Source organism: Histidinibacterium lentulum, assembly GCF_003789055.1.
GTDB classification, from domain to species: domain Bacteria; phylum Pseudomonadota; class Alphaproteobacteria; order Rhodobacterales; family Rhodobacteraceae; genus Oceanicola; species Oceanicola lentulus.
This window is the reverse complement of sequence record NZ_ML119085.1, coordinates 221175-277005: the sequence shown is the minus strand read 5'-3', so window position 1 is coordinate 277005 and position 55831 is coordinate 221175. Positions and strand designations below refer to the sequence as shown.

Annotated in this window: 52 protein-coding genes (2 of these 52 only partly in view); 27 read left to right on the top strand and 25 right to left on the bottom strand. The window is 69.6% G+C overall.

Annotated features, from left to right (window positions below):
- The 4 genes in view from EAT49_RS12100 to dxs are tightly spaced (at most 38 nt apart) and all read left to right on the top strand, a layout consistent with a single transcriptional unit that may run on beyond the window.
- Window positions 1–769 carry the 3' portion of a histone deacetylase family protein gene (locus EAT49_RS12100; protein WP_123642584.1) on the top strand. The gene continues 164 nt to the left of window position 1, outside the view, so 769 of the gene's 933 nt are visible here — the last part of the coding sequence; its start codon lies beyond the left edge, outside the window; it ends in the stop codon at window positions 767–769.
- A complete protein-coding gene (locus tag EAT49_RS12095) occupies window positions 766–1005 on the top strand; it encodes an exodeoxyribonuclease VII small subunit (RefSeq protein ID WP_123642583.1) in 240 nt (79 codons plus the stop codon). Before EAT49_RS12100 ends, EAT49_RS12095 begins: the two co-directional genes overlap by 4 nt.
- Window positions 998–1879 (top strand): polyprenyl synthetase family protein, encoded by an 882-nt coding sequence (locus tag EAT49_RS12090; RefSeq protein ID WP_123642582.1) that lies wholly within the window; start codon window positions 998–1000, stop codon window positions 1877–1879. The genes EAT49_RS12095 and EAT49_RS12090 overlap by 8 nt, the downstream gene beginning before the upstream one ends.
- Before the next feature lie 38 nt (window positions 1880–1917).
- On the top strand, window positions 1918–3831 hold the full coding sequence (gene dxs, locus EAT49_RS12085) for a 1-deoxy-D-xylulose-5-phosphate synthase (protein WP_123642581.1): 1914 nt from the start codon (window positions 1918–1920) through the stop codon (window positions 3829–3831).
- 350 nt (window positions 3832–4181) lie between these two features.
- Here the strand turns inward: dxs and EAT49_RS12080 are convergent, their stop codons facing one another.
- Entirely contained in the window at window positions 4182–4952 is a 771-nt protein-coding gene (locus tag EAT49_RS12080; RefSeq protein ID WP_123642580.1) for an ion transporter, read from the bottom strand.
- Window positions 4953–4994: 42 nt separating this feature from the next.
- A complete protein-coding gene (locus tag EAT49_RS12075; protein WP_123642579.1) occupies window positions 4995–5846 on the bottom strand; it encodes an SDR family oxidoreductase in 852 nt (283 codons plus the stop codon).
- Window positions 5847–5973: 127 nt separating this feature from the next.
- On the opposite strand from EAT49_RS12075, the gene EAT49_RS12070 reads away from it, so the two are divergent.
- Both EAT49_RS12070 and EAT49_RS12065 read left to right on the top strand, forming a co-directional pair.
- Window positions 5974–7467 (top strand): AMP nucleosidase, encoded by a 1494-nt coding sequence (locus EAT49_RS12070; protein WP_123642578.1) that lies wholly within the window; start codon window positions 5974–5976, stop codon window positions 7465–7467.
- A gap of 198 nt (window positions 7468–7665) precedes the next feature.
- Window positions 7666–7953 carry an HU family DNA-binding protein gene (locus tag EAT49_RS12065; RefSeq protein ID WP_123642577.1) on the top strand — a complete coding sequence of 96 codons (288 nt, stop codon included), beginning with the start codon at window positions 7666–7668 and terminating at the stop codon, window positions 7951–7953.
- A 105-nt stretch (window positions 7954–8058) separates the two neighbouring features.
- Here the strand turns inward: EAT49_RS12065 and EAT49_RS12060 are convergent, their stop codons facing one another.
- The 3 genes from EAT49_RS12060 to EAT49_RS12050 all read right to left on the bottom strand — a co-directional run bounded on the left by EAT49_RS12060 (window position 8059) and on the right by EAT49_RS12050 (window position 9737).
- Window positions 8059–8451 carry a RidA family protein gene (locus EAT49_RS12060; RefSeq protein ID WP_123642576.1) on the bottom strand — a complete coding sequence of 131 codons (393 nt, stop codon included), beginning with the start codon at window positions 8449–8451 and terminating at the stop codon, window positions 8059–8061.
- A 76-nt stretch (window positions 8452–8527) separates the two neighbouring features.
- Window positions 8528–9223, bottom strand: a complete 696-nt coding sequence (locus EAT49_RS12055; protein ID WP_123642575.1) for a response regulator — start codon at window positions 9221–9223, stop codon at window positions 8528–8530.
- Between the two features lie 4 nt (window positions 9224–9227).
- Window positions 9228–9737: a MarR family winged helix-turn-helix transcriptional regulator gene (locus tag EAT49_RS12050; protein ID WP_123642574.1), complete on the bottom strand. Its 510-nt coding sequence runs from the start codon at window positions 9735–9737 to the stop codon at window positions 9228–9230.
- 110 nt (window positions 9738–9847) lie between these two features.
- Between EAT49_RS12050 and EAT49_RS12045 the strand changes: the two genes are divergently transcribed.
- The 5 genes from EAT49_RS12045 (at window position 9848) to pncB (ending at window position 15006) form a co-directional block, all read left to right on the top strand.
- On the top strand, window positions 9848–10942 hold the full coding sequence (locus EAT49_RS12045) for a glycosyltransferase family 2 protein (RefSeq protein ID WP_123642573.1): 1095 nt from the start codon (window positions 9848–9850) through the stop codon (window positions 10940–10942).
- Window positions 10943–11077: 135 nt separating this feature from the next.
- Window positions 11078–11947: a branched-chain amino acid aminotransferase gene (locus EAT49_RS12040; RefSeq protein ID WP_123642572.1), complete on the top strand. Its 870-nt coding sequence runs from the start codon at window positions 11078–11080 to the stop codon at window positions 11945–11947.
- A gap of 275 nt (window positions 11948–12222) precedes the next feature.
- Complete coding sequence (locus EAT49_RS12035) at window positions 12223–12990, top strand: SDR family oxidoreductase (RefSeq protein ID WP_123642571.1); 768 nt, start codon at window positions 12223–12225, stop codon at window positions 12988–12990.
- A 26-nt stretch (window positions 12991–13016) separates the two neighbouring features.
- Entirely contained in the window at window positions 13017–13658 is a 642-nt protein-coding gene (locus tag EAT49_RS12030; RefSeq protein WP_123642570.1) for a cupin domain-containing protein, read from the top strand.
- A gap of 55 nt (window positions 13659–13713) precedes the next feature.
- Window positions 13714–15006 carry a nicotinate phosphoribosyltransferase gene (gene pncB / locus EAT49_RS12025; RefSeq protein ID WP_123642569.1) on the top strand — a complete coding sequence of 431 codons (1293 nt, stop codon included), beginning with the start codon at window positions 13714–13716 and terminating at the stop codon, window positions 15004–15006.
- On the opposite strand, the gene EAT49_RS12020 is transcribed toward pncB, so the two are convergent.
- From EAT49_RS12020 to EAT49_RS11970, 11 genes are all read right to left on the bottom strand, one after another.
- On the bottom strand, window positions 15003–16499 hold the full coding sequence (locus EAT49_RS12020) for a P-loop ATPase, Sll1717 family (RefSeq protein WP_123642568.1): 1497 nt from the start codon (window positions 16497–16499) through the stop codon (window positions 15003–15005). The genes pncB and EAT49_RS12020 overlap by 4 nt on opposite strands.
- Before the next feature lie 126 nt (window positions 16500–16625).
- Complete coding sequence (locus EAT49_RS12015) at window positions 16626–16916, bottom strand: type II toxin-antitoxin system RelE/ParE family toxin (protein ID WP_123642567.1); 291 nt, start codon at window positions 16914–16916, stop codon at window positions 16626–16628.
- A complete protein-coding gene (locus tag EAT49_RS12010; protein ID WP_123642566.1) occupies window positions 16913–17158 on the bottom strand; it encodes a type II toxin-antitoxin system ParD family antitoxin in 246 nt (81 codons plus the stop codon). Before EAT49_RS12010 ends, EAT49_RS12015 begins: the two co-directional genes overlap by 4 nt.
- Window positions 17159–17369: 211 nt before the next feature.
- Entirely contained in the window at window positions 17370–17540 is a 171-nt protein-coding gene (locus tag EAT49_RS12005) for a nicotinate phosphoribosyltransferase (RefSeq protein ID WP_123642565.1), read from the bottom strand.
- A gap of 128 nt (window positions 17541–17668) precedes the next feature.
- Window positions 17669–18598, bottom strand: a complete 930-nt coding sequence (locus EAT49_RS12000) for an L-lactate dehydrogenase (RefSeq protein ID WP_123642564.1) — start codon at window positions 18596–18598, stop codon at window positions 17669–17671.
- Between the two features lie 30 nt (window positions 18599–18628).
- Entirely contained in the window at window positions 18629–19063 is a 435-nt protein-coding gene (arfB, locus tag EAT49_RS11995; protein WP_123642563.1) for an alternative ribosome rescue aminoacyl-tRNA hydrolase ArfB, read from the bottom strand.
- Window positions 19064–19363: 300 nt separating this feature from the next.
- A complete protein-coding gene (locus EAT49_RS11990) occupies window positions 19364–19990 on the bottom strand; it encodes a queuosine precursor transporter (RefSeq protein WP_123642562.1) in 627 nt (208 codons plus the stop codon).
- A 57-nt stretch (window positions 19991–20047) separates the two neighbouring features.
- A complete protein-coding gene (locus EAT49_RS11985; protein WP_246003836.1) occupies window positions 20048–20905 on the bottom strand; it encodes an esterase-like activity of phytase family protein in 858 nt (285 codons plus the stop codon).
- A gap of 5 nt (window positions 20906–20910) precedes the next feature.
- Entirely contained in the window at window positions 20911–21849 is a 939-nt protein-coding gene (mepA, locus tag EAT49_RS11980) for a penicillin-insensitive murein endopeptidase (RefSeq protein ID WP_123642561.1), read from the bottom strand.
- On the bottom strand, window positions 21813–23210 hold the full coding sequence (locus EAT49_RS11975; protein ID WP_123642560.1) for an MFS transporter: 1398 nt from the start codon (window positions 23208–23210) through the stop codon (window positions 21813–21815). Before EAT49_RS11975 ends, mepA begins: the two co-directional genes overlap by 37 nt.
- Before the next feature lie 75 nt (window positions 23211–23285).
- On the bottom strand, window positions 23286–23828 hold the full coding sequence (locus EAT49_RS11970) for an acyl-CoA thioesterase (protein WP_123642559.1): 543 nt from the start codon (window positions 23826–23828) through the stop codon (window positions 23286–23288).
- Window positions 23829–23959: 131 nt separating this feature from the next.
- On the opposite strand from EAT49_RS11970, the gene EAT49_RS11965 reads away from it, so the two are divergent.
- The 4 genes from EAT49_RS11965 to yaaA all read left to right on the top strand — a co-directional run bounded on the left by EAT49_RS11965 (window position 23960) and on the right by yaaA (window position 27903).
- Entirely contained in the window at window positions 23960–24247 is a 288-nt protein-coding gene (locus EAT49_RS11965; protein WP_123642558.1) for a YggT family protein, read from the top strand.
- 141 nt (window positions 24248–24388) lie between these two features.
- Entirely contained in the window at window positions 24389–26425 is a 2037-nt protein-coding gene (gene recQ, locus EAT49_RS11960) for a DNA helicase RecQ (RefSeq protein WP_123642557.1), read from the top strand.
- A 221-nt stretch (window positions 26426–26646) separates the two neighbouring features.
- Window positions 26647–27063: a hypothetical protein gene (locus EAT49_RS11955; RefSeq protein ID WP_123642556.1), complete on the top strand. Its 417-nt coding sequence runs from the start codon at window positions 26647–26649 to the stop codon at window positions 27061–27063.
- A gap of 66 nt (window positions 27064–27129) precedes the next feature.
- Window positions 27130–27903, top strand: coding sequence for a peroxide stress protein YaaA (yaaA, locus tag EAT49_RS11950; RefSeq protein WP_123642555.1), 774 nt, complete (start codon window positions 27130–27132; stop codon window positions 27901–27903).
- Here the strand turns inward: yaaA and EAT49_RS11945 are convergent.
- A complete protein-coding gene (locus tag EAT49_RS11945) occupies window positions 27888–28769 on the bottom strand; it encodes a DMT family transporter (RefSeq protein ID WP_123642554.1) in 882 nt (293 codons plus the stop codon). The genes yaaA and EAT49_RS11945 overlap by 16 nt on opposite strands.
- 105 nt (window positions 28770–28874) lie before the next feature.
- Between EAT49_RS11945 and EAT49_RS11940 the strand changes: the two genes are divergently transcribed.
- Together EAT49_RS11940 and pbpC are read left to right on the top strand one after the other, a co-directional pair.
- Window positions 28875–34298: an alpha-2-macroglobulin family protein gene (locus EAT49_RS11940; protein WP_123642553.1), complete on the top strand. Its 5424-nt coding sequence runs from the start codon at window positions 28875–28877 to the stop codon at window positions 34296–34298.
- Complete coding sequence (pbpC, locus tag EAT49_RS11935; RefSeq protein ID WP_123642552.1) at window positions 34295–36322, top strand: penicillin-binding protein 1C; 2028 nt, start codon at window positions 34295–34297, stop codon at window positions 36320–36322. Before EAT49_RS11940 ends, pbpC begins: the two co-directional genes overlap by 4 nt.
- Before the next feature lie 238 nt (window positions 36323–36560).
- Here the strand turns inward: pbpC and EAT49_RS11930 are convergent, their stop codons facing one another.
- A complete protein-coding gene (locus tag EAT49_RS11930) occupies window positions 36561–37736 on the bottom strand; it encodes an acetyl-CoA C-acyltransferase family protein (RefSeq protein WP_123642551.1) in 1176 nt (391 codons plus the stop codon).
- 221 nt (window positions 37737–37957) lie between these two features.
- On the opposite strand from EAT49_RS11930, the gene EAT49_RS11925 reads away from it, so the two are divergent.
- The 6 genes from EAT49_RS11925 to selD are packed head-to-tail and all read left to right on the top strand — an operon-like array spanning window position 37958 to window position 45015.
- Window positions 37958–38215 (top strand): hypothetical protein, encoded by a 258-nt coding sequence (locus EAT49_RS11925; protein ID WP_123642550.1) that lies wholly within the window; start codon window positions 37958–37960, stop codon window positions 38213–38215.
- 56 nt (window positions 38216–38271) lie between these two features.
- On the top strand, window positions 38272–38925 hold the full coding sequence (locus tag EAT49_RS11920; RefSeq protein WP_123642549.1) for an ABC transporter ATP-binding protein: 654 nt from the start codon (window positions 38272–38274) through the stop codon (window positions 38923–38925).
- Window positions 38922–41306, top strand: a complete 2385-nt coding sequence (locus EAT49_RS11915; protein ID WP_123642548.1) for an ABC transporter permease — start codon at window positions 38922–38924, stop codon at window positions 41304–41306. Before EAT49_RS11920 ends, EAT49_RS11915 begins: the two co-directional genes overlap by 4 nt.
- The gene (locus EAT49_RS11910; protein WP_123642547.1) at window positions 41296–42324 is read left to right on the top strand and encodes a lipocalin-like domain-containing protein; all 1029 of its coding nucleotides are present in this window, start codon (window positions 41296–41298) and stop codon (window positions 42322–42324) included. The genes EAT49_RS11915 and EAT49_RS11910 overlap by 11 nt, the downstream gene beginning before the upstream one ends.
- Window positions 42317–42874: a pyridoxamine 5'-phosphate oxidase family protein gene (locus tag EAT49_RS11905; protein WP_123642546.1), complete on the top strand. Its 558-nt coding sequence runs from the start codon at window positions 42317–42319 to the stop codon at window positions 42872–42874. Before EAT49_RS11910 ends, EAT49_RS11905 begins: the two co-directional genes overlap by 8 nt.
- Before the next feature lie 20 nt (window positions 42875–42894).
- A complete protein-coding gene (selD, locus tag EAT49_RS11900; protein ID WP_123642545.1) occupies window positions 42895–45015 on the top strand; it encodes a selenide, water dikinase SelD in 2121 nt (706 codons plus the stop codon).
- Here the strand turns inward: selD and mnmH are convergent.
- From mnmH to EAT49_RS11880, 4 genes are all read right to left on the bottom strand, one after another.
- Window positions 45012–46064: a tRNA 2-selenouridine(34) synthase MnmH gene (gene mnmH, locus EAT49_RS11895; protein ID WP_123642544.1), complete on the bottom strand. Its 1053-nt coding sequence runs from the start codon at window positions 46062–46064 to the stop codon at window positions 45012–45014. The two genes, selD and mnmH, sit on opposite strands and share 4 nt — an antisense overlap.
- Window positions 46065–46138: 74 nt before the next feature.
- Window positions 46139–46921 (bottom strand): metallophosphoesterase, encoded by a 783-nt coding sequence (locus EAT49_RS11890; RefSeq protein ID WP_123642543.1) that lies wholly within the window; start codon window positions 46919–46921, stop codon window positions 46139–46141.
- A gap of 107 nt (window positions 46922–47028) precedes the next feature.
- Window positions 47029–48621 (bottom strand): phosphoglycerate dehydrogenase, encoded by a 1593-nt coding sequence (serA, locus tag EAT49_RS11885; RefSeq protein ID WP_123642542.1) that lies wholly within the window; start codon window positions 48619–48621, stop codon window positions 47029–47031.
- Between the two features lie 113 nt (window positions 48622–48734).
- Window positions 48735–49889, bottom strand: coding sequence for a phosphoserine transaminase (locus tag EAT49_RS11880; protein WP_123642541.1), 1155 nt, complete (start codon window positions 49887–49889; stop codon window positions 48735–48737).
- A 269-nt stretch (window positions 49890–50158) separates the two neighbouring features.
- Between EAT49_RS11880 and serB the strand changes: the two genes are divergently transcribed.
- A complete protein-coding gene (gene serB / locus EAT49_RS11875) occupies window positions 50159–51055 on the top strand; it encodes a phosphoserine phosphatase SerB (RefSeq protein WP_123642540.1) in 897 nt (298 codons plus the stop codon).
- A 93-nt stretch (window positions 51056–51148) separates the two neighbouring features.
- Window positions 51149–51772 (top strand): TetR/AcrR family transcriptional regulator, encoded by a 624-nt coding sequence (locus EAT49_RS11870; protein ID WP_123642539.1) that lies wholly within the window; start codon window positions 51149–51151, stop codon window positions 51770–51772.
- Window positions 51773–51814: 42 nt separating this feature from the next.
- On the opposite strand, the gene EAT49_RS11865 is transcribed toward EAT49_RS11870, so the two are convergent.
- Window positions 51815–52765, bottom strand: a complete 951-nt coding sequence (locus EAT49_RS11865; protein ID WP_123642538.1) for a LysR family transcriptional regulator — start codon at window positions 52763–52765, stop codon at window positions 51815–51817.
- Between the two features lie 297 nt (window positions 52766–53062).
- Here EAT49_RS11865 and EAT49_RS11860 point away from each other — a divergent pair, with 297 nt between their 5' ends.
- Window positions 53063–53554, top strand: a complete 492-nt coding sequence (locus EAT49_RS11860) for a transglycosylase SLT domain-containing protein (RefSeq protein WP_123642635.1) — start codon at window positions 53063–53065, stop codon at window positions 53552–53554.
- A 239-nt stretch (window positions 53555–53793) separates the two neighbouring features.
- Here the strand turns inward: EAT49_RS11860 and EAT49_RS11855 are convergent, their stop codons facing one another.
- Window positions 53794–54423 carry a GcrA family cell cycle regulator gene (locus EAT49_RS11855; protein WP_123642537.1) on the bottom strand — a complete coding sequence of 210 codons (630 nt, stop codon included), beginning with the start codon at window positions 54421–54423 and terminating at the stop codon, window positions 53794–53796.
- Between the two features lie 136 nt (window positions 54424–54559).
- Here EAT49_RS11855 and EAT49_RS11850 point away from each other — a divergent pair, with 136 nt between their 5' ends.
- Window positions 54560–55372, top strand: a complete 813-nt coding sequence (locus tag EAT49_RS11850; RefSeq protein WP_246003835.1) for an ABC transporter permease — start codon at window positions 54560–54562, stop codon at window positions 55370–55372.
- Here EAT49_RS11850 and EAT49_RS11845 read toward each other — a convergent pair.
- On the bottom strand, window positions 55369–55831 hold the 3' portion of the coding sequence (locus EAT49_RS11845) for a DMT family transporter (RefSeq protein ID WP_123642536.1). Its footprint extends 455 nt past the window's final position; only the last 463 of its 918 coding nucleotides appear in the window; its start codon lies beyond the right edge, outside the window; the stop codon is at window positions 55369–55371. The two genes, EAT49_RS11850 and EAT49_RS11845, sit on opposite strands and share 4 nt — an antisense overlap.

The window sequence follows — 55831 nt, the reverse complement described above, 5'->3', positions numbered from 1 at the left end:
GCATCCGAAGGCCTATGTCGACAGCATCCGCGCCGCCGCCCCGGCCGAGGGCTGGGCCGCGCTCGATCCCGATACCTACCTCTCGCCCGGCTCCGTCGCCGCCGCCTTCCGCGGTGCGGGCGCCGCGGTCCGGGCGGTGGACATGGTGCTGGCCGGCGAGGCGGCGAACGCCTTCTGCGCGACTCGCCCGCCGGGGCACCATGCCGAGCGCGAGACGGCCATGGGCTTCTGTCTCTTCGGCAATGTCGCCGCCGCCGCCATGCACGCGCTCGACCATCACGGCCTGTCGCGCGTCGCCATCGTCGATTTCGACGTCCACCACGGCAACGGAACGCAGAACCTGGTGGAGGACGACCCGCGCGTCCTCTTCTGCTCGTCGCACCAGATGCCGCTCTATCCCGGAACCGGTGAGCCCGCCGACACCGGCCCCCACGACACCGTGGTGAACGTGGCGCTGCCCGATGGCGCCGATGGTCGCACCTTCCGCGCCGCGATGGAGCGCGAGGTGCTGCCGCGCCTCGACGCCTTCGCGCCCGAGCTCATCCTGATATCCGCCGGCTTCGACGCCCATGCCGACGATCCGCTCGCCGGGCTGCGCCTGACCGAGGCGGATTTCGCCTGGATCACCGGCAAACTCTGCGATCTGGCCGACACCCATGCCGGGGGAAAGGTGGTGTCCTGCCTCGAGGGGGGCTATGACCTCGACGCGCTCGGGCGGTCGGCCCGGGCCCATGTGGACGTGCTGATCGAACGGGGAACGGGCGGATGAGCGAGAAGCCGGTCGAGGAGATGAGCTTCGAGGAGGCGATGCGCGCCCTCGAGACGCTGGTGGGCGAGCTCGAGCGCGGCGACGTGCCGCTGGAGCAGTCCATCGCGCTCTACGAGCGCGGCGCGAAGCTCAAGGCGCGCTGCGAGACGAAGCTGCGCGAGGCCGAGGAGAAGGTCGCCAAGCTGACGCTCGACGCCGAGGGCCGCCCCACGGGAACCCAGCCCCTCGATGGATAAGGCCCTGCTGAAGACCCACAGCACCCGGGTCACCGATTACCTTTCCCGGCGCCTGCCCGCACCCGAAGGCCCCGACGACAGGCTCCCCGAGGCGATGGCCTATGCCTGGGAAGGCGGCAAGGCGGTGCGGGCCGCCCTCACCGTGGCGGGCTGCGACATCTGCGACGTGCCCGAACCGGCGGCGGTCGCCGCGGCGGCCGGGATCGAGGCGATGCATGCCTACAGCCTCGTCCATGACGACCTGCCCGCCATGGACGACGACACCCTGCGCCGGGGCCGGCCCACGGTCCATGTCGCCTATGGCGAGATGCTGGCGATCCTCGTGGGCGACGCCCTGCAGGCGCTGGCCTTCGAGATCGTCGCCGGGATCGAGGACGTCCCGCCCGACCGCGTGCGGGTGCTGGTGGCGGAGCTGGCCCGTGCCGCGGGTCCCGCGGGCATGGTCGGCGGGCAGTACCTCGACCTCCTCGCGGAACGGCAGGGCACCGGCACCGCGGCCGAGGGTCCGCGCCGGGTCGAGACGATCCAGCAGCGCAAGACCGGCGCGCTGATCCGCTGGTCCTGCGAGGCGGGTCCGATCCTCGGCGGTGCGGACCGCGCCCCCTTCCGGGCCTATGCCGACGCCATCGGGCTGGCGTTCCAGATCCAGGACGACCTCCTCGATGTCGAGGGCACGGCGGAGGAGACGGGCAAGGCCGTGGGCAAGGACGCGGGCCGCGGCAAGGCCACCTTCGTCGATCTTCTGGGCGTCGAGGGCGCCCGCGCCAAGGCCGCGGCGCTCCTGACCGCGGCGGAGGACGCGGTGGCGGGCCTCGGCCCCAAGGCGCATGTCCTGCGCGACCTGGCGCGCTTCATCGTGACGCGGCGCTCCTGACCTGTCGCGCCCGCGGGCGCCGCGTATAAGGCAATGCCATGACCGACCGTCCCCATACCCCGACCCTCGACAAGGTCCGCGTCCCCGCCGACCTGCGTGCGCTCTCCGACGCCGACCTCTCCCGCGTGGCGCACGAGCTGCGCGCCGAAACGATCTCCGCCGTCAGCCAGACCGGCGGGCATCTCGGCGCGGGCCTCGGCGTGGTCGAACTGACCGTGGCGATCCATGCCGTCTTCGACACGCCCCGGGACAAGCTGATCTGGGACGTGAGCCACCAGTGCTACCCGCACAAGATCCTGACCGGCCGCCGCGACCGCATCCGCACCCTGCGCCAGAAGGACGGGCTCTCGGGCTTCACCAAGCGGTCGGAAAGCCCCTATGACCCGTTCGGCGCGGCCCACAGCTCCACGTCCATCTCCGCCGGGCTGGGTTTCGCCGTCGCGCGCGATCTCGGCGGCGATCCGGGCGACGCGATCTGCGTGATCGGCGACGGGGCGATGTCGGCGGGCATGGCCTACGAGGCCATGAACAACGCGGGCCACCTGAAAAAGCGTCTCATCGTCATCCTCAACGACAACGAGATGTCCATCGCGCCCCCGGTGGGCGCCATGTCCTCCTACCTCTCGCGCCTCTACGCCGGGGCGCCCTTCCACGAGCTGAAAGCCGCCGCCAAGGGCGCGGTCAGCTTCCTGCCCCCGCCGTTCCGCGAGGGGGCGAAACGCGCCAAGGACATGCTCAAGCACATGACCGTGGGCGGCACGCTATTCGAGGAACTGGGCTTCTCCTACCTCGGGCCGATCGACGGGCACGACATGGACCAGCTCCTCGCCGTGCTCAGGACGGTCAAGGCCCGTGCGGACGGGCCGATCCTGATCCACGCCATCACGCAGAAGGGCAAGGGCTACGCCCCCGCCGAGGCCGCCGCCGACCGCGGCCATGCCACCGCCAAGTTCGACATGGTCACCGGCGCCCAGAAGAAAGCCGCTTCGAACGCGCCCTCCTACACGAAGGTCTTCGCGCAGACCCTTACCGATCTCGCGGCCCGGGACGACCGGATCGTGGCGGTGACCGCGGCCATGCCCGACGGCACCGGACTTGCCTCCTTCATGGAGCGCTACGCCGCGCGCTGCTTCGACGTCGGCATCGCGGAACAGCACGCGGTGACCTTCGCGGCGGGGCTCGCCGCGGGCGGGATGCGGCCCTTCTGCGCGCTCTATTCCACCTTCCTGCAGCGCGGCTACGACCAGGTGGTCCATGACGTGGCGATCCAGCGCCTGCCGGTGCGCTTCGCCATCGACCGGGCGGGGCTGGTGGGGGCCGACGGCGCCACCCATGCCGGCAGCTACGACATCGCCTTTCTGGCGAACCTTCCGGGCTTCGTCGTCATGGCCGCCGCCGACGAGGCGGAACTGGTGCGCATGGTCGCCACCGCCGCCGCGCATGATGCCGGGCCCATCGCCTTCCGCTTCCCCCGGGGCGAGGGCGTGGGGGTGGAGATGCCCGCCCGGCCCGAGCCGCTGGAGATCGGCCGCGGCCGCCTTGTGCGCGAGGGCGAGCGCGTGGCGCTCCTCTCCTACGGAACCCGGCTTTCGGAGGCCGAAGCCGCCTGCGAGGCGCTTTCCGCCCATGGCATCCATCCCACGCTGGCCGACGCCCGCTTCGCCAAGCCGCTCGACCGCGACCTGATCCTGCGCCTCGCACGCGGGCATGCCGCGCTGATCACCCTCGAGGAGGGGGCGACGGGCGGCTTCGGCAGCCATGTGGCGCAGCTTCTGGCAGAGGAGGGGGTGTTCGACCGCGGTCTCGCCTTCCGGTCCATGGTCCTGCCCGACATCTTCATCGACCAGGCCAGCCCCGCCGACATGTACGCCACGGCGGGCCTCGATGCCGCGCATATCGAGGCGAAGGTCCTCGCTGTGCTGGACTCGGGCAGCCTGTCGAAGCGAGCCTGATCCGGCGGCGAGCCGCTGCGCGGCTCGCAGGGTTCCGGTGCCCCGAAGAGGTGGCGCGACCATAGCGGGCGCCGCGCACGGGGCGACGGCGGGCTTGCCTCCGGCGGGGATGTTTGCAGCCCGAAGAGACGGGGGCCGGGTGCAGCCCCCCGCAGTGGGTCGCCAGGCGCCGTACGGGGGGCCGTCTTCGGGCACGGTCATCGGCGTCCCCGCCTGTACTGTGGCAGCACCCTCGCATGGAGGGGTTGACGGACTCCTAACTCTTTGGGCTGGAAATATCCCGGGAGGGTCCGGGAGGGCGGCGCCCTCCCGGCGGGTCGGCGCGGGCGCAGCCCGCGGCGAAACCGCCCTCAGCGCTCCCCCAGTCGCTTCTCGATCGCCTCGAGCCGCCGCAGAACCTCGTCGCGGTAGTCCGAGGTCGCGGCGTTGGCCTCCTCGGCATGGGCGTCCTGCATGGAATTCACGATGAGACCCACGAGCAGGTTCACCACCGCGAAGGTGGTGACCATGATGAACGGCACGAAGAAGGCCCAGGCGTAGGGATAGACCTCCATCACCGGGCGCACGATGCCCATGGACCAGCTTTCCAGCGTCATGATCTGGAACAGCGAATAGGCCGAGAGACCGAGGTCGCCGAACCAGTCCGGAAAGGCCGCGCCGAAGAGCTTCGTCGCCATCACCGCGCCGATGTAGAAGATGATCGCCATCAGCAGGAAGACCGAGCCCATGCCGGGCAGGGCGGTGACGAACCCCTCGACCACGCGGCGCAGGCGCGGCGCGGCGGTGATCAGGCGCAGCACCCGCAGGATGCGCAGCGCGCGGAGTACCGCGAAGCCCTGGGTCGCGGGCACCAGCGCGATGCCCACGATGATGAAGTCGAACCAGTTCCAGCCCGACCGGAAGAAGCGCGGGCCCCAGGCCACCAGCTTCAGCCCGATCTCCACCGTGAAGATCCCGAGGCAGAGACGGTCCAGGAACACGATCAGCGGACCGGCGGCCGCCATGGCCTCCTCGGAGGTCTCGAGCCCGAGGACGACCGCGTTGAACAGGATCACGCCGATGATGAAGTTGCGCACGGGCGCGCTCTCGATCCAGGCGCCCAGCCGTTCCCTTGCGTCCATCGCCCGTCCCTTCGGTCCCGTTCCGCGCCGATATGGGGCGGATCAGCCGCCCTCTTCAAGGAGCGCCGCGAGACCCGCGCGGTAGTCGGGGTATCGCAGCCGCACCCCCAGCTCGCGCTTGATGCGGTCGTTGGCGACCTTCTTCGATTCCGCGTAGAAACTGCGCGCCATGGGCGTCATCTCGGCGGTCCGGAAATCCTCGGCGGGCGGGACGGGCAGGCCCAGAAGCTCAGCGGCATGGGCGATGACATCCTCGGGCGGCGCGGGATCGTCGTCGCAGACGTTGTAGACCGCGCCCGGGTCCGGCCGGGCGATGGAGGCCGCGAGCACCTGCGCGATGTCCTCGACATGGATGCGGCTGAACACCTGCCCCGGTTTCACGATCCGCCGCGCCGTCCCCTCGCGCACCTTGGCGAAAGGCCCGCGCCCCGGCCCGTAGATGCCCGCGAGGCGGAAGATGTGGAGCGGCAGGCCGAGGCGCGCCCAGTCCGCCTCCGCCGCCACCCGCGCCTTGCCGCGTGCCGTGGCGGGGGTGAGCGGCGCGCGCTCGTCCACCCAGCCGCCGCGATGGTCGCCGTAGACGCCCGTCGTCGACAGGTACCCCGCCCAGGCGAATTGCCCCGCCCGCGCCGCGATCTCCTCCCGCAGCACGGCCAGCACCGGATCGCCCGCCGGCCCCGGCGCGGCGGAGGCCAGCAGATGCGTCGCCCGGTCGAGCGCGGGCGTCATGTCCGCCCCCGGCCAGACCACCGGCTCTATCCCCGTCTCCGCCAGAGCCGCGGCCTTGTCCGCGCTGCGCGTCGTGCCGATCACCGTCCAGCCCTCCGGGACGAGCAGCCGCGCCAGCGCCTGCGCCGAATAGCCGTGACCGAAGGAGAGAAGCGTTCCCGTCATGCCCGAGGCATCGCCCGCCGCAGGCCCGGGGGCAAGGGCCGTCGCGCGGCGGACCGGCTGTCTTGTCTTGCCCCTGTCGTCTTTCTGGTGTGGGTTGGGGCACCCTCAACCGAAGCCAGAGGACCCGATGACCCTGCCTCCCGTGGACCATCCCGGCCTGACCGTCCTGTCGCCCGACGTGCCCCCGCACGAGCCCTTCGGCGATGCGGCGGCGGCGGTGGCGCGGCTGCAGGAGCTTTACGACATCGCCACGCGGTTCCTCTGCGAGCGGTTCACCGCCGCCATGGCCGAGGGCCGGCCCAGCGCCCGCTACCGCGCCTTCTATCCCGAGATCCGCCTGACGACGCAAAGCTACGCCACCGTGGACAGCCGCCTCGCCTTCGGCCATGTGACCGAACCCGGCGTCTATGCCACGACCGTGACCCGGCCCGATCTCTTCCGCCGCTACTTCGAGCAGCAGATCGGCCTGCTGATCCAGAACCACGGCGCCGAGATCGTGATCGGCGCCTCCACTACCCCCATGCCGGTGCATTTCGCCGTGGCGAACGACGCATCCATCAGCGTGCCGCAGGAGGGCGCGGCGGACTTCATCCTGCGGGATTTCTTCGACGTGCCCGACCTTGCGAGCACCCATGACGACATCGTCAACGGGCTCGATTTCGTCTACGCGGACGGCGCCGCGCCGCTGGCTCCCTTCACCGCGCAACGCGTGGATTATTCACTGGCGCGGCTGTCGCATTACACGGCGACGGACGCGAGCCACTTCCAGAACCATGTCCTGTTCACCAACTACCAGTTCTACGTGGACGAGTTCGAGGCCTATGCCCGCGCCGCCATCGCGGACCCGGCGACGGGCTACACCTCCTTCGTCTCCACCGGGAACGCGGAGATCACCACGCATGACGGCGTGCTGCCCGTGCCCGTCAAGATGCCGCAGATGCCCGCCTATCACCTCAAGCGGAAGAACGGGCAGGGCATCACGCTCGTGAACATCGGCGTCGGCCCGTCCAACGCCAAGACCGCGACGGACCATATCGCCGTCCTGCGCCCCCATGCCTGGCTGATGGTGGGCCATTGCGCGGGTCTCAGGAATTCCCAGCGGCTGGGGGATTTCGTTCTCGCCCATGCCTACCTGCGCGAGGACCGGGTGCTCGACGACGATCTTCCCGGCTGGGTGCCGATCCCGCCGCTCGCGGAAATCCAGGTCGCGCTGGAAACCGCCGTGGCCCAGGTGACCGAGCTCGAGGGCTACGAGCTCAAGCGGATCATGCGCACGGGCACCGTGGCGAGCCTCGACAACCGCAACTGGGAGCTGCGCGACCAGCGCGGCCCGGTGCAGCGACTGAGCCAGAGCCGCGCCATCGGCCTCGATATGGAAAGCGCCACCATCGCGGCGAATGGCTTCCGGTTCCGGGTGCCCTACGGCACGCTTCTCTGCGTGTCGGACAAGCCGCTCCACGGCGAGTTGAAGCTGCCGGGCATGGCCTCGGATTTCTACAAGACTCAGGTCGCGCGGCATCTGATGATCGGCATAAGGGCGATGGAACTCCTCAGCCAGATGCCGCTGGAACGGATTCACAGCCGGAAACTCCGGTCCTTCTCGGAAACGGCGTTCCTCTGATGCCCCTAGGGCAACCGTGAGGCCGGCCCAGATTTTGGGCCCAAACCTGTGCTTCCGTTGCCTCGCATGGGCCGAAAATCGCGCGAAACAAGGCTCGCGCGCCGCTTTTGGGGCGGCAAATCGTTGTGTGAGGCCACAAGATGCCGTTAGATGTGGCGACAGGGGCCCACCATATCGGGCAGTGAAGGAGACTTAACCATGGCAAAACCCATGACCAAGACCCAGCTGGTCGCCGCTCTGGCCGACGAGATGGGCAGCGACAAGAAAACCGCCGCCGCAGCCCTCGACGCGGTGAGCAGCGTGATCACCAAGGAAGTGTCCTCGGGCGGTGCCGTGACCCTTCCGGGCGTGGGCAAGATCTACTGCCGCGAGCGGCCCGAGCGCATGGTCCGCAACCCCGCGACCGGCGAGCAGATCAAGAAGGACGCCGACAAGGTGGTGAAAATGACCATCGCCAAGGCCCTGAAGGACAGCGTCAACGGCTGATCCCTTGGGTCGTCCGGTTCCGGGAAAGGGCCGTCCTCGGGCGGCCCTTCTTCCTTTTTGGGGAATGATGCGGGCGGGACCCGCTCTCCTTTCGGGATGACCCGGTCACGACCGGTCAGACGCCGCCGTCACCGAGATTTCCGCTTTCCACGCCGGGTTGGCGAGGCCGCAGATCAGCAGCGTCGAGGCGGCAAGATGACCGCCCAGGACCCGATCCCTGACCTGCCGGGCGATCGGCACGCCCTCGGGCTCGGTCAGAAAGACCTTCATGTCGACGATGTCGGTATGGGTCATGTCGGCGGCCTTCAGGATTGCCAGCACGTTGCGCCAGGCCTGTTCGAGCTGCGCCTCCATCCCCTCGGCCAGCTCGCCCTCGGGCGAGATGCCGAGCTGCCCGGACACATGGACCACGCGCGCGCCCGCGCGAACCTCCATGGCCTGCGCATAGGCCGAGTTCGGCTTCGGGGCCTCGTCCGTCCTGATTTCGACGTTTGCCATGCCTGTCCTCCCTCTGGCCGTCGCGCCGACCGTGCCACAGGGCGCGCAGGCGTCGCAACCGCGGGCTCGGGGCGGGCTATTCCGGCGCCAGCATGTAGCCCGAGCCGCGCACCGTCTGCAGGTAGCGCGGCTGTTTGGGGTCGGTCTCGAGCTTGCGCCTCAGCCGGGTGATCTGCACGTCCACCGCGCGCTCCTGCGCCTGCCCGCCGGCGCGGCCCAGTTCCTCGACCAGGGTCATCCGGCTCAGCGGCTCGCGCGGACGGGCGGAGAAGATGCGCATGAGGTGGCTCTCGGTGGCCGTCAGCCGGACCATCTGCTCCCCGCGCCACATCTCCCCGCGCTCGATGTCGTAGCGGCAGGGGCCGAGGTTCAGCATCTTGGGGGCCACCGTCACCGGCTCGGCGGCCGGAACCCGCCGCAGGATAGCGTTGATCCTCAGCAGAAGTTCCTTCGGCTCGAAGGGCTTGGCGAGATAGTCGTCGGCCCCCGCCTCCAGCCCGCTGATCCGGTCGCCGGTCTCGCCCCGCGCGGTCAGCAGCAGGATCGGCGTGCCGAGCCGCGCCCGCAGGTCCCGGCAGAGCGACAGCCCGTCCTCGCCCGGCATCATCACGTCGAGCACGATGATGTCGAACTCCAGTCCTGCCAGCAGCCGGCGCGCATGGGCCGCATCGCGCGCCGCGCTCACGAGATAGCCGTTGCGCAGCAGGAACTTCTGCAACAGGCCGCGGATGCGCTCGTCGTCATCCACGATCAGGACATGGGCGTCTGTCACGCTGTCATCCTCCCCTGTCGGCCTTGTCCCGCAAGGCTTCGTATTGCGGCAGGGTCTCGTCGTCCATCATCGACTCCAGCACCTGCCGGAACCCCGTCACCGCCGCCGGTCCCGCGGCCCGGTAGGCCCGCCGCATCCTGTCGCGCTGCACCCGGCTGAGCTCGGATTCCAGCGCCGCCCCCGTTTCCGTCAGCCGCAGGTGGCGCTCCCGCCGGTCCCGCTCCCCGACCGTGCTTGTCACGAGACCCTCCGCGATCAGCGTCCGCAACACACGATTGAGCGACTGTTTCGTAACGCCGAGGATGGTCAGCAGGTTGTTCACCGTCGTCCCCGGCACCCGGTGGATGAAATGCAGCGCCCGGTGATGCGCCCGTCCGAGCCCCCTGTCCGCGAGGATCCGGTCGGGATCGGCGGTGAAGCCGCGATAGGCGAAGAACATCGCCTCGATCCCCTTGCGCAGCTGCTCGTCGGTCAGAAACAGGAGGCTTTCGCCCTCGTGCGCGGAGTCAGGCATCGCAAATCCTTGCAGGTCGCGTCGGCGGCCTGACGATAGGACAGGAACGTTGACGCGCCAAGGGTGCAGCGATAGGCCAGCCGGGGCGTTGTCGACCCTGGGGGCGTGAGATGATCTCTGCACTCGCACGCATGTTCCGGGGTCCGAAGCCGGCGATGCTGACCTATGTCGTCCCCAACTACGGCTACGAGCACCTGATCGGCGACTGCCTCGCCTCCCTTCTCGCCCAGACCCGTCCCGACTGGCGCGCCATCGTCGTGCACCAGGGCCCCGAGGAGGCCATCGCGCCGGTCCTCGCGCGCCATGCCGATCCCCGGATCACGCATCTGGCCTTTCCCGGCCCCGTGACCACCTTCAAGGCCCGCCGCGCCGGGTTCGAGGCGGTCACGACTCCCTTCACGGCCCATATCGACGCCGACGACATGGTCGGCCCGCGCCATGCCGAGCACCTTCTCGGCGCGGCCCTTCGCACCGGGGCCGACATCGTGATCGGCAATATCGAGACGGAGCACCCGGACGGCAGTGTGGTCGTGGGCGAGAAGCACACCAACTGGTCCGCCCCCATGGAGGGCAAGGGCGCGGACGCAGCGCTCTTCATGCGCGACCATTCGCGCAGCATCATCTGGGACGCCGTCTACAGGACCGACGCGCTCCGGGACACCTATGCCGAGATTCCGCAGGACCTGGCCGTGTCGTATGCGGAGGACACCGTCCTGCGCTTCATGCTCTGGAGCCGGGACGTGAGCTTCGTCCGGGTTCCCGAGATCGTCTACCGCTATCGGAGGCACGCCGACTCCGTCACGCAGCGCGGCGGTCTCGACGCCGCCCTCCGGCGCTGGAACGAGGCGCGCACGGCCTATGGCTTTCTCCACGACACGTTCCGGGCCGATGACCGCCGGATGTCCGAGATGCCCTGGCTACTCGACAAGGTGGCCAGGTCCTACCGCAACTCGGTGGCGGCGCATGTCTGGACGTTGAGCGGGCTGGCCGGGCTCCCGGAGGAGGAATTCCAGGCCCTTTCCCGGGATGTCGAGTTCGACTTCGTGCGCGAGGCGCGCTCTCACCGCACCGAACAGGGGGTCCGGGAAACCCTCAGGAAGACGCGCGACCGGAACGCGGCCCTCCGTGCGAAGATCTCGAGGCTCGAGGCGGAGGTGGCCCGGCTGAGGGGCGACGCCGCCGCGCCGGAGGCGGGCCGGGACTAGGAGACGGGTCCGGAAAGAAGGTCAGCTTTGTTGACATGCCTCGGGCGCTCTGTTAGCGGATTGCAGGTTTCGACGCACGAATATGTCCGCTTCGGACTTAGTGTTGAAACAAGTGCAAAGAGCCGGGAGGGCAGGATGGCTGGCGCCTATGATGACCGCGATGGAAAGATCTGGATGGACGGCACGCTGGTGGACTGGCGCGACGCCAACGTCCACCTGCTGACCCACGCCATGCACTACGCCTCCTCCGTCTTCGAGGGGGAGCGCGCCTACGGCGGCACCATCTTCAAGAGCCGCGAGCATTCCGAGCGGCTGGTCGCCTCGGGGGCCGCCATCGACATGCCGATCCCGTGGACGGTGGACGAGATCGAGGCCGCCAAGGCGGAGGTTCTCGCCGCCAACGGGCTGAGCGATGCCTATGTCCGCGCCATCGCCTGGCGTGGCGCCGGTCCGGACATGGGCGTCAGTTCCGTGCGCAACCCGGTCCGGCTGGCCGTGGCCGCCTGGGAATGGGGCGCCTATTACGGAGACGCCAAGATGAAGGGTGCGAGGCTCGACATCGCGAAATGGAAGCGTCCCAGCCCCGAGACCATCCCCAGCCACGCCAAGGCGGCCGGTCTCTACATGATCTGCACCATGTCGAAACACGCCGCCGAGGCGAAGGGCTGTTCCGACGCCATGATGTTCGACTACCGCGGCTACGTGGCCGAGGCGACGGGCGCCAACATCTTCTTCGTCAAGGACGGAGAGGTCCACACCCCGCTCGCGGACTGCTTTCTTAACGGCATCACCCGCCAGACCGTGATCGGGATGCTGGCCGAACGGCAGATCAAGGTCCACCAGCGCCACATCGAACCGTCAGAGCTCGAAAGCTTCCAGCAGTGCTGGCTGACGGGCACCGCCGCCGAGGTCACGCCCGTGGGCACGATCGGCGACTATTCCTTCGAGGTCGGAGCGCTGGCCCGGGAGATGGTGGAAAGCTACGAGAAGCTCGTGCGGGCCTGAGGGCCGCAGGACGGCCCCGGTTTGTCCGGGGCCGCCTCCGTTGACCCGTCGGGGGTCGCCGCCCCCGCCGACCAAGACCGCCCGTCGTAGGGTGGGTTTCCAACCCACCGCGCCCGCCCATGACCGCCTGTCGTAGGGTGGGTTTCCAACCCACCATCCCCGCCAAGGCTCGCTCCCCCGGGATCGAGCCTGACGCGATGCCCCCATCCCACGGACATTGCCGCCACCGCGCCGCCCGGTGCACACTGAACCCGCCCCGGAGCAAAGGCCCGCCCATGACCCACCCGCTCTTCTCCCTCGCCGGACGCCGCGCGCTGATCACCGGGTCGTCCCAAGGGATCGGCCTTGCCCTCGCCGCAGGGCTGGCGGAGGCCGGGGCCACGGTCATCCTGAACGGCCGAGATCCGGAACGGCTGGCGCGTGCGGTGGAGACCCTGCGCGCAGCGGGGCACGAAGCGGGGATGGTGGCTTTCGACGTCACCGACGGCGGGGCCGCCACCGAGGCCATCGACCGGATCGAGGCAGAGGAAGGACCCATCGACATCCTCGTCAACAACGCCGGGATGCAGCATCGCGCGCCGCTGGAGGAGTTTCCCGAAGCGGCCTTCGACGCCCTCATGGCGCTCAACCTCAAGGCGGTGTTCACCGTGTCGAAAGCCGTCGCCCGCCACATGCTCCCCCGGGGCGGGGGCCGGATCGTCACCATCGCCTCGGTGCAAAGCGCGCTCGCCCGGCCGGGCATCGCGCCTTACACGGCGGCAAAGGGCGCGGTGGCGAACCTGACCAAGGGCATGGCCGCCGACTGGGGCCCGCGCGGCCTGCAATGCAACGCCCTGGCGCCAGGCTATTTCGACACGCCCCTGAACGCCGCTCTCGTCGCCGATCCCGACTTCTCCGCCTGGATCGCGCGCCGTACGCCCGCCGGGCGCTGGGGCCGGCTCGAGGAACTGCGCGGCGCCTGCATCTTCCTCGCGTCGGATGCCGCCTCCTATGTCAACGGCCAGACGCTCTTTGTGGACGGCGGCATGACCGCCACGCTCTGACGCCCAACGGCCCGAAAGGACCCGCCATGGAGATCAATGCCGATTTCACCGCCCGCACTCTCGTGCGCTTCGCCGACGCGCCCTGGACGCCCTCCCCCAGCCCCGGGGTGGAACGCAAGATGCTCGACCGGATCGGCGGCGAGGTGGCGCGCGCCACCTCCCTCGTCCGTTTCGCCCCCGGATCCGCCTTCGCCCCCCATACCCACGGTGGGGGCGAGGAATACCTGGTGCTCGAGGGCACCTTCCAAGACGAGAGCGGCGACTATCCAGCAGGTTCCTACGTCCGCAACCCGCCCACCTCGCGCCACACCCCCGCCGCCGCCGAAGGCGCCACGATCTTCGTCAAGCTCCACCAGTTCGACCCCTCGGACCGCACCCCCGTCCATGAGCGCACGGACGAGGCCCGCCTCCTCTTCGCCAATGCCGAGGAGGAGGTCCGCATCCGCATCCTGACCCCCCACGAGGAGCTCCGCCTCGACGCCTCGGGCGGCGCCGAGATTTTCCTCCTCGACGGCGCCGTCACCGAAGCCGGCGACACCCTCGCCCCCTGGGACTGGCTCCGCCTGCCGCCCGGTTCCACGCCCCTGATCGCCGCCGGCCCCCACGGCGCGAAGCTCTGGACCAAGACCGGCCACCTCTCCGCCCGTCCGCCCGCCGCCCCCGCCTAGCTGGACGCGGCCCACCGGCCCCGACATAACAGGCCGCGCAACGCCGGAGGACCAGATGGTCGACATCGCCACCCGTGTCTGGAACCACAAGTGGAAGATCGACCCGATCGTCCGCTCCCTCATCGACACCGACTTCTACAAGCTCCTGATGTGCCAGTCGGTCTTCCGCAACCGCCCTGACACCACCGTCACCTTCTCCCTCATCAACCGCACCAGCACGGTCCGCCTCGCCGAGCTGATCGACGAGGGCGAGCTGCGCGAGCAGCTCGACCACATCCGCTCCCTGTCGCTCACCCGCGGAGAGAGCACCTGGATGCGCGGCAACACCTTCTACGGCAAGCGCCAGATGTTCACCCCCGCCTTCATGGACTGGTTCGAGGGCGTCCGCCTGCCGCCCTACGAGCTCGAGAAGAAGGACGGCCAGTACGAGCTGACCTTCGAGGGCAAATGGCCCGAGGTCATGCTCTGGGAGATCCCCGCCCTCGCCGTGCTGATGGAGCTGCGCGGCCGCGCCGTGCTCAGCGCCATGGGCCGGTTCGAGCTTCAGGTCCTCTACGCCCGCGCCATGACCAAGCTCTGGGAGAAGGTGGAGCGCCTGCGCCATGTGGAGGGCCTGCGCATCGCCGATTTCGGCACCCGCCGCCGCCATTCCTTCCTCTGGCAGGACTGGGCGGTGCAGGCCATGCTCGAGGGGCTGGGGCCGAGCTTCATCGGCACCTCCAACTGCCTCATCGCCAAGAACCGCGACCTCGAGGCCATCGGCACCAACGCCCACGAGCTGCCCATGGTCTACGCCGCCCTGGCCGAGGGCGACGCGGCCCTCGCCCGCGCGCCCTATGACGTGCTCTCGGACTGGCACGAGGAGCATGACGGCAACCTGCGCATCATCCTGCCCGACACCTACGGTACCGAGGGCTTTCTCGCCCGCGCGCCGGACTGGCTCGCGGGCTGGACCGGCATCCGCATCGATTCCGGCGACCCCGCCGAGGGCGCCGAGACCGCCATCCGCTGGTGGCAGGCCCGCGGCGAGGACCCGAGGCAGAAGCTGGTGATCTTCTCCGACGGTCTCGACGTGGAGCGGATCGAGGAGCTCTCCGCCCGCTTCTCGGGCCGGGTGAAGGTGTCCTTCGGCTGGGGGACCCTTCTGACGAACGATTTCCGGGGCCTGGCGCCGGGGGATGCGCTGGCGCCGTTTTCGCTGGTGTGCAAGGCTGTCGCCGCCGAGGGGCGGCCGACGGTGAAGCTGTCAGACAACCCGAGGAAGGCCATGGGGCCGGAGGGGGAGATCGCCCGCTACAAGCGGGTGTTCGGGGTGGGGGAGCAGGTGGTTCGGGAGGTGGTGGTTTAGTTTGCCCATTCTCTGCGAGAGAACCCAAGTTTTGGATCAGACTGTAGTCCGCGATGGACGATAATTCTCTTGTTTGGATGCAGAGTGGTGTCGCCTCGGTAGGAAGCAAATATCTCAGTGACCACGCCATCCTTCTGGTGATTAAAAATGAAGCCTGCCTGGAATAGGTCATCAATGAAGACTTGCAGATCAAGGCGTCTTTCTAAGATCGAGAGTTCTCCCATTAAGTCTTCAATATTTGCGTATACTGGCCTTTGAAGGCGCCTTAGAGCCTCATCCAATATGCCGCGGCTATACTTCACCTCCATTTCCGCTAAACAGTCAGATGAACTCGACCGACCGTAGTCCTTCAGGAATTCAATTTGGTTCCCATCGTTTGAGAACAGCTGGCTCATAGAGCCATTCGTCGCTTGATAAGACTTAAGGAGTCTTACAATGTCTCGGGGTCGGTACCAAGTCAAGTTCAGAAAGTATGGAGGAAACTCAATATCTTTCTTCTCATCAAAGTTGAAGACCTTTTTTGGTATTATGCTACTTGGGTCTGGCCGAGCTTCGCCAACTTCGACCGGTCTAGCATGTCTTATTTTTTCTTTAAGTAGCCTAATCAGGCTATTGTCCCAATTTGCGGAGGTAGGCCAGCTCAAGCTTACAAAGCTTGAATCAACCACCTTCCCGATTTCGTTGTCTCGGCGCTTAAGTTCTTCTCTTATCTCTGGCCGAAGGCAGCAAATTACGTGAATATTCATGCCATTATCGACAAACAGATCATTCAGGTCGGAGGATGACCTCACGATGTCGCGAACCATCGCAAGTTTCAGATCGAACTCGTCAGATTTTGACGTCTCATGGCTCAAATTGAGCTCATCAAAAAAGAAGTATTGCTTGTGATCCGGGTGGCATTCCCTTAGTAATTGAAATCCCATTTTTACGTATTCATCCAAAGTAAAGATAGGATCGGAGATTTTGAACTTTGCGAGAATCTCTGATGGCAGAGTCAATGGCCCAAGTTTGAGGTCTTTTCCCACTCCTCCAGAGACGGCATGATCCTCAAGTTTTGCGGAAAACATGAATTTAACGAAATTTGAATTTCGTACGCTCAGCCTCTCTGCGATTGAAAAAAGGACACGACGCTTCCAAAAGCCTCTAAAATCATAAAGTTCCTGAATTCTCGCTGCCAAAGCAGCCTCGATCAAACTCTTTGTGTCTAGAGTATGCGTTCTCACCGCGTCACGGACGTCATTAAGGGACAAGTCTGACGAAAAATTAAAGAAGTCGGAGGTGTAGCCGCTAGTTTGAAGTTCGTTGGCGAGTGCGAGACAACATGAAGATTTTCTGGTCCCTTTTCGCCCGACAATTATATAGTTCATGTCATTTTTGAGCGACTTGAGGGAAAATGCTTCCGGAGAAACAAAGGAGGAAATAAATCCCTCTGGGTCTCTTTTGTATTCCCTGACGCCGGACAAGTCACCAAAAATGAAATCACGAAACTTCATCGCACTAAGGCCCATGATATGAATTGCTGACTGCAAGTATTGCAAAACATTCTGGTTGGAGCAAGTGGACGTTCTAGCAGGCTAGTAGCAACCCGTAGGGTGCGCGTTCATGCGCACCAGCGCCCCTCAAACCCACCGCCCCGCGTCCATCCGCTGGTGCAGCACCCGCACCACCTCCACCGCGTCGCCGGTCTCCACAAAGAACACGAAGTGGCTCCCGACCCGCGCGCGCCGGTAGCCTTGGCGGAGATCGTCGGCAGGGTGCCAGCGGGCCGACCCGGTGCAGAGCGCGATGAAGACCGAATGAATGTCCCGGATATACCGTTCGGCCTGCACCGCGCCGAAGGTTTCGAACGAGTAGGTCCAGATCTCTGCCATGTCCGACTGAGCGCGGTCGGACAGCCTGAGATCCTTCACGACCGATGCTTCGCGCGCATCCGTTCCAGAAAGTCCTCCAGATCCCAGGGTGTGGCGAACCCGCTTTCCTCCCCCTCGATCAGCGCCGCCCGCAGTTCCGCCAGCTTCGCCTCCTCTTCCTCCAGCAGCCGCAGCCCCGCGCGGATCACGTCGCTGGCGGAGGCGTAGCGGCCGCTTTTCACGCTGTCCTCGATGAAGCCGGTGAAATGCGCGCCGAGAGAGACGGAGGTGTTGCGGGCCATCGGGTGCTCCGGGTCAGGATGTACCAAGGATGGGTATCGAGGCGGCGTCGGTCAAGCCTGGACGATCCGTAGGGTGCGCCTTCAATGCGCTACATTCACCGGGAAGGCGGGCCGGAAACCCACCCTGCGTCGCCCCCCACAATGCCGGGCCAAGGCCCGGCCTACGGTGGGTGCCCGGCGGTGCAGCCGTAGGCCGGGCTTCTGCCCGGCATCACCCGTCCTCCTCGGGCACCACCGGCACGGTCTCCACCCCGTCCTCCGAGGCTTCCTGCACCCCTTCGCCGAAGAGCAGCATCGCCCCAACGAGGAGCGCGAAGCCGAGGGGGATGAGGATGAAGAGACGGGGGTGCTTCACCCCGGAACGGCGTTTGCGGTCGGTCATGGGGCCTCCTTGCAAGCCCCAACGCCCCGGCCCCCCGGAGGGTTCACCCGCGGCGGCGCGCAGATCCCGCCGTTAACACTTTAAGCCTTCAAAATCATATACTTGAAGCCTGTTACATCGTGTAACGCTCAGAGCGGCACCGCCTCCACCGTCTCCTTCAGCAGCGCCGCCGAGGCCCGCAGGCCCTCCGTCTCCTCCGTCGACAGCTCCGGCACCAGCTCCGCCGAGACCCCGCCCGCGCCCACCACGCGCGGCACGGAACAGGCGACCTCGCGGACCCCGAGCACGTCCGACACGGTCGAGACCGTGAGCACCGCCTGCTCGTCCGACCGGACCGCCGAGACCACCCGGGCGAGCCCGGCGCCGATCCCGTACCAGGTCGCGCCCTTGCCCTCGATGATCGTGTAGGCCGCCCGCCGCACACCCGCGTCGATCCTCTCGCGGACCTCCGCCGTCAGCGGCCGCCCCATCTGCGCGGCGAAGCTCTCCACCGACACCGACCCCGCCCGCGCGTTCGACCAGGCCAGCACCTCGCTGTCGCCATGCTCGCCCAGAACGTAGGCATGGACCGACCGCGGCGCGATCCCCAGGTGCCGCCCCACGAGCCAGCGGAACCGCGCCGTGTCGAGGATCGTCCCCGACCCGATCACCCGCCCCGCCGGCAACCCGGACAGCCGCTGCGTGATCTGCCCCATGATATCCACCGGGTTCGACGCGACGAGCAGGATCGCCCCCGGACAGACCCGCATCACCTCTCCCACCACGGAGCGGAACACCTCGGCGTTCCGCCCGAGAAGCTGCAGCCGCGTCTCGCCCGGCTTCTGCCCGACCCCGCAGGCGAGGATGACCACCGCGGAGTCCTCGAGATCCTCGTAGGTCCCGGCCTCCACCACCGTCTGCCCCGCGAAAGGCACGGCATGGGCGATATCCTCCGCCTCCGCCCGCGCGCGCTTGTCGTCGATATCGACAAGCACCACGCGCGAGGCGGTGCCCCGCATCACCAGGGCGAAGGCAGCCGAAGAGCCCACCATTCCCGCACCGACGATTCCGACCTTCATGGCATGTCCTCCTTGGGTCCGTTTCGAAACTCAGGCCGGCCCGCCGCCCGGATCGACCTTGCCCCGCATCGACTTGACCTCGCCGCGCTTCTTCTTCGCCTCGAGCCGCTTGCGTTTCTGGTTGAGGCTGACCCGCGTCGGCACCCGCCGCTTCGGGCGTTCCAGCGCCTTGCGGACGAGGTCCGCGAGCCTTTCGCGGGCGATCTCGCGGTTGCGGGCCTGGCTGCGTTCCTCGGCGACCTGGATCACCACCGCGCCCTCCTTGGTCCAGCGCCGCCCGGCCAGGCGTTCGAGCCGCCGCTTGACGGCCTCGTTGAGGGAGGGCGAGCGGGCGGCCTCGAACCGGAGCTCGACAGCCGAGGACACCTTGTTGACGTTCTGCCCGCCCGGACCTCCGGAGCGGATGAACTGTTCGACCAGCTCCCAGTCCTGCAGCTCCACCTGGTCATTGATCCGAAGGCCCATCGTCGCAGTCTCTGTATCCGTCCGTCTTCAACGCAGCGTGCCGGCGGGGTGATCCAATTGAAAAGGGCCGTGTCCGGCGATGGACACGGCCCTCCGAAAGTTCAGGAGGTGGGGCCGGTTCAGGGTGACCCCAACGACGTGATCGCGTCCCCCGAGGGCTGCCTCAGGAGCGGACCTCCGTTGCTGTCCCGACACCTCTCTCCACCATCTTTCTAGACACTGGATCACCTCCTTTCGCTTGTTTCGCCTGGGCGCAGGCTCGCACAGATTTTGTGTATGTCAAATGAATTTCCGCTAGCATTAGGCAGGCGTTGCGAGGATGCGCCCGGTAATGAGGCGGAAGGGCACCAGCGCGACGAGGGCCACGGCAAGCTTCACGCCCCAGTCGGCCACGGCGAGCGTAAGCCAGAGCGGCGCCTCGGGTCCGACGAGCATGAACGGCGCGGGACCCTGTGCCCAGGCGATCTGTTCGTCGGCCATCGCTCCGAAGCTGAGGAACCCGGCGAAAGCGATGGTGAAGAAGAGCGCCGTGTCGACGGTGGAACCGACGAGCGAGGACACCAGCGGCGCGCGCCACCAGCGGCCCCCGCGCAGGCGCTGGAACAGGGCAACATCGACCAGTTGGGCGGTCAGGAAAGCGACGCCCGAGCCGATGGCCACCCGCAGGGCCACGGCGGGTCCGAATTCCAGCATGATCTGCGAGCCGATCAGGGAGCAGACGATCCCGACGACGAAACCCGCGAAGACCACGCGGCGGGCGGGGCCCGCGCCGTAGACGCGGTTCATCACGTCGGTGACGAGGAAGGCTATGGGATAGGTGAAGGCGCCCCAGGTCAGCAGACCGTCGAGGATCAGGAACTGGACGAGGATGTTCGAGGCCACCACGACGGCGGCCATGGCAAGGATGCCGGGCAGGATGCGGGTCATGACTGGGGTCCGTTTTGACAAGGTTGCGGCACTTGGCCCCTTTGGGGCGTGAGCCGCTTACGGGCGGGCCGTGCCGCCGTCAAGGCGGTACTCCACGATCTCGGTCTGCTGGAGCAGGTTGAAATTGTCGTCGGCTACCATCGTGAGGCGAAGAGCGCCGGTCTCGTCGCGCCAGACCGAGAGACCCTCGAGATTGTCGTGCTGCCCGACCCGGCTGACGATCACGGTTTCGGTCGTCCCGGTCTCGAGCCCGATCCGGCGGACCCGCGTCTGGAACCCGACATAGGTGAACCGCCGTTCCAGAAGGTAGAGTTCGCCGTCCGGTCCGATGTCGGCACCGACAGGGACGAAGCGCGTGGGGGCGATCCGGGCGACGACCTGCCAGCTGCCTCCCGCGAGTGTCCAGACGGGATGATGCCCGGTCGCGTCCGTCCCCTCGGAGATCGTGATGAGCGTGCCGTCCGCGGTGATCGCAAGGGCCTCGAGGCCGCGGTTCCGCGCGCCGGGGCCGAGGTCGGGAAAGGGCGCAGTGGGCCGCGCCGCAGTGCCCGGGGCGTCGTAGCTCCAGACCCGGGCGCGGCCTTCGAAGCTGACGAAAATCCGTCCGTCCGGTCCGATGGCGAGGCCTTCGCTGTCGCCGCGCATGGTCTCGCCATCGAGATCCAGAAGCGGATAGGCGTCTGCGGAGACGCCGACAATGCGCCCCTCCACCCGGTCGAGCCGGCCGCGGTAGATGACGGACCGGTCGTTGATTGCAAGAAAGTCCATGCCGTTCGCGGACAGTTCGATCCCGGAAACGCCGCCCACATGGCTGCCCTGCCAGACATGGGTGCCCAGATACTCCGCCTGCGGGGACATCACGGCCGGGGCAGGCGAAAGCGACGCGGCAAAGGCCACGATCCCGAGGAGCAGCATGAAGATCAGTTTGCAGCCACGTCGTGGCACTGGGCCGGAAGGTCGGCCATGGTCAATTCGCGGCTCGGAGCAGGCGACGGGGCGTTCGGGTCCGGTGGGGGCGGGTTCAGAATGCGGTCGACCCACTCCCGGGCTTCATTGCAGCCGTCTCCGGGCGGAGGCGGATCCTGATCGACGCATCCCGCCATGCCCGGCGGGCAGGAGAGGCGGACGTGGAAATGATAGTGGTGACCCCACCAGGGGCGGATCTTGCGCAGCCAGGAGCGGTCGCCGGTGGCATTCTCGCACATCCAGGTCTTGGCGCCCGGAAAGACGAAGATCCGGGCGACCCGAGGATCCGAGGCGGCGGCGCGCATCAGATCCATGTGCTGCGGCGTCCACTGATCGTTGACATACGCGCCCTCGGCCCGGCGGAGGGAGGTGGAGGAAATGCTCTCCCGGGCCTCGGGCGGCAGATCGAGCCTGTGCGGCGCGCGCAACCAGATATCGACGTCGAGGCCGGTCTGGTGGCTCTGGTGTCCCGACAGCATCGGCCCGCCGCGCGGCTGGCTCATGTCGCCCACGTAGAGGCCTTCCCACCCCGGCAAGGTCGCGGCGAAGCGGCTGAGGTCCTGCACGAACTCCACGGTAATGGGCTGGGCCCAGTTGCGGTTGCGGCTGAGGCGCATCGCCTGCCATGTCGGACCGGTCTCGGGCAATCGCACCGCGCCGGCCTGGCAGCCGCGCGCGAAGCCGCCGATCGCCTCGGATCGCTGGACCGAGGCGGTGGAGAGATAGCCGAACACCTCTTTGGCGATTCGCGTGTCGCCGGCGTTCACGGCCTGCGCCGTCGCGGCGGGCGCGCCGGGATTCGCGTTCTGGCTCGCGACCGTGACCGGCGATCCGCCGGTCTGGCAGGCCCCGAGTGTCAGCGCGAGGGTGAGGCCGGCGAGGATACGGACCATTCTGCTCGATCTCCGTCCTTGTCGGTCCAGCGTAACAGGAAGAGCCCCCCGAGGAAAAGCAGGATAACCGGGACGAAGCCCGCCTGCACCGATCCCGTGGCCTGTGTGAAGATCGTGATGAGAAGCGGCGCGAGGAAGGCCGTGGCCTTGCCCGAGAGCGCGAAGAGACCGAAGGCCTCGGCCGGACGGTCGAGGTCGCAGTGACGAGTCATCATCGAGCGCGACGAGGCGAACAGGGTCCCGCCGGCCCCGCCGATGGCCGCGCCGCAGAGGTAGAAGACGATGTCGGGCAGGCGCGAGCCCTCGGCCAGGGGGATGCCGAAGAAGCTCTCGCGCGACATGCCGACGATGATGCAGCCCACGGCGATCAGCACCCAGACCGACAGGAGGATGACGGGTTTCGGCCCGTGCCGCCCATCCGCGAGCCCGCCGATCCAGGCGATGATCGCGGCGGCGATTGCGGCGACGATGCCGAAGACGCCGACCTGCACCGTTTCCCAGCCCAGCACGAGAGTCGCGTAGATTCCGCCGAAGCTGTAGACCGCCGTCAGCGCGTCGCGGTAGAGCATGGAACCCGCGAGGAAGCTCGCCAGGGACGGCCGTTTCGTCAGGCCGCGGAGCGTCCGGCCCAGCTCGCGGAAAGTCGCGCCCAGCCTGACCTTCGCGCCGGGAACCGGTGCCGGGTCGCGGACCCAGAGGAAGTAGGGCACGAGGAACACGGCGAACCAGATCGCGATGACGGGGCCCACGGCCCGGGTGCCTTCGCGCGTGTCGGGATCGAGGCCGAAAGCGGGCTCGAGGCCGATCAGCGTCGTGCCAGCCTCGGTCTCGGCCAGCAAGGTCAGCATGACGGCGAGCCCGAGGACGCCGCCCCAGTAGCCGAAGGCGGTGGATGACCCGGAGATGCGACCGACCTCGCGCGGGCCGCCGAGCGAGGGCAGGAGCGCGTTGTTGAGGTTGAAGGCGCATTCGGCGGCGGTGTAGCCGATCCAGAACAGCACCAGCGCGCCGATCAGGAAGGCGCCGTCGGGCGTCAGCCCCCAGGTCGCCCAGGCGCAGACCACCCCGATCAGGCAGAAGGCGGCAATCCAGGGCACCTTGCGGCCCGAACTGTCGGCCATGGCGCCGAAGATCGGCGCCGTGAAGGCGATGAAGAGGCCCGAGACGGTCTGCGCGGAGGACCAGAGGCTCTGCGCCTCGGCATTCGCGGCCTGCCGCTCGAGCCCCTGGCCGACGAACCAGTCGGCGGCGACCGCTGCGAAATAGGGGGAGAAGATGAAGGTCAGGCCCAGGGTCGCGTAGGGCTGTTGCGCCCAGTCGAAGAACATCCAGCCCCAGATGCGCCGCTTCGAAACCTGCATTGTCCTGCCCCGCTCGCCCGGCGCGATCAAAGGCGATCCGATCCCGCCGCACAAGCGCCATGGGCGCGCCACTCGTTATTCCGAGTTCGTCATCGGCGGCCAAGGGCGCTGTTCCTCGGCCGCGATCCAGGCCGCTACCCACGGGGGCGGAGGGAGATCGGGGCCGGTGTAGCCCATGGCCTCGAGGGCCCGCGCGGGCGGCACGATCCCGTCCTTGCCGACGATGGCGGAGCGGATCAGGACATGGCCGGCGCAGTCGCCGCCCGACGTCCACATGGATTGCTCGACATACAGGAAACGTGCGTCCCAGCCCACCCCGCGGGATCGCATCTCGATCCGGTCGAAGACCCGGACCCGGCGGCGATAGCGCGTCGTCGAGCCCGCGACGGTCAGCCCCCAGCCCTCGCGTTTCAGCGCATCGGTCAGGCCGATGCGCCGCGCCATGGGAAGGCGCCCGAGATCGTACAGAGTGAGGGCCCTGCCGTTGTTCAGTTCCCACCAGATATCGAGATCCCAGGGCCAGCAGATGTGACGGGATACATGGGTGTCGGTCAGGCCGAGCGGGGGATCATTGCGATGCCTGGCGAGCTGCGTGAAGAGACGAAAGACCGGGTACATGGACAGCCGTGGTTACCTCGCCAGTCCCCTGATGCACGACCGGGTCGGCGTCAACCTGCCGTCCCGGCGGGGATTGCCCCGGACGTCGGCAGCGCTTAGGTCGCGTGCGGACAGGTGACGAGGGACCGCCGATGCAATCGCTTTATGAAATCCTGATGCTCATCCTCGGGGTGGCGCGGTTCTTCATCATCGTGCATTTCGTCATGTCCTGGCTCATCAGCTTCAACGTGTTGAACGTCCGCCAGCAGCTCGTCGGGCAGATCTGGTACGGCCTGAACCGGCTGCTCGACCCGATCTACGATCCGATCCGGCGTATCCTGCCCAACATGGGCGGCATCGACCTTGCCCCGCTGGTGGCGCTGATCGGGATCTACGCGATCGAGATCATACTGCGAAACAACATCGCGCTCTTCGTCTGACATCGCGCCCTGGGGGGCGGTGTCGGAACCTCCGGCGGGGACACTTCGGCCCGGAAGGATCCCGGGTCTTGCGCGCCGGAGGCTGGCGTGGGACGTCTGGCTTAACGAGCAGATAACCACGGTCGGGGCAGGGTTTCGGGGATGGACCCTCAGGCGATACTTCGCGACGTTTTCGGATTCGATGTCTTCCGCCCGGGGCAGGAGGAGATCGTGCGCGCCGTGGCGGCGGGCGAGAACACGCTCGCCATCATGCCCACGGGCGGCGGCAAGTCGCTCTGTTTCCAGCTGCCCGCGCTGCTGCGGGACGGCGTGACTGTGGTCATCTCGCCACTCATCGCGCTGATGCGCGACCAGGTGCGCGGGCTGCGGGAGGCGGGCGTCGCAGCGGGCGCGCTGACTTCGGGCGACACCGAGGAGGAACGGGAGGCGGTCTGGCATGCGCTGGAGCAGCGGCGGCTGAAGCTCCTCTACATGGCGCCCGAGCGTCTTGCCTCGGCGGGAGCGCAGGGGATGCTGCGGCGGATCGGCGTCGGGCTGATCGCCGTGGACGAGGCCCATTGCGTCAGCCAGTGGGGCCACGATTTTCGCCCCGATTACCTGCGGATCGGCGCGCTGCGCGAGGCGCTGGGCGTGCCGCTGGCGGCCTTTACCGCGACGGCGGATGCCGAGACGCGTGAGGAGATCGTCCAGAAACTCTTTGCGGGAGTGCGGCCCAGGGAGTTCCTGCGGGGATTCGACCGGCCGAACATCCACCTCGCCTTCGCTGTGAAAGACCAGCCCAGAAGGCAGATCCTCGCCTTTGCGGCGGGAAGAAAGGGCCAGTCGGGCATCGTCTATTGCGGCACCCGTGCCAAGACCGAAAGCCTTGCCGCCGCGCTGGCGCAGGAGGGTCATCCGGCCTGCTGCTATCACGGCGGGATGGAGTCGGAGGCGCGGCGCGAGGTGGAAAGGCGGTTCCAGCAGGAGGACGGGCTGATCGTCTGCGCGACGGTGGCCTTCGGCATGGGGGTGGACAAGCCCGACATCCGCTGGGTGGCCCACGCCGACCTGCCGAAGTCGATCGAGGCCTATTACCAGGAGATCGGCCGCGCGGGCCGGGATGGCGCGGCTGCCGAGACGCTTACGCTGTTCGGGCCGGAGGACATCCGGTTCCGCCGCACCCAGGTCGACGAGGGGCTGGCGCCGCCGGAGCGGAAGGCGGCGGATCACGGACGTCTCAATGCGCTGCTGGGGCTGGCGGAGGCGCTGGACTGCCGGCGGGCGACCTTGCTAGGGTATTTCGGCGAGGCGGTGGAGACCTGCGGGAACTGCGACCTCTGCGACCGGCCTCCGGAGGTGTTCGACGCGACGACGCCCGTCAGGATGGCATTGTCGGCGGCGCTGCGGACGGGGGAGAGTTTCGGCGCGGGGCACCTCATCGACATCGTCATGGGCAATGCGACCGACAAGGTGACCCAGAGGGGCCATGACAGCCTGCCGACCTTCGGGGTGGGCAAGGAGTGGTCGAAGGCGGAGTGGCAGGCGGTGTTCCGGCAGATGATGGGGCGCGACCTGATGCGGCCCGACCCCGAAAGGCACGGCGCGCTGAGGATGACCGAGGCGGCGCGGCCGATCCTTCGGGGGGAGGAGAGCGTCCGCCTGCGGCGCGACACGATCCGCGCCGCGAAGTCGGAGCGGCAGGTGAAGACGCTGGTGGCGGAGGAGGATGCGCCGCTCCTGTCGGCGCTGAAGGCGAAGCGACGGGCACTCGCGGAGGCGCAGGGGGTGCCGGCCTATATCATCTTCAACGACCGGACGTTGATCGAGATGGCGGAGGTGCGGCCGCGCGATATCGACGCGATGGCGCGGATCGGCGGAGTGGGGGCGAAGAAGCTGGAGAGCTACGGGCGCGCGTTTCTCGAGGTGATCGCGGGCGAGGCGGAGCGGCTGCATCCGGCGCGGGCAAGGCTCGCCGGGCGGAGCGAGGGGGCGCTTTTCGACCGGCTTCTGGCGGTGCAGGCGGAGCTGGCGCGGGGCGAGGACGGGACCGGCAAGCCGATGAGCTGCTCGGCCTCGGCGCTGGCGAAGGTGGCGCAGGTGCGGCCGAGGGACGTGGACGGGCTCGCCCGGCTCCTGGGAGAGCGTCAGGCGGCGCGGTTCGGGCCGGCCTTTCTGGAGGTGCTTTCGGAGGCCGGGTGAGGCGTTACACGATGAAACGGCCTCTAACTGTCTGATTCTAGAAATAAAAAATGGGTAATTGCGATTTCGGGCCGCGGCCTCGGGGCGGATGTGCGTGGGGCTCTGCCCCACACCCCGGGATACTTCCGGTCAGAAAAGAGCGGGCCAGGGGTGGAATGGCGGCGGGGGATGGACCCTCGGGCCGGGCCGGACGTTGCCCGGGAAACCATCCGGAGGACATCATGGCCGATCACGAGACATGGCTGAAGAAGACGTTGGCGGACATCCTCGGCGAGGATCGCGGGCTCCCCGACTATGCCATCGACGCGTTCCGCAAGTTCGGGCCCGAGGATCTCGACGAGCTGAGGCGGAACGAGCGGCAGGCGGTGATGCAGGCGATCAAGGCAAAGGCCCATGAAAGCCGCGACAGCCGCGGCGGAGGGCTGGGCGAGGGCGCCGGGCGGCCCGCCTGGACGGAAGGCGACATGGACTGGGCGCTGAGGGCGGCGAAATCGGCGCTGGAGGCGGAACCTGCCGGGAAGAGGAGCGAGAAGGCGGAGGCGCTGCTGGCGGATTGCGAGTGCCCTTCCGCGACCGGGCCGAACCCCGGGCAGGACACCCGGACGGCGGGCGAGATCGGCGAGGGCCGCAAGCCCTGAGCCGCGCGTCTTGACCTCTCCGGGCGGGGCCGTAGGTCTCTGCCGGGGACGCACGGAGAGGACAGGATGCTGACGGTCATATCGCCCGCGAAATCGCTGAACGAGGAGCCCGTCGCGGTGACGCCGACGGAGCCTGTCTTTGCCGGCGAGGCGCTGAAGCTGGCGAAGACCGGCCGCAACCTGACCCTGAAGGACCTCAAGGGCCTGATGGACCTGAGCGACGATCTGGCCCGGCTGAACCGCGATCGGTTCAGGGTGTTCAAGGCAGCCCCGGCGAGGGCCGATGTGAAGCCCGCGGCCTGGCTCTTTGCCGGGGATACCTACCAAGGGCTCGAGGTGGCGACGATGGACGCGGACGCCCTGCGCTGGGCGGACGATCACCTGCGCATCCTGTCGGGGTTGTATGGTCTTCTTGCGCCGCGGGACGGCATCCAGCCCTACCGGCTGGAGATGGGCACACGGCTCGCGACGCGGCGCGGCAGATCGCTTTACGAGTTCTGGGGCGACCGGATCGCGAAGGCGCTGAATGCGCAGGGGGAGAAGGTGGGCACCGGCTGGCTCCTGAACTGCGCGAGTCAGGAGTATTTCGCCGCGGCCGACCATCCGAAGCTGAAGCTGAAGGTGATCACGCCGGCCTTCTACGAGGAGAGGGGCGGGAAGCGGCAGATGATCAGCTTCTTCGCCAAGAGGGCGCGGGGCGCCATGGCGCGGTTCGCGCAGGAGGTGCGGGCGGAGGGCCCCGAGGCGCTGCAGGCGTTCGAGACGGGCGGGTATCGGTTCGATCCCGAGGCGAGCTGCGAGCTCAAGCCGGTGTTCGCCCGGCCCTATCCCGAGGTCTGAGATGGACGGCCGCCACGGCCTTGGGGCTTTCTCAGGGAGAGGGCGAGGCCGCCCAGAACGAGGAGGGCGGCCAGGGCGAAGCGGGCGGTGACCGGTTCCGACAGCAGCAGGGCGCCGCCCGCCGTGGCGATGACGGGGACGGTCAGTTGCGCCACGCCGGCCGTCGTGGCGGCGAGGCGGGGCAGGAGGGTGTACCACAGCGCATAGCCCAGACCCGAGGCCAGCGCGCCCGAGAGCGCGGCAAGAACAGCGCCCGCGGGGTCGATGCCAGGGGAGAGAAGCAGCCAGAGAAGAAGGGCCGGTGGCGCGGCGAGGGCGAAGTTCGCGGCGGTTTCCGGAAGGGGATTTGCGGCGCGGCGGCCGGCCAGCGAGTAAAGGCCCCAGCCGAGGCCCGCGGCGGCCATGGACAGGGCGTGCGGCAGGGAGGGCGCCGCGGCGCCCGAGGGCCAGAGCAGGACGGCGAGGCCCAGAAGCGCGATGGCGGCGCCGAGCCAGTGCAGGCGGGGGACCGGCTGGCGGGCGAGGAGCGCGCCCGCGAACATGGTGATCTGCACGCAGCCGAAGAGGATCAGCGCGCCGAGGCCGGCGTCGAGCGCGGCATAGGCGAGCGAGAAGCCGAAGACATAGAGCGACAGGGTCAGCACGCCCCGGGTCCGACCGGGGGCGATCAGGGGTGCGCGGGCGCGGACCAGCACCATCAGCAGCAGGGCGCCGGAGATCAGCCGGACGGCGCCGAAGGCCACGGGGTCCGTGCCGCCAGCCACGGCGATCCGGTTCAGCACGGAATTGGCCGCGAAGGCGATCATGGCGAGGGCCAGGAGCGCGGCGAGGCGACCGGGGTGGGGGCGGGAGAGGGCGGCGGACATCGTGTCTCCGGGCTCGGGCGCAGGCGCCGCGTCTACAGGGGAATCGTTGCCAGCGCGCCCGGGCGGAGTCAGACTGCGCGCATTGTGACCAAGGGAGATTGCCCGATGATCCGGTCGATCCTGATTGTCCTCCTGTCAATTCTGCCCGTCCATGTCACGGCCCAGACCGATCCGGTGCCCGACCGGCGCGTGGCGATCTCGCGCAATGTGGATTTCTTCGGCGCGGACCTGGCCAGTATCTTCGACACGACGCTGGATGCGTGCCAGGCGGCCTGTTTCGCCAATCCGGAGTGTACGGCCTTCACCTACAACCAGCGCAACGGGTCGTGCTTCCCGAAGGCGGGGGTGAGCGAGGTCACGTTCTACGACGGGGCGGTGTCGGGGCGCCTTTACGAGACGGAGCCCGCCGTGCTGTCCGGCGCGGGGGAGAAGGCCGCGCGGCTGGAGTTCCTGAGGGAGGGCGATCTGGCGGCGGCGCGGGAGCTGGGGCGGACGTTGGGGCGGCTGCATTCGACGGACGAGACGGACCCCGGGCAGTACGTCGCGCTGGCGGAGATGCGACGGCAGGAGGGCGCGCTTTACGATGCGCTGCGCTTCACCGGAGCGGCGCTGGCGCCGACGGATGCGGCCGATCTGTGGATCGATTACGCGGACCTCGCGCTGGCCGCGCCCATCGGAGACGCGGACGAGCGGCGCAGGGTGAGGGCGCGGGCGCTGCCCGCGGCGGTCAATGGCTACCTGAGGGCGGAGAGCGCCGCGCAGGAGCACACCGTGCTCGCCGTCATGGCGGAGGCGCTGGAGCAGGACGGGCGCGGGCGGCAGATGATCGACGCGCTCAGGCTGGCACAGGAGGCCCAGTTCCGGCGCGATACCGAGCTGCGGCTGGAGGAGGCCATCGGGCGTCACGGGTTCCGGGTGACGGGGACCGATGCGGAGAGCGATTCGGCGATGCCGCGGATCTGCGCGGAGTTCTCCGAGGTTCTGGTGCAGGCGGGGGTGGATTACGGGACCTATGTGCAGTTGCCCGACCAGTCGCTGACGGTGGAGGCGGAGGGCGCGCAGCTCTGCATCGACGGCGTGGCTCACGGGGAGCGGTATCGGGTCGTGCTCCGCGAGGGCCTGCCGGCCGGGAGCGGCGAGGTGCTGATCCGGCCGGTGGAACTGACGATGTACGTGCGGGACCGGAGCCCGGGGGTGCGGTTCGAGGGGCGCGGCTACGTGTTGCCGCGGACGCCGGACGCGGGGCTGCCGCTGACCTCGGTCAACGTGGGGGAGGTGGGGCTGGCGCTGTACCGGGTGCCTGACCGGAACCTCGTGCGGACGATGCAGGAGGGGTTCTTTCCGGGGCCGGTCTATGACTGGCAGGAAGGGTACGTGGCCGATCAGCTGGGCTTGCCGCTCTGGGAGGGGACCGCGGAGGTGAGGCAGGAGCTGAACCGCGACGTGACCACGCGGCTGCCCATGGCCGATGCGCTGGAAGGGGAGGCGCCGGGGCTGTTCCTGTTGCAGGCAAGGGTGCCGGGGCGGGACGACGAGCAGGCGGCGGTGGCGACGCAGTGGTTCGTGCTGACCGATCTGGGACTTGCGACCATGGCGGGCACGGACGGGCTGACCGTGTCCGTGCGCGCGCTGGGCGATGCGGGCGCCGCGGAGGGCGCGGCCGTCTCGCTGGTCAGCGAGGGCAACGCGGTTCTGGGCGAGGCGGTGACCGGGGAGGACGGGATCGCGCGGTTCGACGCGGGGCTGACCCGGGGCACGGGCGCGGCGGCGCCTGCGCTGGTTCTGGCGGAGCGGGACGGGGACATGGCGTTCCTGTCGCTGAGGGGGCCTGCGTTCGACCTGTCGGACCGGGGCGTCGAGGGCCGTGCGCCGAGTCCGCCCATCGACGTGTTCGTGGCGACGGACCGGGGCGCCTATCGTGCAGGGGAGACGATCCATGTCACCGCGCTGATGCGCGATCCGGGGACCGTGGCGGTGGAGGGCGTGCCCTTGACGGCGATCCTGACGCGGCCCGACGGAGTCGAGTATTCGCGGCATGTCTCGGTGGATGACGTGGCGGGGGGGCATGTCTTCGCGCTTCCGGTGGCGCCGAGTGCACCGCGGGGCGTCTGGTCGGTGGCGCTGCATGCGGACGTGGACGACGCGCCTCTGGCGCAGCAGAGCGTTCTGGTGGAGGACTTCCTGCCGGAGCGGATCGACGTGGAGCTGACGCTGGCCGAGACGCTGCGGCTGGGGGATGTGCCGCCGCTGGAGGTCCGGGCGGATTACCTTTTCGGCGCGCCGGCCGCCGGGCTCGATGTGGAGGGCGAGGTGGTCCTCCGCTCGGCCGCCGCGCTGGAGGGCTTCCCGGGCTACCGATTCGGACGGCACGACCAGCCGTTCTCGGCGCGGGCGCAGGGGCTCGGCGACGGCTGGGTGACGGATGCCTCGGGAGCGGTGACGGTCGACCTGCCGATCCCCGAGGCCGATGCGGGCGGGCGGCCCCTGTCCTTGCAGGTCATCGCGCGGGTGCAGGAGCTTTCGGGCCGCCCCGTGGAGAGGCGGGCGGAGGCGCAGGTGCTGCCGGACGGGCCGATGCTGGGCATCCGGCCGGCCTTTGGCGAGGATGTGCTGGGCGAAGGCGCGACGGCGGAGTTCTCGGTGCTTGCGCTGGGACCTGACCTCGAGCCCGTGGAGATGCGGGCGGAATGGACGGTCAACCGGGTGACGACCGAGTACCAGTGGTATTCCGTCAACGGCGCCTGGAACTGGGAGCCCGTCACGCGGCGCGAGCGGATCGCGGCGGGAGAGATCGCGCCGGGGGCCGCGCCGGCGCAGATCGCGGTGCCGGTGGACTGGGGTCAGTACGAGCTGATCGTCGAGCGGCTGGGCGGGGAGTACCTTGCCGCCTCCACGGAGTTCCATGCGGGCTGGTACGCGCCGGCGGACAGTTCCGACACGCCGGACACGCTGGAAGTGTCGCTCGACGCGGAAAGCTATGCGGTGGGCGACACGGCGGAGTTGCGGGTGGTCCCGCGGTATGACGGCACGGCGCTGGTCAGCGTGATGTCGGACCGGGTCATCTCCATGCAGGCGGTGGAGGTCAGCGAGGGGGAATCGATCATCCCGCTGGAGGTCACCGGGGAGTGGGCGCCGGGCGCCTATGTCACGGTCTCGGTGATCCGGCCCATGGACGCGGAGCAGGAGCGCAACCCGGCGCGCGCGCTGGGGCTGGTCCACGCTGCCGTCGATCCGGGCGACAAGCGGCTCTCTGTCGCGGTGGAGGCACCGGACACGGCGATGCCGCGCGAGCCGCTGGAGGTCGCCGTAGCGGTGAAGGGCGCCGCGCCGGGCGAGACGGCCCATGTGACACTGGCGGCGGTGGATGCGGGCATTCTGAACCTGACGGGGTACGAAAGCCCCGATCCCTCCGGGCATTACTTCGGGCAACGGCGGCTCGGCGTGGAGATGCGGGATGTCTACGGGCGTCTTCTCGACGGGATGACGGGGGAGATCGGGCAGCTCCGCTTCGGCGGGGACGGCGGCATGGCGCGACGGATGCAGTCGCCGCCACCCACGGAGGAACTGGTGGCCTATTTCGAGGGCCCGGTGACGGTGGGCGCGGACGGTCGCGCGCGGGCTGTGTTCGACATGCCGTCCTTCAACGGGACGGTGAAGGTGATGGCCGTGGCCTGGACCCGGAGCGGGGTCGGACAGGCCGAGGCCGAGGTGCTGGTACGCGATCCGGTGGTCGTGAACGTCACCGTGCCGCGGTTCATGGCGCCGGGCGACGAAAGCCGCATGCTGATCGAAGTGACCCATGCCTACGGACCCACGGGCGCGGTGGAGCTGCGGGCCGAGGCCCAAGGGATCGAGCTGCCGGTGCAGGAGGCCTCGGGCGAGGTGGGCGAGCGGACGGGATTCGTCACGCGCCTGCCGCTGCGCGCGGGCGCGGCGGGGCTGGCGGAGATCACGCTGACCGCGGTGACGCCCGACGGGCGGGAGCTCAGGAAGGACCTCTCCGTTCCGGTGGAGATGAACGACCCGGAGGTGGCGCGGACCTCGCGCTTCACCCTGGCCTCGGGGGGGACCTTTACCTTCGACGACGACGCATTCGCCGGGTTCCGGGACGGCACGGGCACGGCCACACTGTCGGTCGGGCCGCTGGCGCGGTTCGACGCGCCCGGTCTTCTTGCGATGCTGGACCGCTATCCCTACGGCTGCACCGAGCAGGTCACCAGCCAGGCCCTCCCGCTTCTTTATTTCGACCAGGTGGCGAGCGCGATGGGGCTGGCGGAGGCCGAGGAGACCCGCGAGCGGATCGCGGGCGCGATCGGCGCGATCCTCGCCAACCAGGCGCGGAACGGGGCATTCGGCCTGTGGGGAGCCTATTCGGGGGACCTGTGGCTCGATGCCTATGTGACGGATTTCCTGTCCAAGGCGAAGGCGCGGGGGCATGACGTGCCCGAGGTGGCCTTCGGCATGGCGCTCGATAACCTGCGGAACCGGGTGAACTACTATCCTGACTTCGATCAGGGGGGCGCGGACCTGGCCTATGCGCTGCTGGTGCTGGCGCGGGAGGGCGCGGCGGCCATAGGGGACCTGCGGTACTACGCCGACGAGAAGGCGGAGGCGTTCGGAACGCCGCTCGCCAAGGCGCAGCTGGGCGCCGCGCTGGCCCAGTACGGCGAACAGCGCCGGGCGGATGCGATGTTCGCGCGGGCAAGCGCGGAGCTGACAGAGCGGCTTGCCTCCGAGGAGACGATGGGCTGGCGGGAAGATTACGGCACCGACCGGCGCGACGCCGCCGCGGTGCTGACGCTTGCGGTGGAGGCGGGATCGGCTGCGGTGGATACCGGACGACTGACCGATGCGGTGGCGCAGGGGGGCCGCGCCTCGACCCAGGAGGCGGCCTGGACGCTGATGGCGGCGCATGCGCTGATCGACGATCTGCGGGACACGGGTGTGTCGGTGGACGGCGCCGCGCCCGAGGGGCCGCTGGTATTCCTGAGAGAAGACAGCGTCGCGGCGGCTCCGGTGCGGTTCGGGAACACGGGCGCGGAGACCGAGCTGACGGTGACGGCCTTCGGCGTGCCGGAGGTGCCGCCCGAGGCGGGGGGCAACGGCTATGCCATCGACCGGAGCTGGTTCACGATGGAGGGCGAGCCGGCGAACCCGGACGGCGTGGCTGTGGGCACACGGCTCGTCACGGTGCTGACGGTAACGCCCTTCGGGCGACAGGAGGCGCGGCTGATGGTGGACGACCCGCTGCCGGCCGGCTTCGAGATCGACAATCCGAACCTCCTGCGGTCGGGGGACATGTCGGGGCTCGACTGGCTCGAGACGGTGGAGCCGCAGACCGCGGAATTCCGGCAGGAGCGGTTCCTTGCGGCGGTGGATCACCTGTCGGACGCGCCGTTCCGGCTGGCCTATGTCGTGCGGGCGGTCTCGCCCGGCGCGTTCCATCTCCCGGCGGCGAGCGTGGAGGACATGTACCGGCCCGAGATGCGCGCAAACACCGCGGCCGGGCGGGTGACGATCGTGGAATGAGGCGGGCGGGCCTCACCTTTCTTGCGGTCGCGGTCCTGCTTTACGGGCTGGGCGCGGGCAGAGACGCCTTTGACCGCTGGGTGCTGGCGACGCCGCTGCCGCCCTTGACGGCGGAGACCTCGGTCGAGGTGCTGGACCGCGAGGGGGAGCTCCTGCGGCCGTTCCTCGTGGCGGACGGGCGCTGGCGGCTGGCGGTCAGGCTCGACGAGGTGGACCCGGCCTATGTCGACATGCTGGTGCGCTACGAGGACAAGCGGTTCTGGACCCATCCCGGCGTCGACGTGATCGCCATGGGGCGCGCGGCGGTGCAGGCGCTGCGCTACGGGCGGGTGGTGTCGGGCGGCTCGACGCTGACGATGCAGGTGGCGCGGCTGCTGGAGGACGGGACCACCGGGCAGATGGACGGCAAGCTGCGGCAGATGCGGCTGGCGCTGGCGCTGGAGCGGCACCTGACGAAGGAGGAGATCCTCACGCTCTACATGAACCGCGCGCCGTTCGGCGGGAATATCGAGGGAGTGCGCGCGGCGAGCTATGCCTGGCTCGGCAAGCCGCCGCGGCGGCTGACCCCGGCGCAGGCGGCGCTGCTGGTGGCCCTCCCGCAGAGCCCCGAACGGCGGCGGCCGGACCGGGATCCGGAGGCCGCGCAGGCGGCCCGGGACCGCGTGCTGATGCGGATGGCGCGCGACGGCGTGTTGCCGCCGGCCGAGGCCGAGGCCGCGCTCACGGAAGGCTCGCCCCGGGGGCGCAACGAGTTCCCGGCGCTGGCGGCGCACCTCGCGGGGCGGCTGGTGGAGGAGGCGCCGGACGCGGGCGTCCATCGCACGACCCTCGATGCGGGGCTGCAGGCGGGGCTGGAGGCGCTGGCGGCGGAGGCGGCGCGGGAGGCCGGCGCGCGGATGCAGGTGGCGCTGATCGTGGCGGATCACCGGACGGGCGAAGTGCTGGCGCAGGTCGGATCGGCTGGCTACGGCGACGCGCGGCAGGGGTTCGTGGACATGACGCGGGCCCTGCGCTCTCCGGGCTCCACGCTGAAGCCGCTGATCTACGGCCTTGCCTTCGACCGGGGGCTGGCGCATCCCGAGACGCTGATCGCGGACCGGCCGGTGAGCTACGACGGCTATGCGCCGCGGAATTTCGACGGGATGTTCCGGGGGGAGCTGCGCGTCCGGCAGGCACTGCAGCTGTCGCTCAACGTGCCGGCGGTGGCGCTCCTCGAGGCACTGGGGCCGCAGCATCTGCTGACGGCGCTTCGCCGGGCGGGGGCGGAGCCCGCGCTGCCCCAGGGTGGCGCTCCGGGCCTTGCCGTGGCGCTGGGCGGCGTGGGGCTGACGCTGGAGGACCTGGTGCGGTCCTATGCGGCGCTGGCCCATGGCGGGCAGGCCGTGGACCTCCGGACCGGGCCGCCCGCCGAAGAGTTCGTCGCCCGGCCGCTGATGGACCGGGCGGCGGCCTGGCAGGTCGCCGACATCCTGCGGGACGCGCCGAGGCCGGAGGGTGTCCTCGGGACAGGGATCGCGTTCAAGACCGGGACCTCCTACGGATACCGGGACGCCTGGGCGATCGGGTTCGACGGGTCCCATGTGGTGGGTGTCTGGATGGGCCGGCCGGACGGAACGCCGGTACCCGGCATCTCGGGCAGGGCGCTGGCGGCGCCGGTGATGTTCCGCGCCTTCGCCCATGTGGCGCCCGAAGCCGAGCCGCTGCCGCCTCCGCCGCCCGAGACGCTGATCGTGGGCGCGGGGCGGCTTCCCCAGGCGCTGCGACGGTTCGGCGGGTCGGCGGCGGAAGCGGCGCCGGCGGTGGCCATCGCCTTCCCGCCCGAGGGCGCGGTGGTGGAGGGGCGCGGCCTGACCGTGAAGCTGCGGGACGGGCGCGCGCCCTTCGCGGTGCTGGCCAACGGCGTGCCGGTGGCGCGCGGCCATGGCCGGGAGGTGGAGATCGCGGAGCTGGGCCGGGGTTTCTCGACCGTCACGGTGATCGATGCGGACGGGCGGGCGGCGCGGGTGTCCGTCGAGATGCGCTGAGGGGTTTCGCCGCGCTTCGCGCGTCGATCCGCGCGCCTTCGGCGCGGGAGGGGGCGTTTCCGGCCTTCGGCCGGCTCCGGGCGATCGGGAACGGCCGGCCGGGACCGGCGGTTTCGCGCCTGCGGCGCGACAGGGGGCGCTGCCCCCACCGGCGAAGGCCTGCGGCCTTCACCGCCCCCGGGATATTTCCGGCCAGAGAACCGGGGAGAGGCGAACCGGTTCGGGCGTTCCGCGCGGGTCAGGGGCGCTCGAGGGCGAGGGCGATGCCCTGCCCGCCACCGATGCACATGGTGACGAGGGCGCGGCGGCCGCCGGTGCGGGCGAGCTCGTGAAGCGCCTTGACGGTCAGGATCGCGCCGGTCGCGCCCACGGGGTGTCCGAGCGCGATGGCGCCGCCATTGGGGTTTACCCGAGCGGGGTCGAGACCGAGGGCCCGGCTGACGGCGAGCGCCTGGGCGGCGAAGGCCTCGTTCGATTCGATGACGTCGAACGCATCGGCCGTCAGACCGGTGCGGTCCAGAAGGCGCTCCACGGCGGGGATCGGGCCGAGCCCCATGACCTCGGGGCGGACCCCGGCGATGGCATAGCCGGTGATCCGGGCCAGGGGCGTGAGGCCGCGGGCCTCCGCGGCTTCGGCGCGGGCCAGGACGAGGGCGGCGGCGCCGTCGTTGATGCCGCTGGCGTTGCCGGCGGTCACGCTGCCGTCCTTGCGGAACACCGGGCGCAGGGCGGCGAGGGCCCCGAGGCTCGTGGCCTTAGGGTGTTCGTCGGTGTCGATGCGCACCGGACCCTTGCGGGCCTGTTTCTCGACCGGGACGATCTGGCCCGTGAAGCGGCCCTCGGCCATGGCGCGGGCCGCGCGGGACTGGCTCTCGAGGGCGAAGGCGTCCTGATCCTCGCGGCCGATGCCGTGTTCGGCGGCGACATTCTCGGCGGTGACGCCCATGTGTCCCGTGCCGAAGGGGCAGGTGAGCGCGCCCAGCATCATGTCGAGGGCCGTGACGTCGCCCATCCTGGCGCCCCACCGCTGGGCGGGGACGATATGGGGCGCGCGGCTCATGCTTTCGGCGCCGCCCGCGACGGCGACGTCGCAATCGCCGAGCATCAGGGACTGCACGGCGGAGACGATGGCCTGGGCGCCGGAGCCGCAGAGGCGGTTGACGTTCAGCGCGGGTACGGTGTCGGGAATGCCCGCGGCCATGGCGGCCACCCGGCTGAGGTACATGTCGCGGGGTTCGGTATTGATCACATGACCCATGACGACCTGCCCCACCGAACCGGGGTCGAGGGAGGCGCGATCGAGCGCCGCGCGGATCGCCGCGGCGCCGAGGTCGGACGGCGGCACGTCCGCCAGCCCGCCGCCGAAGCTGCCGATGGGCGTGCGCGCCCCGCTCAGGATCACGATGTCCGCCATGGTCTGCCTCCCCCTCTGCGCGTCCACCGGCAGGATAGCCGGCGCACCGGCGGAGGACAGGGGTGTTTCGTCCGGGAGGGCGGCATCAACCGCGGCATTCCGGCATCAGGTCGTGGCCTGTGAACAACATCACGGATTGACCCGGGACCGCGTCGGGCGGAGATGTGGCGACGCCCTGTCTGCGCGGGGCGGCTGCTGTCATCCTGTCCGGGAAGGGTCCCATGACCTGGCCTGTCGTTCTGTTTCTCGCCCTTCAGGGCGTGTTCTTCCTCGCGTGGGTCTGGCTTGCGTTCCACACGCTGTTCCGGCTGCGGGCGATGGCCGCGGCCCGGTCGGGGCGGGTGTTTCCGGGTCCCGCGCACATGTTGACCAGCGTGTCCGACTGGATCCGCGATCCGGCGGAGGCGGAGCGGCGGAGGCTCCTCGTATCCACCACGGCGGTTCTTCTGGGGCTTTCCGCGGTGTCCGCGATCACCTGACTTTCCCTGCGTCCGGGCCGCGTTAGGTCCGTGGTAGAGGCAATCGGGCGGACCCTGTGCTGACGGTCGACACCATCGTGAAGAGCTATCCGGGGGCCGAGGGGCCTGTGCCGGTCCTGCGTGGCGTGTCCCTGAGCCTCGGGCGCGGGGAAACTCTGGCGCTGACGGGCGAATCGGGGTCGGGGAAATCGACGCTGCTGCACCTCGTGGCAGGGCTGGAAGCGGTCGACTCGGGGACCATCACCGTGGACGGCATCGCGCTGGAGGGGCTGGGCGACCGACAGAGGGCGCGGCTGCGTCGGGAGATCGTGGGGGTCGTCTTTCAGCAGTTCAACCTGATCCCGTCGCTCGATGTGGCGGGGAACATCGGGTTCCAGGCGCGGCTTGCGGGGCGGCACGATCCGGCGCGGGACCGGGAGCTCGCCGAGAGGATGGGGCTTGCGCCGCATCTGGGGAAGTATCCCGAGCAGCTTTCGGGCGGTCAGCAGCAGAGGGTCGCCATCGCGCGGGCGCTGGCGGCACGGCCCGGCCTCGTGCTGGCGGACGAGCCCACGGGGAACCTGGACGAGGGGACGGCGGAGGCGGTGATGGCGCTGATGCGGGACCTTGTGGCCGAGACCGGGGCCGCGCTGCTGGTGGTGACCCATTCGGAGCGGCTGGCGGCCACCATGGGCCGGCGGCTGCATCTGGAGCGGGGCGTGATCCGGTGAGGCGGGAGGGGCTGCGGGTTCTGCTGTCCCATTGGCGGCGGGCGCCGGTGCAGCTGGTGACGCTGGTGCTGGGCCTCGCGCTGGCGACCGCGCTCTGGTCCGGGGTGCAGGCGATCAATGCCGAGGCGCGGGCGAGCTATGACGCCGCCGCGGCGACGCTGGGCGAGGGGACCTTCGCGCAGGTGGTGGCGGCGGACGGCGGGGACATGGCGCTCGAGGATTACGTGGCGCTGCGCCGGGCGGGCTGGCTGGTGAGTGCGGTGGTGGAGGGCCGGCTGAACGGCGTGCGGATCGTCGGGCTCGACCCGCTGACGGCGCCGGGGGGCCTCGGGCCGGTGGAGCTCGATGGCGGCGCGGAGGTGGGACGGTTCCTCGGCGGCGAGGGGCAGGTCTTCGGCACGGCGGAGGCGCTGGCGGCGCTGGGGCATGTGGCGCCGGAGAAGGTGCTGTCGCCCGATGTCGCGCCGATGACGGTGATCACGGACCTGTCGGTGGCCTGGCCGCTCCTGGGCATGGAGGGGCGGGTGAGCCGGATGATCGTCGCCGATGTCCAGCCACTGGGGAGGCCCGCGCTGGCGGAAGTGGCGGAGGGTCTGTCGCTGAGGCCCGCGCAGGCGGCGGGCGATGTGGACCGGCTGACGGACAGTTTCCACCTGAACCTGACGGCCTTCGGCGCGCTGAGTTTCGCGGTGGGGCTCTTCATCGTGCATGGCGCGGTGGGGCTGGCCTTCGAGCAGCGGCGGCCGCTGGTCAGGACGCTCAGGGCACTGGGGATGCCGCTCCGGCTGATCATCGGGCTGATGGCGGCGGAGCTTCTGGCGCTGGCGCTGCTCGCGGGGGGGATCGGCGTGGCGCTGGGCTACGTGATCGCGGCGGCGCTGTTGCCGGATGTGGCGGCGACGCTGTCGGGGCTTTACGGCGCACAGGTGTCGGGGGCGCTGGAACTGCGGCCCGTCTGGTGGCTGTCGGGGCTGGGGATCGCCGTTCTGGGCACGGCCGCGGCGAGCGCCGGGGCGCTGTGGCAGATCGCGCGGATGCCGGTGCTGGCCTCGGCGCGGCCGCGGGCCTGGGCCATGGCGAGGGGGCGGGGTCGGATGGTGATTCTTCTCGGCGCGATCGGGTTGCTGGTGCTGGCAGGGGCGCTCTCGGCCGCGGGATCGGGTCTCGTCGCGGCCTTCGGGGCGCTGGCGGCGCTGTTGATCGGGGCGGCGCTGGCGCTGCCTTCGGTTCTCGATCTTGCGCTGAGGCTGGGCGCGAGGGGCGCGACGCGGCCGGTGGCGGAGTGGTTCTGGGCGGACACGCGCCAGCAACTGCCGGGCCTGTCGCTGGCGCTGATGGCGCTCCTGCTGGCGATGGCGGCGAACGTGGGCGTGTCGACCATGGTGTCGTCGTTCCGGCTGACCTTCACCGGGTTCCTCGATCAGCGGCTGGCGTCGGAGCTCTATGTCTCGGTGGACAGCGGCGCGGAGGGCTCGCGGCTCGAGGCGTTTCTCGAGGGCCGGGCGGAGGCGGTTCTGCCCATCGTGTGGGTGGATCGGTCCGTGGCGGGCATACCCGCGGAGATCTACGGGACGAGGGACCATGCGACCTACCGCGACAACTGGAGGTTTCTCGATGCCGTCGAGGCGCCTTGGGATGCGGTGTTCTCCGGCGAGGGCGCGGTGGTGAACGAGCAGCTCGCACGACGGGCCGGACTGGCTCTGGGGGACGAGATCGCGGTTGGACCGGACGCGGCCCTGCCCGTGGTCGGAATCGTGGGCGATTACGGCAACCCGGTGGGGCAGGTGATCGTCGCGCTGCCGCTGTTCGAAGAGCTTTATCCCGAGGCGGAGGCGACATCCTTCGGCCTGAGGACGGACGATCCCGAGGCGCTGTCGGAGGCGCTTCGGGAGTTCGGGGTTCCGGAAGGGGACACGATCGACCAGGCCGCGCTGAAGCGGTTCTCTCTCGACATCTTCGAGCGGACCTTCACCGTGACCGGTGCGCTGAACGTGCTGACGCTGTCGGTGGCGGCCTTCGCGATCCTGATGAGCCTTCTGACGCTGGCGGCCCTGCGCCTGCCGCAACTGGCGCCGGTCTGGGCGCTCGGGCTGACACGAGCGGAGCTGGGGCGGCTGGAGCTTTTGCGCGCGGTGCTGCTGGCCGCGCTGACGGGACTCATGGCGGTGCCGCTGGGGCTGGCCCTGGCCTGGGTGCTGCTGGCGCAGGTGAACGTGGCGGCCTTTGGTTGGCGGCTGCCGATGTATCTGTTTCCGTTGGATTACGGGCGGCTATTGGTCTTTGCGGTGGCCGCGGGGGCGCTGGCGGCGCTCTGGCCCGCGCGCAGGTTGGCGAGGACGCCGCCCGGCGTGCTGCTGAAGGTGTTTTCCAATGAACGTTAGGGTTCTGTTGGTGTTTCTGTGGCCTTCTGTCGTGGCGGCGCAGGGATTCGCCGGGCTTGGAACAACAGTGGAGGGGTATGACGATCCGGTCCCGGATCCGGTGTTCGACTTTCCCGCCGATCACGGCGCGCATCCGGGCTACCGGATCGAGTGGTGGTATGTCACGGCGAACCTGACGGCGGAGGACGGGCGGGACATGGGGCTGCAATGGACGCTGTTCCGCACGGCGCTCGCCCCCGGGGGGGACGCGGCGGCGCAGGTCTGGATGGGACATGCGGCGGTCACCACGGCGGAGGCGCATTTCGCCGTGGAACGGTTCTCGCGCGGGGATGTGCCGACGGCGGGTGTGACGGCGGCGCCGCTCAAGGCGTTCATCGACGATTGGGCGATGGCGGGGGAGACGCTGGACGAGGTGCGGCTGACGGCCTCGGCGCCGGAATTCGCCTATGACGTGACGCTGAGGGCGGAGGGGCCGCTGATCCTTCACGGGGAGGGCGGCTATTCCGTGAAATCCGACGAGGGGCAGGCGAGCTACTACTATTCGCAGCCCTTCTATGCCGTGGAGGGGGTGCTGAGCCTGCCCGGCGAAGACGTGGCGGTGACCGGGAGCGCCTGGCTCGACCGGGAGTGGTCGTCCCAGCCCCTGAGCGAGACCCAGGAGGGCTGGGACTGGTTCTCGCTGTCCTTCGAGGGGGGTGACAAGCTGATGGGCTTTCGCCTGAGAGAAGGGGGAGAGGAGGGCTATACCTACGCCACCTGGATCGGCGCGGGAGGCGAGGAGTTGGTGCCCTATGCGCGGGCTTTCGAGGCGGAGGCACTGGAACGCGCGACCGTCGCGGGGCGACAGGTGCCCGTGCGCTGGCGGGTGCGGCTGCCCGAGCGGGGTGTCGACGTGGAGGTGACGGCGCTCAATCCGGAGGCCTGGATGGGCCTGTCCTTTCCCTACTGGGAAGGTCCGGTCAGGGTGACCGGCAGCCACGAGGGGCGCGGGTACCTGGAGATGACAGGGTATGAATGACGCGCCGGAGACCTTGGACGGGTTTCTCGACGCGGCCTGGCAGAGGCTTGGGCGCGGTGCGGCGGATGCGAGATCGCCCGCGCGCTATCCGGTGCTGGCGACGGTGAGCCCCGACGGCTGGCCCGAGGCGCGGACGGTGGCGCTGCGTGCGGCATCGCGGCAGGGGGCGACGCTCGAGGTGCACAGCGACGTGGCAGCGGCCAAGGTCGCGGCGCTGAGGGCGGATGCGCGGGCCGCGCTGCACGTCTGGGACCCGCGGGTCCGGCTGCAGATCCGGGCGCAGGGCGCCGTGGAGATCGTCGAGGGGGTCGCGGCGGGGCCGCGCTGGGCGAAGGTGCCGGAGGGGTCGCGGGCGACCTACGGGAAGCGGCCTCCGGCGGGGGAGGAGATCGGGGGAGCGCTCGAGTACGAGGTCCTGGCGGAGCGGGAGAGCTTCTGCGCGCTGGTGCTGCATGTCGCGACGCTGGACCTGTTGCATCTGGGCGAGCGGCACCGGAGGGCGATGTACGACCGCGAGAGCGGTTGGCGGGGGCGCTGGCTCTCGCCGTGAGGGCGCGGTAGGCGGTGGGGATGCAAAGCCAGGTGCCCCTGACCCGTGACCTCGTGCTGATCGGCGGCGGGCATACCCATGCGCTGGTGCTGCGGCGCTGGGGGATGCGGCCGCTGCCGGGGGTGCGGGTGACGGTGATCGATCCCGGGCCGACGGCGGCCTATTCTGGGATGCTGCCGGGATATGTGGCGGGGCACTACTCCCGCGAGGAGCTTGATATCGACCTCGTGCGGCTGGCGCGCTTTGCGGGCGCGCGGGTGGTGCTGGGGGCCGCGCGGGGGATCGACCGGGACGCGCGGACAGTCGATGTGCCGGGGCGCCCGCCGGTGGGATATGACGTGCTGTCGCTGGACATCGGGATCACCTCGGACATGCCGGAGCTGGAGGGCTTTGCGGCCCATGGCGTGCCGGCAAAGCCGCTGGGGCCCTTCTCGCAGCGCTGGGCGACGTATCGGGACACGGCCGCCCGTCCGCGCGTGGCGGTGCTCGGCGGCGGGGTCGCGGGGGCGGAGCTGGCGATGGCGATGGCCCATGCCCTGCGCGGGCGCGATGCGCGGGTGACGCTGATCGACCGGGGGCAGGTGCTGGACCAGTTCGCGGCGCGGCCCCGGCGCAAGCTGCTGGAGGGGATGGCGGCGACCGGCGTCGAGGTGGTCGAGCGGGCCAGGGTGGTGCGTGTGTCGTCCGAGGGCGTGCATCTGGCGGACGGGCGACTGATCGCGGCGGGGTTCGTCGCGGGCGCCGCGGGGGCGCGGCCCCATGGGTGGCTGGAGGGCACCGGGCTGGCGCTGAAAGACGGGTTCGTGACGGTGGACGCGCGGCTGCGGAGTTCGGACCCCGCGATCTTTGCCGCGGGAGACTGCGCGCATCTTTCCCATGCGCCGCGGCCCAAGGCCGGGGTCTATGCCGTGCGCGCGGCGCCCGTGCTCCATGACAACCTGCGCGCGGCGCTGTCGGGCAGGCCGCTCCGGCGCTGGAGGCCGCAGGGGGACTACCTGAAGCTGGTCTCGCTGGGCGGCAAGAGCGCGCTGGCGGAGAAGGGGGGGCTTGCGCTGGCGGGGCCGCTTCTGTGGCGGTGGAAGGATCGGATCGACCGGAGCTTCATGCGCAGGCTCGACGATCTGCCGAAGATGGACGCGCGTCTGCCGGCGGAGGTGGCGCTGGGCGTCCGGGAGGGCGGCGGGGAGATGATGTGCGGCGGATGCGGCGCCAAGGTGGGGCGCGACACGCTGGGCGCGGTGCTGGCGGGTCTGCCCTCGGCACGCAAGGACGTGGAGAGCGGCCCGGGCGACGACGCGGCAGTGCTGCGGATCGGCGGCGCGCGGCAGGTGGTGACGGTCGATCACCTGCGCGCGGTCGCGGACGATCCGGTCCTGATGACGCGGATCGCGGCGGTGCATGCGCTGGGCGACGTCTGGGCCATGGGCGCGGCGCCGCAGGCGGTTCTGGCGAGCCTCGTTCTGCCGCGGATGTCGGCCGAGCTGCAGGCGCGGACGCTCGCGGAGATCATGGCCACGGCCCGTGAGGTCTTTGGCGCCGAGGGGGCAGAGATCGTGGGCGGGCACAGTTCGATGGGCGCGGAGATGACGCTCGGGTTTACCGTGACGGGGCTGCTGGAGGGCCCGGCGGTGACGCTCGCCGGTGCGAGGCCCGGGGACCGGCTGGTGCTCACGAAGCCGCTGGGCACAGGTGTTCTGCTGGCCGCGCACATGCGGGGCGAGGCGGCGGGGCGGGATGTCGCCGCGGCCTGGGAGAGCATGGTCCGGCCCCAGGGCGAGGCGGCGCGGGCACTGGTGCGGGCCGGTGCCCGGGCGATGACGGATGTGACGGGCTTCGGCCTTGCGGGGCATCTGTGGGGGATGTGCGAGGCCTCGGGCGTGGCGGCGGAGTTGTGGCCGGAGGCGCTTCCCCTGCTCGAAGGGGCCGAGGCGCTGGCCGGGCGGGGCCTGCGCTCGACGCTCTACCCGGAGAACCGGGCCGCCGTGCCCGGCCTTCCGGAGAGCCCGCGGTCGGATCTGCTGTTCGATCCGCAGACCTGCGGCGGGCTTCTTGCGGCGGTCCCCGGTGGCGGAGCGCTGCCCCGGGGCGCGGTGGAGATCGGGCGGATCACGGAGGGGCCGCCGCGGATCGTGGCGGGCTAGAGACGGGCGATGGCCTCTGCGAGCTTGTCGGCGGCGGTGTCGAGGCCTGCTTCGTCGAGCGCGCCGGTGGTGACGGTGGCGACGGTGCGGGCGCCGATCTTCTGGCGGGATTTGGTATAGGCCGGGTCGTAGTGGTCGGCCATGAGGGCGGCGGCGAGCTCGGTCATCCGGCCTTCCTCGAGCAGGGCCAGCCAGCGCTCGACGGTGTCGCGGCCGCGGAGGCGGTCGAGCCGGTTCAGTTTCGCGGTGAGACGGGCAGCGTCGGTCCAGAGGTCGCGATAGGCCGCGGTCAGGTAGGCCGCGCGGGCCGGCAGGGGGGCGGCGATCTCCACCCGCGGTGCGGCTTTCATCGCGGCCCAGAGCGCGGGCGGGATCAGCAGGTCGCCGACCTTGTTGCTTTCGGCCTCGAGCACGAGGGGCCGGGCAGGGTCGATCGCGGCGAGCGCGCCGGCGAGGGCGCTTTCCCAGCCCTTCTGGCTGGGCTGGCCCCCGGCCCGCGCCCCGAGGAGGGAGCCGCGGTGGTTGGCCAGGCCCTCGAGGTCGATGACCTGCAGTCCGCGGGCGGCGAGGCGGGGCAGGAGATCCGTCTTCGCCGTGCCGGTATAGCCGTCGAGAAGGACCACCCGGTGCGGCAGGGGCGTGTCGTAGAGCGCGGTGTGGACGAGGCGACGATAGGCCTGCCAGCCGCCTTTCACTGCCTCCGCGCGCCAGCCGATCTCCTGCAGCAGATAGGCGAAGGATCCCGAGCGCTGACCGCCGCGCCAGCAGTAGACGAGAGGGCGCCAGCCGCCTTCATGCCGGGCGAGCGGGCCCTCGATATGGGCGGCGGCGTTGCGGAATATCATCGCGGCGCCGATCTTGCGGGCGCGGAAGGGGCTGTCCTGGACGTAGATCGTGCCGACGATGGCGCGTTCCTCGTTCGACAGCACCGGCAGGTTGATCGCGCCGGGGATATGGTCCTCGGCGTATTCGGCGGGGGAGCGGACGTCGATGAGGGTGTCGTGGCCGTGGTTCAGGATCGCGGCCAGATCGGGGAAAGTGAGCGCCATGCAGGGTCTGTAACCCTCCGGCGGGGGACGGGAAAGGGTCGCCGCTCGTCCCGCCCGCGCGGGCGGGTCTCGCCTCAGGGCGGGGTCAGGGGACGGCGGCCGTCGTCGTGCAGCGTGAACCAGCCGTTGCCGTCGAAGAGTGCGGGCACGAGAGGGCGCCCGTAGCCCGCCCCGCCGTCGAGATCGATCCGGTTGCCGAAATGGGTGGGCCGCTCGAGCGCTGTATGGCCGTGGATGACGAGGCGGCCGTAATCGCCGTCATGGTCGAGAAAGCCGTCGCGGATCCAGATCAGGTCGTCCTCGGCCTGTTCCGGGAGGGGCACGCCCGGACGGATTCCGGCATGGACGAAAAGGTTGGGGCCGTCCTCGATCATCGTCGCCAGTCCCGCCACGAAGTCGAGATGGCGCTGGGGCACGGCCTCGCAGGCCGCGGCCACCAGCGCATCGCGGTGGGGATCGGGGAGAGGATCGAGACCCGAACGGGCCAGCGTGTCGATGCCGCCGCCCTCGGGGTGGTCGAAGGCGTCCCGCGGGAGGTAGGAGGCGAGGGTCGCGTTGCCGCCCAGGGCGGGATGGAGCCAGCCCTTGCCAGACAGCACGCGGGGATCGTGATTGCGGGCCTCGGTGACGAAACGCAGGAACATGCGGTCGTGATTGCCGAGCAGGAACCGCCAGGGCCGCTGCGCGTCGCGTCCCGCGATCAGCCGGTCCAGCACGCCGCGGCTGTCGGGGCCGCGGTCGACGTAGTCGCCCAGAAAGATCAGGGGCGCGTCCGCCCCGCCGTCCGCCTCTATGAGGCCGAGCGCGCGGTCGAGGGCGGCGGTCTGACCGTGGATGTCGCCGAGAACGTAGAGCATGGTGTGGCCTTTCCGTTCCCTTGTCCCCGCCGGAGCCCCCGGTGTCGAGGGTGGATGCCTCCGGCGGGGATGATTCGGGCCCAAAGAGAGGGGGTGGGACGCCCCACTCAGACGTCGAAGACGAGGGGCTTCACCTGCTGGAAGAGCCCGGTCGCACGCAGGGCCTCAAGCGCCGCGGCGGGGACCGGTTCGTCCAAGTAGAGCAGGGCAATGGCCTCGCCCTTGGCTTCCTTGCGGCCGAGGGTGAAGTTGGCGATGTTCACGCCGTTGCTGCCCATCGTGTTGCCCAGAGCGCCGATGATGCCGGGCACGTCCTCGTTCGTCGTGTAGACCATGTGGCGCCCCACTTCGGCGTCGATGTTGATGCCCTTGATCTGGATGAAGCGCGGCTTGCCGTCGGAGAACACGGTGCCGGCGATGGAGCGTTCGCGCTTTTCCGTCACCACGGTGACCTTGATGTAGCCCTCGAAGGCGCCGGACTGATCCTGCTTCGTGGTGGAGATGCGGATGCCGCGGTCCTTGGCGATCACGGGGGCGGAGACCATGTTCACCTCGGGGTTGGTGGCCTTCATGATGCCCGCGACGGTGGAAGAGGTCAGGGCGGCGAGGTTCATCGTGGAAACCTGGCCGTCGAAGAGGATGTTGATGGCCTTGATCGGCTCGTCGGTCATCTGGCCGATGAAGCCGCCGAGATGGCCCGAGAGCGCGATCCAGGGACCCATGATCTTCGCCTCCTCGGCGGTCACGGAGGGCATGTTGAGCGCGTTCTGGACGGCGCCGGTCAGGAGGTAGTCCGACATCTGTTCGGCGACCTGAAGGGCGACGTTTTCCTGGGCCTCGGTGGTGGCGGCGCCGAGATGGGGGGTGACGACCACGTTCGGCAGGCCGAAGAGCGGGTTCTCCGTCGCGGGTTCCACGGCGAAGACGTCGAAGGCGGCGCCGGCGACATGGCCGGACTTCAGGAGGTCGGCGAGGGCCGCCTCGTCGACGAGGCCTCCGCGGGCGCAGTTGACGATGCGCACGCCCTTCTTCGTCCTCGCGAGGTTCTCGGCCGAGAGAATGTTCTTCGTCTGGTCGGTGAGGGGGACGTGGAGGGTGATGAAATCGGCGCGCTTGAGGAGCTCGTCCAGCTCCACCTTCTCCACGCCGATCTCGGTTGCGCGGTCGTCCGAGAGGTAGGGGTCGTAGGCGACGACCTTCATCGAGAGGCCGCGGGCGCGGTTGCAGACGATGGAGCCGATGTTGCCCGCGCCGATCACGCCGAGGGTCTTGCCGGTGAGCTCCACGCCCATGAACTTGGACTTCTCCCATTTGCCGGCGTGGGTGGAGGCGGAGGCCTCGGGGATCTGGCGGGCGACGGCGAACATCATGGCGATGGCGTGCTCGGCCGTTGTGATCATGTTGCCGAAGGGGGTGTTCATCACGATGATCCCCTTCTTCGACGCCGCGGAGATGTCGACGTTGTCGACGCCGATGCCGGCGCGGCCGATGACCTTGAGGTTGGTGGCCGCGGCGATGACCTTTTCCGTGGCCTTGGTGGCAGAACGGATGGCGAGGCCGTCGTAATTGCCGATGACCTCGAGGAGCTTGTCCTTGTCCTTGCCGAGGTCGGGCTGGAAGTCGACGTCGATGCCGCGGTCGCGGAAGATCTGGACGGCGGCGTCGGAAAGCTGGTCGGAGATGAGAACGCGGGGGGCCATTGTGTGGTCCTTTTGACTGTTGGGGGAGGTGGGTTCGAAACCCACCCTACGGATGCGGCGAAGGCCGAACCCGGGTGTTCTGCGCAGGGTGGGGTTTCACCCCACCGCCCGGCTCACGCGGCGCGGGCCTGGGCCTCGATCTCGGCGTGGAAGGCCCAGTCGAGCCAGGGGAGCATCGCCTCGATGTCCGCCGTCTCGACCGTGGCGCCGCACCAGATCCGCAGGCCCGGAGGCGCGTCGCGGTAGGCGCCGACGTCGAGGGCCACGCCCTCGGCCTCGAGCCGCTTCTGCACCGCCTTGGCGAAGGCCGCGCCGTCCGCGATGCGGGGATCGGTGAACTTCAGGCAGACGGAAGTGTTCGAGCGCGTCGCGGGATCGGCGGCGAGGTTGTCGATCCAGTCGCGGGCCGCGCAGAAGTCCCAGATCGCCTGCGCGTTGGCGTTCGCGCGGGCCATGAGCGCCGGCAGCCCGCCGATCTCCTCGGCCCAGGAGAGGGCGAGGAGATAGTCCTCCACGGCCAGCATGGAGGGGGTGTTGATGGTCTCGCCGGAGAAGATGCCCTCGATCAGCTTGCCGCCCTTCGTGAGGCGGAAGATCTTCGGCAGTGGCCAGGGGGGCGTATAGCTTTCCAGCCGCTCCACCGCGCGGGGCGACAGGATCAGCATGCCGTGCGCCGCCTCGCCGCCCATGACCTTCTGCCAGGAGAAGGTGGTCACGTCGAGCTTCTCCCACGGCAGAGCCTGGGCGAAGGCGGCGGAGGTGGCGTCGCAGATCGTGAGGCCCTCGCGATCCGCCGGGATCGCGTCGCCGTTCGGCATCCGCACGCCGGAGGTGGTGCCGTTCCAGGTGAAGACGACGTCGGTGTTCCAGTCGATGGAGGCGGGGTCGACGATGTCGCCGTAGTCGGCGGCCCTGACCTCGGCGTCGATCTTCAGCTGTTTCACCGCGTCGGTGACCCAGCCCGCGCCGAAGCTTTCCCAGGCCACCATGGTGGCCTTGCGCGCACCGAGGAGCGACCACATGGCCATTTCGACGGCGCCGGTGTCGGAGGCGGGGACGATGCCGATGCGGTAGTCGGCGGGCACGCCGAGGAGCGCGCGGGTGCGCTCGATCGCGTCCTTGAGCCGGGCCTTGCCCACGGAGGCGCGGTGCGAGCGGCCCAGCGGAGCGTCGGCGAGCTTTTCCAGCGCGAATGTGGGGGGCTTGGCGCAGGGGCCGGAGGAGAAACGCGGATTTGCCGGCCGCGTGGCCGGATGGTCGAGTGTCATCTGACGATACCCTCTCAGATATTCGCCCCTCGTTGGGGAGGGGTGTCCCGCCGCGGCTGATAGGCGAGGGGGCGGGGTCCGGGCAAGTCGGGAAATGACCCTGCGGAGGTCGGATTGCGCAACAGCCGCTCAAAAAAGTGCGCTTATCGGAAACTTGCGCTCGCTCAAGGCACACCGCGCGGATGTGTCGCCTGATTGCGGACGGAAGGGGCTTGCGCCCGTGCGGCAAGCGCGGGCATTCGCCACGAGTGACCACCGGGAGGGCCGCCATGTTCACCGTCACGATGATCGCGAGGCCGGGAGGGCTGACCCCGGCTCTGGTCGAGTCGCTCCGCAACGCCTGGGGCGGGGGGGATGCCGTGTGGCTTGCTCCCGACGAGGCCGCGGAATTCCCGGTCATGCGGGTGCCGAACAACCGCGAGGAAACTTGGCGGACGCTCCAGGACGAGGACGTGGACTTTTGCGTTCAGCGCACGGGTCACCGGCGGCGGCGGGTGCTGATCGCGGACATGGACAGCACGATGATCGGGCAGGAATGCATCGACGAGCTGGCGGACCTTGCCGGGGTCGGCGCCGAGGTGGCGGCGATCACCGAACGCGCCATGCGCGGCGAGGTCGATTTCGAGGGCGCGCTCAAGGCGCGGGTGGCCCTGCTCGAGGGGCTCGAGGTCGATGCGATCCGGGAGGTCCTTTCCGAGCGGATCACGCTGGCGCCGGGTGCGCGGAGGCTCGTCAAGACGATGAAGGCCAACGGCGCCCATACGATTCTGGTCTCGGGCGGATTCACGGCCTTTGCCGAACCGGTGGCTGCGATGCTGGGCATGGACGAGGTCCGCGCGAACCGACTTGAGATCTCCGGCGACAGGCTGACCGGACGGGTGGTCCCGCCGATCCTCGGGCGCGAGGCCAAGGTCGAGGCACTGGAGGCAGCGGTGCGCCGGATCGGGGTCACGCCCGGCGAGGCGATGGCGGTGGGCGACGGCGCCAATGACCTCGGGATGCTCCTGCACGCGGGAACCGGTGTGGCGGTGCATGCAAAGCCTGCGGTGCAGGCCCAGTGCGGCCTCCGGATCAACCACGGGGACCTGACCGCGCTGCTCTTTCTGCAGGGCTATTCGAGGGGCGACTTTGCCCGGCCGCCGGACCCCGAGGACTTTGCCGTCTGATTCGCCGCGTCCGCATGTCGGCATCCGGCGATGCCTCTCGGCCCTTGTAACTGAACCGAACGGTTTATATCCCGGAGCAGGGTTGGAGAAGTCATGCCGGACGGCACGTCCCAGGACATCAAGCGCGGGCGCAAGTTCGATCAGGTGATCGACGGGGCGAGGGACATTTTCATGTCCGTCGGGTTCGAAGGCGCCAGCGTGGATGACATCGCCCGCGCGGCGGGCGTCTCGAAGGCGACCCTCTACAGTTACTTCCCCGACAAGCGGCTGCTGTTTCTCGAGGTCGCGCGGCAGGACTGCGTACGTCATGCGGATCTTGCCATGGCGTCGGTGGATTTCGACGGTCCGGTCCGGGAGGTTCTGACGGCGGTCGGCGCGCAGATGGTGGATTTCATCACCTCGGAGTTCGGACAGAAGGTGTTCCGGCTGTGCGTCGCGGAAAGCGCGCGGTTCCCGCAGCTCGGCCGGGAATTCTACGAGAGCGGCCCGCTTCTGGTGCGGGGCAAGCTGATCGCCTTCTTCGAGCGCGCCATCGTGCGGGGCGAGCTTCGGATCGACGACCTGCCGCTGGCGGCGGACCAGTTCCACGAGCTGTGCAAGGCGGACCTGTTTCCGCGCCTCGTCTTCGCCCTCGACAGAGAGTTCAGCGCGGCGCAGAAGCGGCGTGTCGTGGACGGCGCGGTCGAGACGTTCCTGGCGCGATACGGGGTGGCCTGAGCGCGGCTGGCGACCCGGCGGAAGGTGGTCCGGAAACCCACCCTATGGCGTGAGGGGAGCGGGCCGCGGCAGCGGCTTGTTCCCGGCATGGCTGGTGGCGACGAGCCAGTCGCGGATCCGGATGATCTCGGGCGATCCCGGCCCTGCGGGGACCACGGCATGATAGCGCAGGTCGGAGGTCACGATCTCCTCGAAGGGGCTGACGAGACTGCCCGCGGCGAGATCGTCCAGCACCAGTGAGGTGCGCACGAGGGCGAAGCCCTCGCCACGCTTGCAGGCGGCGATCATTGTGTCGAAATCCTCGAAGACCGGGCCGAGATCGAAGCTCTCGAAGTCGGGCGGCGTGCCATAGCGCGCGGTGCGCACGAGGGCGTAGTAGCGCTCCCAGTCGAGCACAGTGTGGCGGGCGCCCGCGTAGCGCAGCATCGGCGCGGCGAGAAAGGCCTGCATTGCCGGCAGGCGGGAGGCGAGGGCCGGGGAGCAGACGGAGAATTCCTCTTCGACGCCGAGGGGCGTGGTTTCCGTTCCGGGGCCGCCCGGCCCGAGCCAGACCGCGAGATCGGCCGCGCCGGTGGCGAGCGCGTCGCGCCCGTATCCGAGGCTGAGCGCGATGCGGATGCCGGGGATTTCGCGCATCAGCCGGGGCAGCCGGGGCGCGAGCCAGCGTGCGCCGAATTCAGGCGTCGTGGCGATGGTCACCGGGGTTTCGCCGCCCGAAGCCCCTGCCGCGCCGAGGCCGCGATGCAGGGCGGCGAGCCCCTCCTCGATCCAGGGACGCATCCTGGCGCCCGCGGGCGTGAGCGTCACGCCGGAGCGCCCGCGGTGGAAGAGCCGTGCGCCGACATGGGTTTCGAGACGGGCGATCTGGTGGCTGACGGCGGTCTGGGTCAGGGCGAGCCGATCCGCCGCGCGGGTGAACCCGCCGCAGTCGGCGACGGCGAGGAAGGCCCTCAGACAGGGAAGGGGCGGAAGAGGATCTGTAGAGTTATTCATGAAATTCTGTCATGGTCGCGATGGCGAAGCTTCGTTTCCAGATGCCTGTTCCCTGTTGTATCGGTTCAAAATGAACTGACACAAGGACAGGTCCCATGATGAGAATTGCTCGAAGGATGCGGGTAAGGCCCGCCATTGCGCTGCCGGACCACCTGCGCCGCGACATCGGCCTGCCGAGACGGCCCGAGCCCGGACCGGCTTGGTGGCGTCACCTCTGAGCGCAGGTGAGCGGTTTCTTGCGCGAGCCCGCCGATCCGGGCTGGCGCCGTCGCGGCGGCCCGGTAATCTCGCGACATGATGCGATACATGATGATCTGTGCGGCGCTTGCCCTGTCCGCCTGCGGCATTCTTCCGGGAGAGCGGTCAGCGCCCTCCGCCACGGCATCGACCGCAGGTCTCTTCCCCGGTGAGACGCCGGAAATGCGGGCCCTGGTGAACCGGTTCGCCGCCGAGCACGAGATCCCGCCGAGCCTGCTGCACCGGGTGATCCAGCGCGAAAGCGACTACCGCGCCAATGCGCGGAACGGTCCGTACTGGGGGCTCATGCAGATCATGCCCGAGACGGCGCGCACCATGGGCCACCGTGGGCCGCCGCAGGAGCTTCTCGACCCGGAGGTGAACCTGACCTACGCGGGCCGCTACCTGAGGGGCGCGTGGCTCGTGGCGGACGGGAACGAGGCCGCGGCGGTGCGCTGGTATGCGAGAGGGTATTACTACGAGGCGCGGGACCGGTGCATGCTGGTGGAGACGGGTCTGAAGTCGCGCGAGGTGGCACGGCACTGCCGGTAGCGCGGCGGTCCGGTAGATAAGGGGTGCGGCCGGGGGCGACACTGTCAAGCAGAGAGCCGGGCCGAGGCCCGGCCGCCAGGCGAGAGGGGGCGGTCGGTCTGCGGATCATGGCCGGGCCGAGGCCCGGCCGACGGGCGAGGCTTCGGGCTTCTGGCGGGATGGCCCTGGTCGGCTCTCCGCAGGTCGCTGTTCGGCGGGACGGTCGCAGGCCTCTCCGGGGGAGGCGGTCCTCCCTGCACCTAACGCTTGCGGTCGCGGCGGGAGGACATGGGCTGGAAGGCCACCCCGACATGGGCCTCGCAATAGGGTTTGCCCTGCTGCACCGGCAGGCCGCAGAACCAGAAGTCCGGCGTCGCCGGGTCGCCCACGGGCCATTTGCACGTCCGCTCGGTGAGTTCCATGAGCGTGATGCGGCGGGCCTGTTTCTCGACCTCGGTGACCTTCGCCAGGGCCTCGGGGCTGATCTCGTTGGCCGAAGGCTGCGGCGGCAGCGGCTGACCGGCGGGGATGATCGCGCGGCGCGCGGCGCTCATCGGCGGGGCGGGCGGATCATCGTCCTCTTCATCCTCGGCCTCTCCGGCCATCTCCGGGAAGGGGGCGGCATCGGGTTCGGGCCGCGACGATGCTTTCGGGCGAGCGGCCTCGACGGGCGGGGCGGCGACCTCGGCTTCCACGTCGATATCGGCCGCAGCCTCGGGCGCGTCGGTCACGGCGGCTCCGGTGGTGCGGTTCGAGAGGCCCAGCCGGTGCACCTTGCCGATCACCGCATTGCGGGTGACGCCGCCGAGCTCCTTCGCGATCTGGCTGGCGGATTGGCCTTCGCCCCACATCTTCTTGAGCAGCTCGACTCGGTCGTCGGTCCAGGACATGTGCGATCCTTCGCGTGAGATTGGTTCGGCGACCCTGCGTCAGGGCGCGGCGCCGACCTTGAACGGATTGGCGACTTCCTATTCTAAGCGCAGTGCCGCCGGATACAAGGCGGGCCGGATCGAAGGAGGCACGGGCATGGCAACCGGAGACACGGGGCGGCAGATGGGCGTCCGTCGCTTCGGCCGGGTGAACTGGCTGGGGCTCTACACGCTTGCGTGGCGCGAAGTGGCACGGTTCATGAACGTGTGGGCCCAGACGATCATGGCGCCGCTGATCACGGCGGGTCTGTTCCTGATGATCTTCACCATCGCCATCGGCCCGACGCGGGGCGAGGTCATGGGCGTGGCGTTCACCACGTTCATCGCCCCGGGCATCCTGACGATGACGGTGATCCAGAACGCCTTCGCCAACACCTCGTCCTCCATCGCGTCGGCCAAGGTTCAGGGCAACATCGTGGACACGCTGATGCCGCCGCTGTCGGCGGGCGAGCTCATGGTCGGCTACGTTGCAGGCGCGGTCGCGCGGGGGCTTCTCGTGGCGGTGGTGATCGGCATCGGCGTCGCGGTGTTCCTCGGCGTCGTGCCGCAGGCGCCGCTGGTGGTGCTCGGCTTCGTGGTGCTGTCGGGAGTCTTCATGGGGGCGCTGGGGCTGATCGCGGGTATCTACGCCAACAAGTTCGACCAGCTCGCGGCGGTGACGAACTTCCTCGTGACTCCGCTCGCCTTCCTGTCGGGGACCTTCTATTCCATCGACGCCCTGCCGCAGCTGATGCAGGACCTGAGCCATGCCAACCCGATGTTCTACCTCATCGACGGCGTGCGCTGGGGGATGCTGGGCGTGTCGGACAGCTCGCCCCTGCTCGGGGCGGCGGTCGCGGGGGGTGCGTCTGTCGTGGCCCTCTGGATCGTCTGGGAGATGCTCCGGCGGGGGACCCGGCTGAAGGCCTAGTCGGCTCCGGCCGAGGGCAGGACCGGCGGGCGCGGACGGCGGTGCACGGCGATCTCCCGCCAGGCGAGGAGGGCGGCCCCGGCGACGATGGTTGCGGCGCCGATCAGGCTCACAGTGTCCGGCAGGATCCCGAAAAGGGCCGCGTCGCAGAGCGCCGCGAAGAGCAGGGTGAGATAGGAGAAGGGCGTCACGAGGCTGGCCTCGGCGCGGGCCATGGCGTTGACGAAGCAGGCCTGCGCCGCCGCCATCAGGAGGCCCAGCGCGGCGAGCCCCGCCCATTGCGCGGGGGTGGGCGGCTCCCAGAACGGGACCATTGCCGTTCCGGCGATGAGCCAGCCGAGCATGTTGTTGACGAGCAGGATCTGGAGCGGCGGTTCGCTGTCGGCGAGGCGCTTGATGAAGATCAGCTCCGCCCCAAGGGCGAGGGCCGCGCCGAGGGCGAGGAGGGCGGCGACCTCG

What these genes read in the sequence shown, in the direction of transcription:
- EAT49_RS12095 (WP_123642583.1), top strand. Translation starts at nt 766, where the DNA reads ATGAGCGAGAAGCCGGTCGAGGAGATGAGCTTCGAGGAGGCGATGCGC.
- EAT49_RS12090 (WP_123642582.1), top strand. Translation starts at nt 998, where the DNA reads ATGGATAAGGCCCTGCTGAAGACCCACAGCACCCGGGTCACCGATTAC.
- dxs (WP_123642581.1), top strand. Translation starts at nt 1,918, where the DNA reads ATGACCGACCGTCCCCATACCCCGACCCTCGACAAGGTCCGCGTCCCC.
- EAT49_RS12080 (WP_123642580.1), bottom strand. Translation starts at nt 4,952, where the DNA reads ATGGACGCAAGGGAACGGCTGGGCGCCTGGATCGAGAGCGCGCCCGTG.
- EAT49_RS12075 (WP_123642579.1), bottom strand. Translation starts at nt 5,846, where the DNA reads ATGACGGGAACGCTTCTCTCCTTCGGTCACGGCTATTCGGCGCAGGCG.
- EAT49_RS12070 (WP_123642578.1), top strand. Translation starts at nt 5,974, where the DNA reads ATGACCCTGCCTCCCGTGGACCATCCCGGCCTGACCGTCCTGTCGCCC.
- EAT49_RS12065 (WP_123642577.1), top strand. Translation starts at nt 7,666, where the DNA reads ATGGCAAAACCCATGACCAAGACCCAGCTGGTCGCCGCTCTGGCCGAC.
- EAT49_RS12060 (WP_123642576.1), bottom strand. Translation starts at nt 8,451, where the DNA reads ATGGCAAACGTCGAAATCAGGACGGACGAGGCCCCGAAGCCGAACTCG.
- EAT49_RS12050 (WP_123642574.1), bottom strand. Translation starts at nt 9,737, where the DNA reads ATGCCTGACTCCGCGCACGAGGGCGAAAGCCTCCTGTTTCTGACCGAC.
- EAT49_RS12045 (WP_123642573.1), top strand. Translation starts at nt 9,848, where the DNA reads ATGATCTCTGCACTCGCACGCATGTTCCGGGGTCCGAAGCCGGCGATG.
- EAT49_RS12040 (WP_123642572.1), top strand. Translation starts at nt 11,078, where the DNA reads ATGGCTGGCGCCTATGATGACCGCGATGGAAAGATCTGGATGGACGGC.
- EAT49_RS12035 (WP_123642571.1), top strand. Translation starts at nt 12,223, where the DNA reads ATGACCCACCCGCTCTTCTCCCTCGCCGGACGCCGCGCGCTGATCACC.
- EAT49_RS12030 (WP_123642570.1), top strand. Translation starts at nt 13,017, where the DNA reads ATGGAGATCAATGCCGATTTCACCGCCCGCACTCTCGTGCGCTTCGCC.
- pncB (WP_123642569.1), top strand. Translation starts at nt 13,714, where the DNA reads ATGGTCGACATCGCCACCCGTGTCTGGAACCACAAGTGGAAGATCGAC.
- EAT49_RS12020 (WP_123642568.1), bottom strand. Translation starts at nt 16,499, where the DNA reads ATGAAGTTTCGTGATTTCATTTTTGGTGACTTGTCCGGCGTCAGGGAA.
- EAT49_RS12010 (WP_123642566.1), bottom strand. Translation starts at nt 17,158, where the DNA reads ATGGCCCGCAACACCTCCGTCTCTCTCGGCGCGCATTTCACCGGCTTC.
- EAT49_RS12005 (WP_123642565.1), bottom strand. Translation starts at nt 17,540, where the DNA reads ATGACCGACCGCAAACGCCGTTCCGGGGTGAAGCACCCCCGTCTCTTC.
- EAT49_RS12000 (WP_123642564.1), bottom strand. Translation starts at nt 18,598, where the DNA reads ATGAAGGTCGGAATCGTCGGTGCGGGAATGGTGGGCTCTTCGGCTGCC.
- arfB (WP_123642563.1), bottom strand. Translation starts at nt 19,063, where the DNA reads ATGGGCCTTCGGATCAATGACCAGGTGGAGCTGCAGGACTGGGAGCTG.
- EAT49_RS11990 (WP_123642562.1), bottom strand. Translation starts at nt 19,990, where the DNA reads ATGACCCGCATCCTGCCCGGCATCCTTGCCATGGCCGCCGTCGTGGTG.
- EAT49_RS11985 (WP_246003836.1), bottom strand. Translation starts at nt 20,905, where the DNA reads ATGCTGCTCCTCGGGATCGTGGCCTTTGCCGCGTCGCTTTCGCCTGCC.
- mepA (WP_123642561.1), bottom strand. Translation starts at nt 21,849, where the DNA reads ATGGTCCGTATCCTCGCCGGCCTCACCCTCGCGCTGACACTCGGGGCC.
- EAT49_RS11975 (WP_123642560.1), bottom strand. Translation starts at nt 23,210, where the DNA reads ATGCAGGTTTCGAAGCGGCGCATCTGGGGCTGGATGTTCTTCGACTGG.
- EAT49_RS11970 (WP_123642559.1), bottom strand. Translation starts at nt 23,828, where the DNA reads ATGTACCCGGTCTTTCGTCTCTTCACGCAGCTCGCCAGGCATCGCAAT.
- EAT49_RS11965 (WP_123642558.1), top strand. Translation starts at nt 23,960, where the DNA reads ATGCAATCGCTTTATGAAATCCTGATGCTCATCCTCGGGGTGGCGCGG.
- recQ (WP_123642557.1), top strand. Translation starts at nt 24,389, where the DNA reads ATGGACCCTCAGGCGATACTTCGCGACGTTTTCGGATTCGATGTCTTC.
- EAT49_RS11955 (WP_123642556.1), top strand. Translation starts at nt 26,647, where the DNA reads ATGGCCGATCACGAGACATGGCTGAAGAAGACGTTGGCGGACATCCTC.
- yaaA (WP_123642555.1), top strand. Translation starts at nt 27,130, where the DNA reads ATGCTGACGGTCATATCGCCCGCGAAATCGCTGAACGAGGAGCCCGTC.
- EAT49_RS11945 (WP_123642554.1), bottom strand. Translation starts at nt 28,769, where the DNA reads ATGTCCGCCGCCCTCTCCCGCCCCCACCCCGGTCGCCTCGCCGCGCTC.
- EAT49_RS11940 (WP_123642553.1), top strand. Translation starts at nt 28,875, where the DNA reads ATGATCCGGTCGATCCTGATTGTCCTCCTGTCAATTCTGCCCGTCCAT.
- pbpC (WP_123642552.1), top strand. Translation starts at nt 34,295, where the DNA reads ATGAGGCGGGCGGGCCTCACCTTTCTTGCGGTCGCGGTCCTGCTTTAC.
- EAT49_RS11930 (WP_123642551.1), bottom strand. Translation starts at nt 37,736, where the DNA reads ATGGCGGACATCGTGATCCTGAGCGGGGCGCGCACGCCCATCGGCAGC.
- EAT49_RS11925 (WP_123642550.1), top strand. Translation starts at nt 37,958, where the DNA reads ATGACCTGGCCTGTCGTTCTGTTTCTCGCCCTTCAGGGCGTGTTCTTC.
- EAT49_RS11910 (WP_123642547.1), top strand. Translation starts at nt 41,296, where the DNA reads ATGAACGTTAGGGTTCTGTTGGTGTTTCTGTGGCCTTCTGTCGTGGCG.
- EAT49_RS11905 (WP_123642546.1), top strand. Translation starts at nt 42,317, where the DNA reads ATGAATGACGCGCCGGAGACCTTGGACGGGTTTCTCGACGCGGCCTGG.
- selD (WP_123642545.1), top strand. Translation starts at nt 42,895, where the DNA reads ATGCAAAGCCAGGTGCCCCTGACCCGTGACCTCGTGCTGATCGGCGGC.
- mnmH (WP_123642544.1), bottom strand. Translation starts at nt 46,064, where the DNA reads ATGGCGCTCACTTTCCCCGATCTGGCCGCGATCCTGAACCACGGCCAC.
- EAT49_RS11890 (WP_123642543.1), bottom strand. Translation starts at nt 46,921, where the DNA reads ATGCTCTACGTTCTCGGCGACATCCACGGTCAGACCGCCGCCCTCGAC.
- serA (WP_123642542.1), bottom strand. Translation starts at nt 48,621, where the DNA reads ATGGCCCCCCGCGTTCTCATCTCCGACCAGCTTTCCGACGCCGCCGTC.
- EAT49_RS11880 (WP_123642541.1), bottom strand. Translation starts at nt 49,889, where the DNA reads ATGACACTCGACCATCCGGCCACGCGGCCGGCAAATCCGCGTTTCTCC.
- serB (WP_123642540.1), top strand. Translation starts at nt 50,159, where the DNA reads ATGTTCACCGTCACGATGATCGCGAGGCCGGGAGGGCTGACCCCGGCT.
- EAT49_RS11870 (WP_123642539.1), top strand. Translation starts at nt 51,149, where the DNA reads ATGCCGGACGGCACGTCCCAGGACATCAAGCGCGGGCGCAAGTTCGAT.
- EAT49_RS11865 (WP_123642538.1), bottom strand. Translation starts at nt 52,765, where the DNA reads ATGAATAACTCTACAGATCCTCTTCCGCCCCTTCCCTGTCTGAGGGCC.
- EAT49_RS11860 (WP_123642635.1), top strand. Translation starts at nt 53,063, where the DNA reads ATGCGATACATGATGATCTGTGCGGCGCTTGCCCTGTCCGCCTGCGGC.
- EAT49_RS11855 (WP_123642537.1), bottom strand. Translation starts at nt 54,423, where the DNA reads ATGTCCTGGACCGACGACCGAGTCGAGCTGCTCAAGAAGATGTGGGGC.
- EAT49_RS11850 (WP_246003835.1), top strand. Translation starts at nt 54,560, where the DNA reads ATGGCAACCGGAGACACGGGGCGGCAGATGGGCGTCCGTCGCTTCGGC.